This window comes from Pauljensenia sp. UMB6358, from assembly GCF_030216865.1.
GTDB classification, from domain to species: domain Bacteria; phylum Actinomycetota; class Actinomycetes; order Actinomycetales; family Actinomycetaceae; genus Pauljensenia; species Pauljensenia turicensis_A.
In genome coordinates this window covers 57,672-115,342 of the sequence record NZ_JASOMS010000003.1, presented here as the reverse complement: position 1 = coordinate 115,342, position 57,671 = coordinate 57,672, and the positions used below count along the sequence as shown (strand labels likewise).

Sequence of the window (57,671 nt, the reverse complement as noted above, 5' to 3'; positions counted from 1 at the left end):
GGCCGTCAGCTTTGCTCCGACGTACTCGATGTACCACGAGTACGCGCGCGACACGAATACCGCGTGGGTGCAGGGGCGTCGCGATGATGACTTTACATTGAACCGCGCGTTCGTTGAAGAAACATTGAAAGCGCAGCGTCCTTCTGCTGTTCTGCTGGCCAGCCCGAATAATCCGACGGGCACAGCGTTGCCGTTCGAGGACATTGAGTGGATCCTGGACATCGCGCGCGAAAGCGGCCCAGAGATTGATGGCCAGACGTCTGCGTCGATCGTCGTTATTGACGAGGCCTACGGTGAATTCCGCAGAACCGGCACACCGTCATCTCTTGAACTCTTGGACGCGAATGAGCACCTCATCGTCAGTCGCACAATGTCGAAGGCCTTCGGCATGGCGGGCCTGCGCCTCGGCTATATGAGCGCCTGCCAAGAAATCATCGACGCGATCATGTTGGTTCGCCTGCCGTACCACCTCTCAACTCTTACGCAGGCAACGGCGCTTGCTGCTCTGCGCCACACGGATGAACTGATGGCACAGGTGGCCTCGTTGCGCGCCGAACGCGACCAGCTGGTCACGTGGCTGAAAGACAAAGGCTTCGACGCTGTCGATTCGGATGCCAACTTTGTCCTCTTCGGACGCTTCGATGACCGCGAAGCCATCTTTCAGGCTCTGCTTGATCGCGGAATTCTGATCCGAGTTGTCGGGCCTGAGGGCTGGCTTCGTGTCAGTATTGGAACACCTGAAGAAACCGCCAGCTTCAAAGCAGCACTTGAGGAGATCACGAAATGACGAACACCTTTGCTACTCCGCGTACCGCCGTCATTGACCGCGTGACGTCTGAGTCCTCGATCCACCTCGAGCTGAACTTGGATGGAACAGGCAAGAATGACATTTCCACGTCCGTGCCTTTCTACGACCACATGTTGACTGCACTGTCGAAGCACTCGCTGATTGACCTGACGGTGAAGGCGACGGGTGATATTGATATCGACGTGCACCACACGGTTGAAGATACGGCGATCTGCCTGGGTCTTGCGCTGAAGGAAGCGCTAGGGGACAAGCGCGGTATTCGCCGTTTCGGTGAGGCGACTGTTCCGCTCGACGAGGCGCTGGCTCACGCGGTTGTTGACGTCGCGGGACGTCCCTACATTGTGCATGCGGGTGAACCTGCCGGTCAGGAATACCACCTGATTGGTGGTCACTACACTGGTTCAATGACGCGTCACGTCTTCGAATCCCTGACCTTCAATTCCGGAATTTGCCTGCACATGAACGTGCTTGCTGGTCGCGACCCGCACCACATCGTCGAGGCCCAGTTTAAGGCGTTGGCACGAGCGCTTCGTGCTGGCGTTGAGCCGGATCCTCGCGTCGACGGAATTCCATCGACCAAGGGTGCGCTCTAAGCCGAGTCGAGCGTAGGTAGCAGAGGAGAGTTATGTCGCGTCGTGATGACGACTTCGATGCCGAGTTCGCGGATCTTGTCGCGTCCCTTGACGGCGAAGATTTAGGCAAGGAAACGCTTGATGGTGAAGCGTATGCCGACGATGTACTGGCGGCACACAATCTGGGAGAAAAGCCCGCTGGCGCAGATACGACGAGCGAGACAGACAACAGGGACGCATCGACCAAGGTGTTGAAAGATCCTGACGATGTCCCGGTTGATGAATCCCTCCATCTTGACGGTGGCAAGCTGTCGGTTGGTTTGGTTCTGGCCCCGATTCCATCGCCGGGCGCGCTTCACTCTCTTTTGGCTCTGTCTGGTTTGAAGCTCAGCGTCGTCCGTTTGAAGCCGTGGACGGCGATCTGGCAGCGCGTGGAAACTCAGCCGACTGACGAAGAAGAGTTGGATGCGTTGCTTTCCGGCCAGCGTCCCATGCCCGCTCCCATCGACGAGGCCGCCCGCGTTGTTTCACGCCTGTCCAAATATGGGGCGGTTGCTGTCATGTCGTGGCTGGTTGAAGGCGATGGGGTTGAACCCGGTGTTTCTGGTCGGATTACAGCCCAGCGTTATGTGAACGGACAGCCGGAGGAAACGATTCCTGCGGGTGTTTTACTTGGTGCAATGCCACAGGCAACCGAGGATCTACTGCTTGGACGTTCGACCCCCGAAGACTACGAGGACTCCGTGTCTGCGGATGGGACGAGCCGTAAGCGTCCGGGCGGTTTCTTTGGCGGATTGTGGAAGAAGTAGACGATGACGCACGTAGTTGTTTTTGACTATGGTTCGGGCAATGTACGCTCTGCGTGCCGAGCTTTGGAACATGTGGGCGCCGATGTTGAACTGACTGCAGACCGTGAAGCCGCATTGAACGCTGATGGCTTGCTGGTGCCTGGCGTGGGCGCGTTCCATGCGGTGATGCGCCAGTTGCGCGTAGCTGACGGCGAAAACATTATTGACATGCGTCTTGCTGGTGGGCGCCCGGTGATGGGTATCTGCGTTGGCCTGCAGATCATGTTCTCTTCGTCCGAAGAGAAGGGTGAAGGCGAGGGTCTTGGCCAGTGGCCGGGCGTGGTGAAGCGTTTGGACGCTGAAGTGGTTCCGCACATGGGCTGGTCACCGATTGAAGCGGCTACCGGTTCGGAGCTTTTCGCGGGAGTCGAAGACCAGCGCTTCTATTTCGTTCACTCCTACGGTGTCCATGACGATCCGACCGCGGCGTTAGCTGGGGGAGTGACCACCCCACCGTTGACGTCCTGGGCACGGCACGGAAATTCCCGCTTCGTTGCAGCCGTAGAAAACGGCCCATTGTGTGCAACCCAGTTCCACCCGGAAAAGTCAGGAGATGCCGGTATGACGCTACTGGCAAACTGGCTCGACACACTGAAGTAACTTCACGCAATAAACGATTAAAGGATTTCCATGAACGATCTGATTCTTCTTCCCGCCGTTGACGTTGTCGACGGACAAGCCGTTCGCCTGACCCAGGGTGAAGCTGGTACGGAAACACGCTACGGCCACCCGATGGACGCTGCGCGCTCTTTCGCGGATGCTGGGGCAACGTGGCTGCACCTCGTCGATCTGGATGCCGCATTTGGACGTGGGTCGAACGCTGCGCTACTTGCTGAGATCACTGCGAACGTGGATATGAATGTCGAACTGTCCGGTGGCATTCGCGATGATGAGTCGCTCAAGCGCGCTTTGGGAGCCGGTGCCCGTCGCGTGAACCTTGGTACCGCAGCTTTGGAAAATCCAGAGTGGACTGAACGAGTCATTAAAGAATATGGCGATCAGATTGGCATCGGCTTGGACGTGCGTGGAGATACCTTGTCTGCCCGCGGATGGACCCGCGATGGAGGCAATCTTTGGGAGACAATCGAACGCCTGAACAAGGCTGGTTGCGTGCGCTACGTGGTCACTGACGTGACGCGCGACGGCATGCTGTCGGGACCGAACGTTGATCTGCTTGCTCGCGTCTGCGGCGCAACCGACGCCGCCGTTGTGGCATCCGGTGGCGTGTCAACGCTGGACGATATTGCCACCCTGCGAGGTCTCGTTGGCGTTGGCGTCGAAGGTGCAATTGTCGGCAAAGCCCTCTACGCTGGCGCGTTCACGATTGAAGAAGCCCTGAAAGTTGCGCGGGGGCTTTAAACGATGAGTGAAACCACGGATTCTCGCCCAATCCCAGCTCTCGATGATGCGCAGAAGAGCCGGCTTGCTGCTCGGTTGAAGATGTCGAATCGCGATCGTGGTGACTCGGGTCAGATTCTCGAAGCGACGAGGCGTGCGCTGGCTCTTGAAGCGGATAGTGATAATGGCGCAGCCAGATTGGAAGCCCTCGCCGATGCTTTGGCTCACGATCGCGTGATTGTCCCGATTGCTGTTGAAGAGGATCCTCGTGTCACCGGAGGCCACGCAGGGTTTGACGGCGACGGACAGGCACCGACCGACTTTGTTCGCGTTGACTGCCTGGCAGGCAAGGCGATTGCCGTATTCTCTTCGGCCGATCAACTTCGGGCTTTCGATGCTTTCGCCAGACCTACCGCTCTCGCATTCCGGAGCGTTGCCCTTGCTGCGCTGGTGGAAACCGGAGGCCGAGTTGTCATGGATCCTGCCGGGTCCAACGTTGTGATGCCACGTCCCCTTGTCGCGGCACTTGCGCAGGGAGACACGTGGTTGCCAGCGTGGAAAGACCAAGAACTCGCCGAAGAGTTGAAGATGCTCGCGCAGGTAAGCCATAACGGAACCTCGCCGATCGTTGACGTGCAACTGACCTGCGGGGCAGTCGGAAACGTGACTGTCACCCTGTTCGTCAACGCCAATGCTGATCAGCGTGGGCTTAAAAAGTCGCTGATGGAAGCGGTGTCTGCTATCGGAGATTCAAAACGTCTTCAGGTATCAGCCGACAGGATTGAGATCGTTCCACGTTGGGTGAGCGTCGCATAGTCCGCATGTCGCATAGTCCGCACGTCGCATAGTCCACGTGTGTGAGCGATCCCATCTGCGCCGAAGTCACTGAAATTGGTGCGCTATCAGCGCAGATGTTAAAATCAAAGCAACCGTCTGGGCGAATGCCTGGAATGCAAGCGGAGTTTCCTCCCACCTGGATGCCCGCCTTGGCTTGCCAAGGTCCACGCAATTGGCGTGACGTGAAAGGGGATCGGGTTCTTCGGTAGACGTTTCGGCGTCTGCCAAATGGGCTGGCCTCCGTGCGCATGAAGTGCAACGGAGGCCATTTTCGTTGCTCTTCACGAAGTACCGTGGAAGGAGCCACTCATCAGCGAGACTCGCATTAACGAGCGCATCCGAGTTCCTGAGGTTCGCCTCGTGGGACCCGGAGGGGAACAGGTCGGCGTCGTTTGTGTTGAAGACGCCCTGCGCCTGGCCGAAGAGGCCGGCCTTGACCTGGTAGAGGTTGCCCCCGACGCTAAGCCGCCGGTTGCCAAGCTCATGGATTACGGCAAGTTTAAGTACGAAGCCGCCCAGAAGGCTCGCGATGCTCGCCGTAATCAGGCGAACACCCAGCTGAAAGAGATCCGCTTCCGCTTGAAGATTGACGACCATGATTTTGGCGTTAAGAAGGGACACGTTGAGCGTTTCCTTTCCCAAGGCGACAAGGTCAAGGTCATGATCATGTTCCGCGGACGTGAGCAGTCCCGTCCTGAAGCTGGCGTTCGCCTGCTTCAGCGTTTGGCTGAAGAGGTTGGTGAGCTCGCAACAGTCGAGTCCATGCCTCGCCAGGATGGTCGCAATATGACCATGGTTCTCGCGCCTACAAAACGTAAGTCTGATGCTTTGAACGAACAGCGCAAGCGTCGTGAAGCAGAGCGTAAGGAACGACGCGGTAAGCGTCAGGAACGCGCAATCAAGGACCAGGCACGTTCCGCAAAAGCGGACACCACGGACAAGAACTGACATTGACGCGTAAGCGTTGATGGAACAAAGAAGGAATAGCAAATGCCGAAGAACAAGACGCACTCCGGTGCGAAGAAGCGCTTCCGCGTGACCGGCTCGGGCAAGATCATGCGCGAGCAGGCCGGTGCACGCCACCTGCTGGAGCACAAGTCCAGCCGTAAGACCCGCCGCCTCGCCACTGACCAGGTCCTTGAGAACGCAGACGTTAAGCGCGTCCGTCGTCTCCTTGGCAAGTGAGCTTCGCAAAAGGAGATTTGAAACATGGCACGTGTCAAGCGTTCTGTTAACGCCAAGAAGAAGCGTCGTACAGTCCTCGAGCAGGCGTCCGGCTATCGTGGTCAGCGTTCCCGCATGTACCGCAAGGCCAAGGAGCAGGTCACTCACTCCTTCGTCTACTCCTACCGCGACCGCAAGGCCCGCAAGGGTGACTTCCGTCGCCTCTGGATCCAGCGCATCAACGCTGCCTCGCGCGCGCAGGGCATGACCTACAACCGTTTCATCCAGGGCCTCGGCCTTGCTGGTGTTGAGGTCGACCGTCGCATGCTCGCCGAGCTCGCCGTCAACGACATCAACGCGTTCAACGCGCTGGTGCAGGTTGCCAAGGATGCTCTGCCGGCAGACGTCAACGCCCCCAAGGCCTGACATACGGTGACTTTTCAGTCCGAGCGCCCGTCCATGCTCGCCAATCCTCACGCTGAACGCGTGAAGAAAGTGGCAGCGTTGGCCGGGCGCTCGGCACGTCGTAAGACGAATCTTCTGCTTGTTGAAGGGCCACAAGCAGTCCGCGAACTTCTGGCTTTTAGTGGCCAGCATGTTCGCGATGTGTACTTCACTGACGGTGCAGCGAGTCTGCATCCTGACGTGCACGCCCTGGCTTCTTCCGTGACCCGCTGGTGCCATATGGTGACCGATGAGGTCGCTTCTGCGATGAGCTCTGATGCTCAGGGCATTATTGCCGTTGCAACACGTGACGCAGTGGTGTCCACGTTGCGCGATACTGCGCCTCGGCAGACATATGTTGTGCTCGCCCAGGGGCGCGATCCGGGCAACGTTGGTACCATCATCCGCACCGCTGATGCGATGGGATGCGCCGGTGTCATCGTCGTTGCGGGCACCGTCAATGTTGCCAGCCCGAAGGTCATCCGTTCCTCCGCAGGCAGTGTCTTCCACCTTCCGCTCGTTGGTGTTCCGTCGTTCGACGAGGCCGCCCGGTTGCTCAAAACGCGCGGTGCGCGCCTGCTGGGTACCAGCGGCGGAGTGGGCACCGAAGACCTTGGGCAGCTGATGACTCAGGCAATCGCTGGGGGAGCGGGTCCTCTTGCCTCATCTCATGCGTGGGTCTTCGGCAATGAAGCGAAGGGCATGAGCCAGGCTGAACTCGATGCGTGTGACACTCTTGTCCGCATCGACATGACCGGTCAGGCCGAGTCCCTGAACGTGGCCTCTGCAGCCTCAATGTGTCTTTTCGCTTCTCAGTGCGCGCGCTTGTCCAATGAAGCGCTGAAATAGTGTGCGCGGCCTCGTGAGTCAATGAGTGAATCAGGCGCCAGCTGTCCTTTTGTCGCCACGAACCAACTAGGCTTGAACCATGACGTTGGTAAGTGAATGCTCGGAATCTGAACTCATTCGTCGCTATCAGGAAGTTCTTCCCGTTGGTGAACGCACCATGATCGGAATCGGTGACGACTGTGCACAGATTGCAACCCCTGAAGGATCGTTCGTCGTATCGACGGATGTCATCGTCGAAGACCAGCACTTCCACAGGTATTGGTCCGACGCTTACCAGATTGGTGCTCGCATTACCGCGCAGAATCTTGCAGATATTGCCGGTATGGGTGGGTACACGTCATCGATCGTTATCTCTGTTGTGCTCACTCCTGACACCGAAGTCGAATGGCTGATCGATGTGGTTCGAGGTATCGGCGATCGTGCTCGCGAAGTCGGTGCCGGCGTCGTCGGCGGTGATATGTCGGCGGGAGAAAAGCTGGTGCTGTCGATGACCGTCATGGGCTGGTGCGAAGGCGATCCCGTGGTGCGTTCGGGAGCGAAACCTGGTGATGTGATCGCGGTGAGTGGTCGAGTTGGCTTCTCGCACGCCGGCTTGGATCTGTTGCTGGGCGAGCACATTGACCCTGCAATTCGTGACGACGAGTCAATGGGGATTATGGCTGAAGCCCTCAACATGTATCGCGCTCCCGAGCCACCGTTGGAGACTGGGCCAGCTGCTGCGCGCGCCGGTGCCCACGCAATGATGGACCTATCTGATGGCATTGCTATGGATGGCACGCGTATGGCGAAAGCGTCTGGTGTGATCATTGACCTCGACCCGACTGCGTTGGAACGCGAAGCAGATCCGTTGCGTCAGCTCGCCGAGATCTGCGGTGTGAACCCGGTGGAATGGGTCGTCTTCGGCGGTGAAGACCACGGCATGATCGCTGCCTTTGGGCCAGATGCGACCATTCCCGAAGGATTCCGCATTGTGGGACGCGTCCGCGAGGTCGGTGAAGGGGAAAACGCGAATATGTTCCTGAACGGCCGCCCCTTGCGTGGGAAGTGGGATCACTTCAAGAACGAGTAAGAGGCACTCGAGGTGAAAAAGTCTGGCTCGCAAGGGCATCCTTGCGAGCCAGACTCATAAAGTGTGGTGACCTTTTAAAGGTCATCCAACAGGTGTGCGGCTATCAGATAGCGCGCTGAACCTTGTCGGATTTCAGGCACTTGGTGCACACGTTCAGGCGCTTCGGGGTGCCCTCAACAAGGGCGCGAACGCGCTGAATGTTCGGATTCCAGCGGCGGTTGGTGCGAACGTGAGAGTGTGACACGCTCTTGCCGAAGCCGGGTCCCTTACCGCACACGTCACAAACGGCAGCCACGATGATCTCCTCGGTTGTCAAAATAGGTTATTCCCGTTTTCACAGGACAGTATTGAGCGGTGTAGTCCACCGCAGGCAACTATGAAAGATTAACGGATTAACGCCTTCAACTCCAAGTTTTGCGCCCTTTGTGGGCTGTCAGGTAGCCCACATTCGTTGATAGAGCGCGGATTGTGTGCGGCTCGCGGCAGGGCCGCGTAGCGGCTTGAAGGCTAGAGCGGGGCGTGCAGCATCCTAGTATTGCAGTGTGGTTTCTACGACGGTGATGCAAGCGACGGCTCAGTAGGTGGCGAGCTGTGCGGTCTGGGTATCCGTCCGTGCATTCCTCGTCCATGGCAAGGCCCTGCCTGCAGTTCCGGTCGTGTGAGGCGACATTGTGGGCTCTGTGGGAAGGGGACTGTCGCCTCGTATAACTTGGGGGAGCTAGGCATTCAAAAACTAGTGTGAGCCGTGGAGTACGAAGCGATAAAAATGCAACGATTGTCGGGCTTAGATGTGTCTGGCACGCCGAACGCTGATCCCTGAACGATAATGAACGCAAAGCTAAACGGATGGAGCAAGAGTGGAACTGAATGCTGGGACTGTCGCCTCCCTGTTGCGGGTGGCAGCACATGAATCTGCCACGCTTGCTCAGTTCCTGAACGACCTCGACGGGTGGGACGGCTCAGACTGCGATACCGGCACGAACGCTGCACATACGCTGGCCTCCATGGCAAGCGCCGTCGAACGTCTAGATCCGGTCTCGTCGTTTGCTTCCGGGCTTGAAGCCGCTGTTGACGCTGGCATCATCCTTGCCCAAGGGCATATTGGCGTCATCATTACTGCTGTTCTTTCCGCATGGTCACAAGCCCTCAATGGTCCAGGTCAGATCACGCCGATTCAGCTTCGTCGCATGCTGTGTACACCACATGCGATCCAATCCGATTCCCATGTCACTGACGTTTTGCGTCGAACCCACCTGTCGAATGCGATCGTGATGGTCTTGGATACAGCCAGAACCGCCGCCACTGATTTGGGCGACACGATTGAAACAAACGAATACCTGGTCTCGTGGTACTCACTCGCAGCTCAAGAAGGCCTGATTGGCGCCACGAATGAGAGAACAGGGCGTATCGACGCAGGCGCATCCGTCCTGACCATCCTCTTCGCCTGCTTTGACTCGGTTGTTTCAGGACAAACATCAGTACTCGAGTCGCTCGCTCATATGCTCAGCGAATTAGCGGAAAACAACGGTGATATCCCCAGTCAGAACATTCCCGCCCCGAACCGCGCATTCAGTGTCGATATCGTCTGGCAAGCGACTGCAACAGACGCAGACCACTTTTTCACTTCCATTGAACTCATGGGAGCACGCCTTTCCTGCGTTGGAACGCTTGATCCATTCGGCGTAGGAATGTGGCGCCTACACATCGATACGTCCGCCCCTCTTTCAGTACGCCCCAAGACTGGATGCCTTATCAGATTCCAAGTCGCTGACGCGCGTCCAGATGAGATGCTCGGCGTCGACGAGCTCGCCGAAGAAGGCATTACCCACCGCGGTGTTCGCCTTCTCGAACGGCGCCCCATGCGACGAGTCGAACGCGCCCGAGTCCTTGTATGCACCCGAGCTCCCGGATTGATTGAAGATGCCGCCAGAACAGGTGCAATCGTTCTATACAATCCCAGCGCCCAAGACGGGGCGGGAATCATGGAAATTGCCACGTCCTCATCGACGGGCGTCAGTCTGTTCGTGCCGTGTGACGATGAGTCTTCAACACTCGGCACTATGCTTGCCTCTCGTCTGAACGCGACCCAATCCCCGTTTGACCCCAAGCCTGCAGGCGCCACCTCGTCAAACGACGCCATCATTGTGGTGGCGCAGTCGAACGACGAACTGTCAGCGTTCAACGTCGCGCAAACATGCGCCGGCTACTTCGTCCCGCAACCCGGCGGGCACAAAGTGGGGCCAACAATGGAACGTCTGCTCACCCAAGGGGCGACGCAAGCGCTTGAAAACCAGGTGACCTATTCGCTCGACTCAGACGATGACCTTGCTATTTCGCAGGTGGTCGCCGACATCGCACGCAGGAACCCCACGCAGTTCCGCCTGCTCCTGTCCGCACACGACGGTCCGGATTTGGTTGGACTTCTCCGGCAACTGGTGATGCACGCTGACTGTCTCCTCGATGACATTGATGTGATCGATGGGGGACAAGCGGGTCGAAGCCTCATAGCGGGCATGTGGGCATGAGCGAACTCGATACCCCACTTTCTCTTCGCCTCCCTGCGTCAACCGCGCGCAAACTCGCAAAAGCAGGGTTTGAAACCGTTGAAGACCTGCTTCTTTGTGCGCCTCGTCGCTACTACCACTGGGGCGCACTGACCCCGATGTCGATGTTGCACGAAGGCGAAGATGTCACGATCCTCGCTCAAGTTGCACGAGCACACCTCGTTGCAAACCGAAGCCGTCAGGGCGTTCGCCTCGAAGTACAACTGACCGACGGCATCACTACGATGAACGCGACCTTCTTCGCGCACAATGAATACAAACTCGCCGTCCATCAGCGCCTCTTGAAACCCGGAGCCTCGTTTCTTTTCGCCGGAAAAGTCGGATCCTACCGCGGTACCCTTTCACTGGTACATCCCAGCTTCGAAGGAATGGATGACGCCAGCGACTCAGCAGAAGAACGCTCCCAACGGCCCATCCCGATCTACCCGACAAGCGGGGGGATCACCAGCTGGATCATGGCACGTAGTATCACCATGATTCTCGATTCTTTGGACGATGAATCGATCGACGACGTGATCCCGGCCGACATCCGAGAACAACGAAAATTGCCCAATCGTGCCACGGCTTTGAGGATGCTCCACCAGCCATCTACCGACGACGACTACAAACAGGCGAAAACCACATTCGCGTTCGAGGAAGCTTTCACCCTTCAGTGCATCCTGGCCGGACGACGCTACGGGGAACGCTCTTTAACTGCGCCTGCGTGTCCGCTCACTTCATCGCACGCAGTCAGTGAATTCATTGCATCGCTTCCCTTCACTCTGACCGACGCCCAATCACGCGCGCTCAAAGAAATCGACGCCGACATGGGCCAGGCCGCCCCCATGCAACGACTCCTTCAAGGAGATGTGGGTTCAGGGAAGACCGTTGTTGCGCTCGCGGCATTGATTGCGGCGGTTGACGCTGGACACCAGGGTGCGCTGGTGGCGCCGACTGAAGTGTTGGCCGGCCAGCATCTTGAGTCGATGCGCGCGTTAGTACAGGGTGTCATGGCCGATGGGAAACCAGTTGATATTCGTCTGCTGACCGGTTCGACACCGCCTGGCGCGCGTCGCGAAATAAGCGCGCTCATTGAATCGGGGGAGCCGCTGATCGTGGTGGGGACTCACGCTTTGTTCTCTGACAGTGTTGTTTTCAAAGACCTCGGCGTTGTCATTGTGGATGAACAGCATCGTTTCGGCGTTGAACAGCGCGACACATTGCGCACCAGCGACGGGGGGCGTAGCGCGCACCAGCTGGTGATGACGGCGACTCCGATTCCTCGTACGGTCGCGATGACGGTGTTCGGTGATCTGGAAGAGACGCGCATGGCGGGGATGCCTGCCGGTCGTACGCCGGTGCAGACGTTCCTTGTTGATAGCGCGAATTCGGTGTGGATGGAGCGCTTGTGGGCTCGAGCGCACGAAGAGATTGAGCGCGGTGGGCGTGTCTACGTTGTCTGTCCGCGTATCGACGAAACGGATGAGGTCACCGACGTTGAAGGAGAGGGAGCGAATCGCCCCCCGCTTGCGTCGGTCGAAAAGGTCAGTCAAACCCTGCGCCGTCTTCCCGCTCTTGGAGCGCACCGGATTGAAACGTTGACGGGCCGCACTCCGACGGCGGAAAAAACCCAGATCATGGAGCGTTTCGCATCCGGAGAATCGCCGATTTTGGTTTCTACGACCGTCATCGAAGTGGGCGTGGACGTCAAGAGTGCGACGATGATGGTGATCGTTGACGCCCAGCAGTTCGGCTTGGCGCAGTTGCATCAGTTACGAGGCCGCGTCGGCCGTTCGTCGACGCCATCTGTGACGATGGCGGTTCATCGTAGCGATTTGAATCCGGACTCGATGGCGCGTCTTGAAGCATTTGCATCAACGACGGACGGTTTTGAGCTCGCAGAAAAAGATGTTCAGCTCCGTCGTGAGGGAGATGTGTTGGGAGCTGGGCAGTCCGGTCGCAGTTCGCACCTGCGTTTCCTTTCTGTTCGACGTGACGAACGGATTATTTCCCACGCTCGCAGCGATGCGTTGCGGATTATCGAAGAGGATCCGAAGCTGATGAATCATCCGGAGTTAGCATGTGCTTTGAGGCGCTTGTCGGCTGATTCTCTTGCTTGGATTTCGATGAGCTAAAGGGGACTACCGTGGTGATCCCTGCAATCTGGGCATTGTGCTTCGCCCGTTAGACTATGGGTCATGACTCGAATCGTTGCAGGCTCAGCCAAAGGTCGCGTGCTGAAAGTTCCCGCGAAGGGGACGCGTCCAACATCGGAACGCGTCCGCGAGGCGCTGTTTTCTCGCCTGGAACATATGAACGTGGTTGAAAACTGTCTGGTTCTTGACCTCTATGCCGGTTCGGGAGCATTGGGGTTAGAAGCCGCGTCACGAGGTGCCTCGCGCGTGGACTTGGTTGAAAAATCGGCACCGACAGCGCGAATCATTGCTCAAAACATCCGCGCAACCGGTCTGAAAGCGCGGGTTCATACCGCCTCGGCGGCCACTTTCTTGAGGGCGCGTGATTTTGAGACGCTCAGTGGAGAGTTTGATCTTGTGTTGCTTGATCCTCCCTATGACGTGAGCGAAGAAGATGTGGCGGAGGTGCTCTCACTTCTTGGACCGTGGATCACCCCGGATGCGCTTGTCGTTGTTGAGCGTTCCAGCAGGTCACCGGAGCCTTTGTGGCCGGATTTCCTTGTGAAGGAAGATCAGCGGACGTGGGGTGAGACTGTCGCATGGTTTGCCGGTCCGCCCGTGAAAGCCGAAGAAGAGAGCGACTGAGATCTCGGATCAATTCATTGAGCATCATCGGTAATCCCACCGAGCAACGCTTGGGGGATACTATCGACTTCAATATCCTCGAGCTACTAGAACAGGACGACAATGCGAGTTCTTTTTGCGGGATCATTTGATCCCATCACCATCGGCCACGCCGATATCATCACCCGCGCTGCCTCCTTCGCCGACGAACTGGTTGTTGCTGTGGGCATAAACCCTAAGAAGAAATACATGTTCGATCAGGACAAGCGTGTCGACATGGTGAACGCTGTCGTGGCTCAACTGGGGAACGTGCGCACCGTGAAAATGGAAGGGACGCTGATCGACTGCGCGAAGTCGAACGATGTTTCTTTCATTGTTAAGGGCGTTCGTAGCCAAAGCGATGTTGATACCGAGCTTGCCCAGGCCGCGGTGAATCGTGACCTTGGAGGGGTGGAAACTCTGTTTATTCCCTCCCTCCCAGAGCTTTCGCTGGTGTCCTCATCGATGGTTCGTGAGCTTGTCCACCTGGGATTAAGCGTTTCTCGGTATGTTCCGAACGAAATTGAGCCGTTCGTAGCGCAAAATAGAGCAAAGAAAGGTCACTGAGACCGCTTCAACGATCTGGAGGACACAATGTCGGATCCCGTAACGCCTGAACCCAGCGAAAACGAGACGTGGGATGAGAACACGGTTTACGGACCGTCGACCGTCATTGCTGCTCTCGATCAGATTGAGGCCCTCGTCGAAGATGCCCGCGCTGTTCCGCTTTCGGCAATGATCATGCTGAACCGCGCGGAGATCCTGGATCTTCTGGACCAAGCACGTGAAGCGTTGCCGGAAGATCTGGTTGCTGCCGACGCTGTTGTTGCTGATGCCGATGCCGTTTTAGGGCGCGCAGACACCGCTGCCGAAACGACTATTGCTGAAGCTAATTCTCGTGCTCAGTCAACTCTGGACGAAGCCGAAGAAAAGGCGAAGCACATCGTCGATTCTGCGAACGAACAGGCTGAACGCACGGTTGCTCGTGCGAACGAAGAAGCTGAGGCTTCCGTGAATCAGGCTCGCTCTGAAGCTGAAGCGATCCTGGTCGATGCTAACGAGCAAGCGAAGCGTCTGGTTTCCAGCGAGAACATTACTCGTATGGCCGAAGATCGTGGTCGTGAGATTGTTGGTCAGGCTCGTCAGCAGGAAGAAGAACTGCGTCTGGGCGCTGACGACTATGTTGCGAAGTCGCTGGCTGAGCTGTCGGGTATGTTGGCGGATCTGCAGCGTCGCACCGAGGCCGGTCGTCGTGCCATCGCAGAGCGCCAGGGCATCGACGTGACTGACATTGACCTCGACAATGAGTGACTCTCCTCTTGTCATCTCGTTGGTGACACTGTCGCGTCAGATTGGTTCTTTCCGCCACGAGGATCTGCATTGGGTTGCGCCCGATGATTTGGGGACTCCGTCAATGGGGGTTGAGCCGGGCACTCCTTTAGATTTTGGGGTTGATCTGACCAGCGTTGATGATGGCGTATTGGTTCGCTTGACCACCAGTGTTGACCTAGTGGGCGACTGCGTGCGCTGTCTGGATCCGGTCAGTGTTCACCATGATATTGATACGTCGGATGTCTTCTTTGAAACGGCTCCCGTGGCTACAGATGAGGACGACGAAGCCGATGACGTTCGCTTGATTGGTCAGCGTGACACGATCGATCTGGAGCCGATGATTCGCGATTCGATCGTGACGCTGGTGGATGATCGTCCACTGTGTCGGCCTGATTGTGGAGGCTTGTGTGACGTGTGCGGGCAGAAGTGGGATGAGCTCCCTGAAGATCATGAGCACTTCCAGGTGGATCCGCGTTTGGCTTCTCTTGCTTGTCTTTTGGATCAGGCCAAAGACAACTAGGACTACTATCGGTGCCCAAGCACGCTAGGGCGGCTCCTCACCGCACAATTGTACGAACAGAAGTTGAAGACGGACGTATGTCGCATAAGAAGAAACTCCCAGTTCCCGCCAATACGGACTACGACCAGCTCATGGAACGTTGGGGATCGAGTGTCGATCCTGACCTTCTGCTACTTGCCCTGACTCACCGTTCATATGCGAACGAAGCCGGGGGGTTGCCGAATAATGAACGCCTCGAGTTCTTAGGGGACGCGGTTCTGTCAGTAACGACCGCGGATCGTTTGTTCCACGACTACCCGGATGTCACGGAGTCGTCTTTGTCGCAGATGCGCGCTTCAACGGTTTCGCAAACTCCGCTGGCGCAGGCTGCTCGTCGTATTGGGCTTGGGGATTTTATTTTCCTCGGTAGAGGAGAGGCCGCTTCTGGTGGCAGTGACAAGGATTCGATCCTTTCCGACACATTCGAGGCGCTGATCGGGGCGACGTATCTGACGCACGGTATGGAGCACACGCGAGCCGTTGTGCTGGCCAATCTTGAGTTCCTTTTGAGCCAGGCCGAGGTGCGAGGCTCTCATCATGACTGGAAAACCTTGCTTGTCGAATATGCGAAGGCGCATAACCTTGGTGAAATTCGCTATGAGGTTGAAGGTTCGGGCCCGGATCATAACCGTTCTTTCACTGCGACCGTCTTCGCGTCGAATGTTGAAGAACCTTTGGCTGTTGCCAGCGCATCGTCGAAGAAGCACTCCGAGAGCGCGGTTGCGCAACAGGCTATGGAGCTTCTTTACTCTCGCCTTGGTGACTAAGAGGCGACCAAAGGACGAAGAATCATCGCAATTTAACCGGTTCTTTGCGACGTCTTGCCCGACCGTTTGATATAGGACCTAGGGCTTGTCTAGGATATGACTGTGACTGAAAACCCCAAGAATGCCAAGACTACTCGCGTCATGATCATCGATGATCATGAGATCGTTCGACGCGGTATTGCTGAGATTATTGATCGCGATGATGCCCTTGAGGTCGTTGCTGAAGCAGGTAGCGTCGCTGACGCCGTGCGTCGCGCAGATCTGGTTCGCCCAGACGTTGTTCTGGTTGACCTTCAGCTTCCCGATGGTACGGGTATCGATATTCTGAAGCAGCTTGCGGTTTCGCATCCGGAGATCCTGCCGATCGTGCTTACCTCGTTCGACGATGATGAGGCTTTGGCTGAATCTCTTGAAGCTGGTGCGCACGCTTACGTGTTGAAGACCGTGCGCGGTGCAGAAATCACGGACGTGATTAAGGCTGTTGCTGCTGGTCGTATTCTGCTGGACGAGCGCACGATCACGCGTCGTCGCGCTGATCATGATGATCCGACTGCTGACCTGACTCCGTCAGAGCGCAAGGTTTTGGAACTGATTGGTGATGGTCTGTCGAACCGCGAGATCGGTGAGAAGCTGGGCGTTGCAGAAAAGACCGTGAAGAACCACATCACGTCGCTTCTGTCGAAGATGGGCTTGCAACGTCGCACTCAGGTGGCAGCGTGGGTCGCTGGCCAGCGTGCGGCCGCGTGGAGGAACTAAAGCTTCGTTCTTTCTTACTGGTTACGAGGCCGGGGCGCAGTTCGTACGAACTGCGCCCCGGACCTGCATGAAGGTGGAACTTAGGCTAGCGGAGCGCGGAAGGTGATCCTGGCGCCGAGGCCTCCGATTCCGATTCCCTGTTCGAAGTTTCCACCACGGATTCGGGCGCGCTCGGACATGTTGGACAGGCCAGAGTTTCTGGTGTGGTTCGGGTCGATGCCTCGTCCGTCGTCGGCGATTGAAACGGTGACGTGCCCGTTTTCTCCCGTTCCCATGATGTCAACGGTCACCGAGCCCGCGGTGGCATGTGCATGGCGTGCGATATTGGATAGGCCTTCGCGCACGATGGCGACAATGTCATCTCCCAAGTCGGGGTCGATGCGATTGTCGATGGTTTCGATCATCAGCTGTTCGTCGTCTGCGACTTCGTTAATCGCGTGACCATCCAATGTGATCAACAGGGACGGGGCAAAACCAAGGAAGGAACGTGTCAGTGATGCTTCGCGTCGAATACGTTCCACCAGTGCCACTGATTTGTCGGGTTCACGTAGGTTGTGGACGATTGCTCGGATTTGGCGCACTGCCTCGTCGATGGAGGCCAGAGCACGGTCCAGTGTGGCAGTGATGGCCTCAGGATTCGGGTGTCCGCTTTCTACTTCCACCTTGGCGGCATCCAGTTGCATGCCGGTGGCGAACAGCTGTTGGATCGCGAAATCGTGCAGGTCGCGTCCGATACGATCTCGCTCGTCGAGCAGTGTGGCCACGTCTTCAGCGTGCTTGGCGGAGGCGAGCTCCAGTGCCAAGGCAGCTTGAGATGCGAGTGATTCAGCCAAAGACAATTCGGATAGATCAAATTCTGGCTGTCCGATGCGACGAAGCAGGATCAGAATGCCAGCGGAGTTACCTCGCGAACGGAGGGGCGCGTAGAGCGCCGGTCCGAAGGCCGCAAGCTGAGGAAGACGCATGGTTTGTGCCCGCGCCATGGAGTCGACGATCATGCCCGTTCCTTCGTGGAGCACGCTCATCGCGCGCCCCTCGGGCGGGAAGACAACGCCGAGAAGAGTATCAGCCAGGTAGCCGTCAATGATTTCGGCAGCCCAGGTGTCACCAACGGAAGGCAGAACGATGATTGCCGTATCTGCACGTGAAACCTCTCGCACGGTCTGTGCGATCAGTTCAAGGGCTTCTTCTTCGTCGGTGCCTTCAAGCATCGTGGTTGTCAGCTGCTGGGAAGCGGAAATCCAGCGTTCCGTTCGACGCGAGTCCGCGTACAGGTGAGCGTTTTCCACTGCGACGCCCGCAGCGGGAGCAAGCATTGACAAAACATCGGCGTCAGAGGCTGTGAATCCGCCGTTCTTATCGGTCAGGAAGAGACGTCCATACACCTGCTCGTTGATCAGCACGGATACGCCCAGGAAACTGGTGATTGATGCCGGAGGAATGTCCTCGCATTCGCTCATGTCGTTGATCAGTAGGTGACCGGTAGCGGGGATCTGGCTGATCAGTTCTTCTGGCATTGAAGGCGAATGTGGCAGTGCTTCGCTGGTGTGTTCGATCAGCTGGGATGCTTCGCCCCATGTGTCAAGGACGATCAGGGCGCCGTATGGTGCGTGGGTGAGCTTGCATGCTTGGTCGACGAAGCTGGTCAGGGCCTTGCGCAGGTCGAGTGTGCTGGTGAGGTCAAGGGCGGCCTTCACCAGGGCATGTTCTGAACCCCATGGCATTAGTTTTCCTCTTCCTGGCCGACGGCCCAACGGTAGGCCTGAGATGTTTCAAGAAGGTCGGCGTGTGTGCCTCGTGCAATCAATTCTGCTTGGGTTCCTTCGCCGCCTGATCGTCCGAAGAACAGGATCTCGTCGGCGTTTTCGAGGGCGCTCAGGCGATGCGAGATGAGCAGGATGCCGCGCGTCGGATCCGAGAGTAGGTCGGAAATGAGCGCGTCAGCTGTCGACGCATCCAAGTGCTCGCCGGCCTCGTCAAGGAGTAGCAGGGGAGCGGGTGAAGCGAGGCCTCGTGCGATGAGCAGACGTCGACGTTCACCGCCGGACACTGTCGTGCCATCTGAACCGATCATGGTGTGGATCCCATCGGGCAGTGCTGCAAGCCAGCTGGCCAATCCAACGCGTTCAAGTAGAGCGATTGCACTGTCTTCGCTGAGCTCACCGTTGGCGACTCGCAGGTTTTCTAAGACGGATGCGGCGAAGATATGCGCGTCTTCGGTCGTGACATTGACGATCTTGGTGAGTTGTACGCGGTCGGCTTCCCACGCGTCCACGCCGTTCACCTGCGCAGATCCAGCCTTCGGCGGAATCATGCCAGACAAAGTCAGCGCGAGCGTCGTCTTACCGATACCCGACTCGCCCACGATCGCGATGGACTTGCCCGGGTGCAATTCCAGATCGATCGAATCGACGAGGCTGGGGCCGCTTGGCCATCCGATCGTCAGGTTCGTGGCGGTAAGTGACGGAACGTCAGTGTGCGGAACGGGGTGGGTAGCGACTTTGGTGGATTCGCCGAGCATCTCGTCAATACGGACTGCCGCGGTTGCTGACTTGACCAGTTGAACGCCTGCAGGGGCTAGTTCAGCGGTTCCTTCAAACGAGGACAGGGGAGTGAGAACAAGGACTGCGAGAAGCAGGCCGGTAATCATGCCACCTGTTGTTTGAGGAATGCCGATCAGCAGTGCGGCAACAACGGCTGCTCCCATTGCTGCTCGGTCAATCCCGGAAGCGAGAGCAGCCATCCGCGCACTACGGTGTGAGGCTTCAACGAGTTTTTCTTCGGTCTCATCAATCGATGCTCTAAACGCCTCAAGTTCGCCGGACACCTGGAGTTCAGAGGTTCCCTCCATGACGGTCAGGATCTGCGTCGACAGGGCGGTGCGTGCGCGAAGCGTATCAATTTGAGCGATTCGTGCAGCGTGCATCGACAGTAGGGGGGCTCCGACCCCCGATACTAAAAGACAGAGCGCAACCAGTAGCGCAGCGGGAACGGAAATGAGTCCAAGACCAATGACCGTACAGATTCCAACGATTACTGCCACGCAGGTGGGGAGCAGGGTCTTGACAACCAGATCGCCCAAATCATCCACGTCTGCGCCCGTACGAGCAAGCAGATCACCGCGCTTCATCGCGGTCAAGCGGTCGATGGGATTGTGTGCGAGGTGCTGATAGAGGTTCTGGCGCAGGGTGTCCATGCCACGCAAAGCAACGCGGTGGCTGGCCAAACGGCCCGCATATCTCAGGAGTGCGCGCGATACGCCGAATGTGCGTACGCCAACGGCAGCGACGGTCAGGAACAAAACCGGTGGGTGCTCTGATGCCCTAGCGATCAGCCAGGCAGCAGTCGCACCAAGGGCAATGGCAGCACCAAGAGCACCGGAGGCAAGCAGAACAGAGAAGACGAATGCTTTGATATCGACCTCGATGAGGGGGAAGACTCGTTTCAGAGCACGCTTTTCTTCGCGAGTAATGAACAGCATCAGTTCACCGCCTTTCCGGGTCGGTATCGGTCGCACTGACCGTCAAGATTCCTGGCAGATCAACATCGACGCTGGTCTGTGCCCAGTCATTGACCCCAAGTTGCGGATACTCTTCGATGTCGTGGATGGTAGCGGGTGCACTTTCAATCAAGATGACCAGATCGGCAATCGTCTTTAGCGCCTGGCGGTGTGCGATAACCAGAACCGTTTTCCCCTGTGCTTTAAGAGCTCGAATAGCCCGCGTGATCTCTTCTTCGCTGACAGCATCAAGATGCGCTGTCGGCTCGTCGAGGATCACCAGCGGTGAGTCATTCACCAGTGCGCGCGTCAGTGCAAGACGCTGACGCTGTCCAACTGACAAGCCAATGCCACCCACGCCAACCTTTGAATCCCACCCATCGGGCATCGCTTCAACAACGGTGTGGAAACCTGTTGCCTGCGCGGCTTCGACGAGGCTGCTTGTCACGGTTTTCAGCGCCATATTTTCAAGGAGCGTGCCGGGAAGGATCGTCGGAGCCTGAGGAACCCACGTGATTTGCGTCCACCATGAGTGTGCATCGCAGTCGCTGACGTCGCAGGGTGGCGTAGCCCCGTCAAGAGGAGCAAGGACAACGCGCCCCTTTGTCGGAGTCAGCAGGTTCAGAATCGTCAGAACAGTTGTTGACTTACCGGCCCCTGACGCACCTTCAAGAACGGTCAACTGTCCCGGCTGAATCGAAGCTGAAAGATTGTGAGGAGCCCACGTACCGCGAGCCGCCACGCTCAGATTTTCCAGCTCAATCGTGCATGATGAAATTGGGGGAGCTTGGCGCAAAGAAACAGGTGAAGTGCTGTCCCCATCCGTCCCTGAACTGGGGAAAGAAGTTGAAGTGGTGAGCGCAGCCTCGTTACTGGGGGAAGAAACGAGGGGTGAAACGATACGCGAAGCCTGCGGGCGCTCGGTCTCGATGATCTCGAAGGCGCTTTGTGCGGCGGTCACACCGTTCGCGGAAGCGTGGAATTGCGCGCCAACCTGACGAAGCGGTTCGAAGACTTCGGGGGCCAACATGATGACGGCGAGGCCGGTAAAGAGGGTGACGTTGCCGGCGACAAGGCGCATACCGACCTCGACGGCAACAAGAGCAACCGACAGGGTGGAAAGGAATTCAAGGGCTGCACCCGACAGGAACGCGACGCGCAGGGTTGCCATTGTGGTGCGCGTGTTTTCTTTGCCCAGGGCTTCAAGGTGTCCGCGAGGTCCATTCTCGCGACCCAGACTGCGCAGGGTAGGCAAGCCCGCCATGAGGTCAAGAAGCTGCGAGCCCAGACGCTCCATCGCGACGAGCTTCGCCTTCGACGAATCCTGAGTAAAACGACCGATCAACGCCATGAAAATTGGAATCAACGGAATGACGAAGAGCGCGATGACGCCCGACCATGCGTCCAAATAGAGCATGACAGCCAAAGCCAAAGGAGTTGCCGTCATCGTCAGGACAAGCTGAGGAAGGAACTTTACGAAGTACGGGCCCAGATCATCTAAGCCACGCGTCAAAAGCGTTGTCGTGTCGGCGCCGTGAACTGCGCGCCAGCGGGGACCGAGTTCTTCGGTCGCACGCAAAACCTCGCAGCGAAGATCTCGGATGGCACTGTCTGCAGCGCGCTGACCGAGCGAATCGCGCACCCCAACAAGCAACCCGCGAATAATGATCACGATCACCAGCGCAACAATGAAACCTGCAACGTCACCAAGACGAGCGTTGCCGGTGATCACAGGGGAGAGCGCTGCCGAGATCAGTAGGGACTGAGTGATGACGACGATAGCAATCAGCGTGCCGATGAGCCCCGTAATAATGATGGGCATTCGTGCAGAACGCGCGTATTTCAAAAGCCGTGGATCGAAAGGTCGCATTGAACTATTTTGCCGTAATTTCTAGGGGAAGCGGTAACTGAAAAACAGTGCGGACACGGCTGGAACGCGGGGTGAATCGAGGTGCGAAAGACCGGTATCCAGATGGTGGTGAATGTGGCACTGCAATCGTGGTGAAACACAACGGTGGCCCGGCACTGATGCACCGGGCCACCGAAGTGTTTTAAAGATCAGCCAGCAAGGAAGTTCTCACCAAGACGGATCTTGGAGGGAATCAAGCCAGGGTTCTGATCGACGTCGCCAACCGACACGCGCTTGCGGAAAGCCCAGTAGGACCATGCCGTGTAGATCAGGACGATCGGCGTGAAGATCAGAGCAACGATAGACATGACAACCAGGGTTGCCGGTGAGGACGATGCTTGGTCGATCAAAAGCGAGTACGCCGGATCGATCGAGGACTTCATGACGGCCGGAGCCATCGCCGAGAAGACCCAGGTGACGGTCGAAGCGATTGCGACAGCCATCAGGATGAAGGACAGGCCTTCGCGACGCAGTGCCTTCTGGCTGAATGCGGTCGAAGCAATGATCGCGAGTGCTGCGACGAGCAAGGGGATCCATGCCAGGACGTTAGCCGAGTAAGCGAACTGACCCCAGATCAGGAAGATTGCGGCAACGACGGTTGCTGCGATCGACAGGGGAGCTGCTAGGCCGTTTGCGCGCTCACGCACATCGCCTTCGGTCTTGAGCGCCAGGAACTGTGCACCGACTGCCGTGCAGACGGCCAGGATTGCGACGCCACCGAGGATGGTGAACGGGGTGAGCAGTGAGAAGAAGCCACCGGTCAGCTGGTGCGTTGCGGTTGCAAGCGACTGAGTGACCATATCGGGTGTGACAACAGCGCCGGTCATCTCATCGACGACCTCGATCTTCATGCCCTGAACGAGGTTTGCGAATGCAACACCGAACAGAACGGGAACCAGGACAGCGGTCACGGTGTGGATGGTGTCCCACGTGCTACGCCACTTTGCCGTTGCGATCTTTGCGCGCCACTCAAGAGCGGAGATGCGCAGGATCAGGCAGAAGAGGATGAGGAACAGAGCAAGGTACATGCCCGAGAACATCGTGGCGTACCACTCTGGGAATGCTGCAAAGGTGGCGCCACCGGCGGTGAGCAGCCAGACCTCGTTGCCGTCCCAGTGGGGGCCAATGGTGCGCAACATCTGCGTGCGTTCTTCGTCGTTCTTGCCGATAACTTTCAGCAGGATGCCAACGCCGAAGTCAAAGCCTTCGAGGAACAGGTAGCCGGTCCAAAGAACGGCGATGAGGATGAACCAGAGGATTGAAAGTGTCATTGCAGTTTCGCCGCCTCTCAGTATCCGAAGGACAGGTCGCCGGCGGGAGCGTCGGTTTCTGTCTTCTTAGCGGTGTGGATGCCCTCGCGCACGTAGCGACGCATGAGCAGGAACCAGATAACGCCCAGCAGAGCGTAGAGCAGCGTGAAGCCGATCATGGTTGCAAGAACCTGTCCGGCGGGAACTGCCGTTGAAATACCGGTGTCGGTCATCAGCATGACGGAACCGACCGGATCGCCGTTCGAAAGACCTGCGATGTTCGGGACGACAACCCACGGCTGACGACCGATTTCGGTGAAGATCCAACCGAAGGATGCTGCCAGGAACGGCAGAGTCAGGTTGATCAGTGCCATCGTCGACAGTGACTTCGAACCGGGGACGTTGCCCTTGCGGGTAGCCCAGAGGCCCCAGAGTGCGAAGAGCAGGGAGAGTATGCCAAGGCCGATCATGAGGCGGAACGACCAGAAGGTTGCCATCTGCGGGGGAACGAAGTTGTACTGAGCTGCATCGCCGTACTTGGCGGTGAAGTCAGCGTTCGAGTTCAGCAGTTCGACCATGCGCGCCTGCTCGTCAGCGACACCTGCGGAGGTTGCGCTGAAGTCATTGTGCGACATGAAGGAAGCAACGCCGGGGACCTCAATGAACTTGGTGGGTGCTTCGCCGGAGGAATCCAGTGGGCAGGAACCGAACTGGGCGACGGTGAAGGCAGCGCCATCGGTGTCGACGCAGATGCCTTCGGCGACTGCCATCTTCATCGGCTGAAGCTTGACCAGTTCCTGGCCCTGGAAGTGGCCGGTGCCCATGACGCCGAGAGCGCCGACAAGCATGGCGATCAGGCCGAAGCGTGCAACGGGATGCCAGACGTTCTTTGCCTGGCTGGTTGCTTCTTCGCTTCCTTCGCGCTGTGCGCGAACCATCCACCAGATGGAGATGCCGGCAACTAAAGAGCCTGCGGCAAGCCATGCGGTGGTGATGACGTGGGTGTATTCCCAGATGAGCGCCGGGTTTGTGAGGAGCTTGAAGAAGCTCATGGAACCGTCGAGGACTGCGCGTCCAGCTTCGGGGTCGTACTTTGCGCCGACCGGGTGCTGCATCCAGGAGTTTGCGCCGAGGATCCATGCGGCTGAAACGGCGGTGCCGATGGCGACCAGCCAGATTGTAGCCAGGTGCATGCCCTTCTTCAGACGACCGAAACCGAAGATCCAGAGGCCCAGGAAGGTGGATTCCATGAAGAATGCAAGGAGTGCTTCGACTGCGAGCGGTGCACCGAAGATGTCACCGACGTAGCGGGAGTATTCTGACCAGTTCATACCGAACTGGAATTCCTGGACGATACCGGTGGAAACGCCCAGTGCGAAAGAGATGATTAGGAGCTTGCCGAAGAAGCGGGTGGCGTGGAGCCATTCCTGCTTTCCGGTCTTGTGCCAGAACGTCTGCATAAGTGCGACAAGGAGTGCCAGTCCGATGTTCAGTGGAACCAGCACGAAGTGGTAGACGGTAGTGATACCGAACTGCCACCTGCCGAGCATGACAGAGTCGAGCGCTGCCTGCGCGAGGGTCATTGTGCTCGCCTTCCCTCAAATAGTTCGTTGATGGATGGTGCGCGTAGTGACTTTGGGCCCAACAAGCGGGACTATCGTCACGTGCTTACCTGTCAATTTAGCCCATGATTGTTCTCTTTTGAGTTGATTTTTGTGAAAAAGGCCGTTATCTGACAGACCTGATACTTTCGTCATTATTTGGGCTGTTTTTTGGCTCGAAAGTCCCGTCTTGCCAGTTTTCAGATGGTGCTTCGGCAATGTTCAAGTGGGTATTTAGCTCACAGTTGGTTTTATAAATTTACGAGGACGAGACGCGTCGTATATATGCGCCGTATATAACTGTGCCCCTTTAAACGGCTCGGGTAAAAATGTGGCAAACTTGAGTGTGTATCGGACATTGCGGACACACCTTCGCAATGAGATAAACGTCGAAGACGCCTCATGCGCCGACGTTTCGACCGCGATTAGCGGTAACCGTCAGGATTTCCGCCCCTAGAGGGCGAGGCCGAGGGCTGGCCCGGTGTGGGACCGTGCCCTCACAAATGGAGAATTGTGACCACTGAGAATGCCTCTTCGGCACCTTCAGCGCCTGCAGCGTCATTGCTGTTCCAGCAGCCTGCGTTCCAGGCTCCCGTTTTTCACGCACCTGTCGAGCAACCCGCCCCGGCTCGTTCGTCGCGCTCGCAGTCTCGTTCAAACGACGAGGCCCCTGCGGAAACCCCCACGCGTGAAAAGCGTTCTCGTAAGACTCGTAAGACCGCAAAGGCTGATGCCGATACCGGTGAAGCCCAGGTTGAAGAGGCAACTGATTCTGCAGAAGCCTCTCAAGCTCCTGATACGAAACGCGCGCGTCGTCGTACCAAGTCGAATGACACGGTTCAGACAGATGCGGACAAAGGTGAAGAGGCCCAGGCGGAAGACGCTGCATCGTCGGATGCTACGCAGTTAGAAGACGATGGGGAAGAGACCTCAACGCGCCGTCGTCGCCGTCGTCGCACACGTTCCACCGCATCCGACGATGGTGACGTTAACGACCAGGTGAAGGCTCTCAAGGGGTCGACTCGTCTGGAAGCGAAGAAGCAGCGTCGCAAGGAAGGCCGTCGTGAAGGTCGCCGTCGCCACGGTATTACTGAGTCGGAGTTCCTGGCTCGTCGCGAGTCCGTGAATCGTCAGATGGTGATCCGAGATCATGATGGTCTGGATCAGATCGCGATCCTCGAAGATGATCTGCTGGTGGAGCACTACGTTGCTCGTCGCACCCAGAAGTCGATGGTCGGCAACATCTACCTCGGTCGCGTGCAGAATGTGTTGCCCTCGATGGAAGCCGCATTCGTTGATATTGGCCGTGGTCGTAACGCCGTCCTCTATGCCGGTGAAGTGAACTGGGATGCCGTTGGTCTTGAAGGCAAGCCGCGTCGCATCGAGTCTGCTCTGAAGTCGGGTGACCCGGTTTTGGTCCAAGTGACCAAGGATCCGATCGGCCATAAGGGCGCGCGTCTGACCAGTCAGATCACGCTGGCGGGACGTTACCTGGTGCTGATCCCGAACGGCTCCATGATGGGTATCTCGCGCAAGTTGCCCGATCGTGAGCGCACCCGTCTGAAGAAGATCTTGAAGCAGGTTGTTCCCACCGGTTCGGGCGTCATCGTACGTACCGCAGCTGAAGGTGCAACCGAAGAACAGATTCGTGACGATGTCGCACGCTTGAGCGCGCAGTGGGCGTCAATCGAAGAACAGCAGAAGAATACGAAGACCGCTCCGACGCTGTTGCGTGGCGAACCCGAGCTTGCTGTCCGCGTTGTCCGCGATATCTTCAACGAAGACTTCTCTAAGCTTGTGATTGAAGGAAATGAAACCTTCGAAACCGTCAAGTCTTACGTGGATGAACTTTCACCGGAACTGTCTGACCGCGTCGAAAAGTGGGTGGGCACCGATAACGTGTTTGCTGCTCACCGCATTGACGAGCAACTGTCGAAGGGTATGGACCGCAAGGTCTGGTTGCCGTCGGGAGGCACGCTCATCATTGATCGTACGGAAGCGATGACGGTCATTGACGTCAACACCGGTAAGTTCATTGGCGCCGGTGGCACGCTGGAAGAAACCGTGACGCACAACAACCTTGAGGCTGCCGAAGAGATCGTTCGTCAGCTGCGTCTACGTGATATCGGTGGCATCATCATCGTCGACTTCGTTGACATGGTGCTCGAATCCAACCGCGATCTGGTTCTTCGCCGTCTGGTCGAGTGCTTGGGTCGTGATCGTACGCGTCACCAGGTCACAGAGATTACTTCTCTCGGTTTGGTGCAGATGACGCGTAAGCGCGTGGGTGAGGGCCTCGTCGAAGCTTTCTCAACCCCGTGCGAAGCGTGTGAAGGCCGTGGCTTCATCGTTCACGAGCATCCGGTTGAGCTCTCGGGCTCGCAGTACCACACGGGGTCTGCTCCGAAGTCGAATAAGCGCAAGAAGGCTGAGCGCATCGAAGACTCCGCCGAGCACGAAAAGGCCAAGCAGGCCCTGTCCGCTATCGCCGCCGCATCGCGCAAGTCTGATGAATCCGACGCGTCTGCCTCCGCTGATTCTCCGGTCAATGAGGCCGCCTCCGCGGGTGAGAAATCTGCTCCCGAATCAAAGGGTGCTAAGGGACGCAAGCGTGTGCACGAAAAGGCCGGTTCGACCGTCGCTGACTCTGCTTCACCTGCTGTTGAAACGGGCGAAAGTGAACAGGAACAGCCTGTGAAGAAGCGTCGTCCGCGTCGCGCAGTCCGCGTGTCGTCAGAAGAAACACTCTCCTCTTCGACTGAGGCTGAAAAGAGCGAATCGAAAGCTGATGCCACCGCTCAGGTCACACCGGTTGAGTCCGGTTCCGCGGGCCAGACAGACAATAAGTCTGAAAAGACTGCGCGGCCTCGTCACCGTCGTAGGGCAGTCTTGATGGATTCTGCCCAGCCGGATGTGAGCGAGCCCATAGCACATGCTACGCCGGCGAACGAGCCTGAAGCTCAGAAGGCAAGCGGGTCCAAGACTCGCGCGCGATCGGCGTCGGCTCACTTAGCACCGTCCGCATCTACGCCTCGAAAGACGCGCAGGCGTGTTGTCACCACACCAAGCGTTGAACCGGAAAAGACGGCTCCCGCTCTGGTGTTGGACTTGCCCGCTAGGGTAGAGGCTCGCGCAACAGTGATTGCCCCCACGATGACAACGGATGCGTTGGCTTTACCTGAAGCCTCCACGTCTAGCGCTTCCAAGCCGAAGCGTCGTCGTCGCGTCGCCACCCAAAGCGGCGACGAGACTGCCTGATTTATCTAAACTAGGGTGACTCGGCGTGTCGCCAAAAGTTGCAGGGTGTGGAATCGCACAGCGTAAAACCCCTGTTTTTGGCTCATCCAAGTTGCCCTCAGATAGGCAAATCAGCTAAATTTGATCGTCGGCGCGACCAGCGCCAGCGGGATAAATATTGAAACGCTGTTTACGCGAATCCCGTTCCGTATATCTAGAAGAGATGAGCTACACGTGGTCTACGCGATCGTCAAGGCCGGCGGCCGTCAGGAGAAGGTCTCCGTCGGTGACGTCGTCGTCGTCGACAAGGTTTCCGAAGAAATCGGTTCCAGCATCGAGCTTCAGCCACTGATGCTGGTTGATGGCGATGCCATCACCGTCGATGCTGCCAAGCTTGGCAAGGTCACCGTCAAAGCAGAAATTGTGGACGCAACTAAGGGTCCGAAGATTTCCATCATCAAGTACAAGAATAAGTCGGGCTACCGTAAGCGCCAGGGACACCGTCAGAAGCTGTCGGTTGTCAAGATCACTGAGATCGCCTGACCTGAGACCGATTCGAGCAGAAAGTAGTTTCTGATGGCACATAAGAAGGGCCTTGGTTCCTCCCGTAACGGCCGCGACTCGAACGCTCAGCGACTGGGCGTTAAGCGCTACGGCGGTCAGCTTGTGAACGCAGGCGAGATTATCGTTCGCCAGCGTGGCACTCACTTCCATCCGGGCGACGGCGTTGGTCGTGGCAAGGATGACACCCTCTTCGCCCTGCGTGCAGGCGCCGTTGAATTCGGTGTGAAGCGCGACCGTAAGGTTGTCAACGTCGTTGAGCCGGTCTCTGCCTGAGACCGATCGCTTGAAGGGGGCGTCCGGCACATGCCGGGCGCCCTTTTCACATAGCTTTGATGTGCAGAGGTTTGTGCACAGATCCTCGGATCGCTTTAAGGAGACGAAATGGCAGACTTCATTGATCGCGTGACAATCCATGCTGCTGGTGGCAATGGCGGTAACGGTGTTGCCTCGATTAAGCGTGAGAAGTTCAAGCCTCTCGCTGGCCCAGATGGCGGCGACGGCGGCAATGGTGGTTCCGTCATCCTCGAAGTTGATCCGCAGGTGACGACGCTCCTGACATATCACCGTGGCCCACACCAGAAGGCGAGCAACGGTACACCCGGCATGGGTGACTTCCGTCAGGGTAAGAACGGCGAAGACATTATTCTTCCCGTTCCCGACGGCACGGTTGTGAAGTCCCCGTCCGGTGAGTTGCTTGCTGACCTCACTGGTGCAGGCGAGCGTTTCATTGTTGCTGAAGGTGGCCGAGGTGGCCTAGGTAATGCTGCGCTTGCTTCGAAGGCACGTAAGGCTCCTGGCTTCGCTCTGCTGGGGGAGCCCGGCGAAGAACGCGATGTTGTGCTTGAACTGAAGTCGGTCGCAGACGTTGCTTTGGTCGGTTTCCCGTCGGCTGGTAAGTCGTCGATTATCGCTGCGATGTCGTCTGCCCGCCCGAAGATTGCGGACTACCCGTTCACTACGCTGATCCCGAACCTTGGTGTTGTGCAGGCTGGCGATGAACGCTACACGATTGCTGACGTTCCCGGTCTGATTCCTGGCGCTTCTTCCGGTAAGGGCCTCGGCCTTGACTTCCTGCGCCACATTGAACGCTGTGGTGTGATTGTGCACGTGCTGGACACCGCCGCCTACGAATCCGAGCGCGAACCCCTGTCTGACCTGAAGACAATTGAAGCTGAACTGGCCGCCTATCAGGGCGATCTTGGCCAGATTGAAGGCTACGTTCCACTGATGGAACGCCCGCGTGTCATCGTCCTCAATAAGGTCGATGTGCCGGACGGTCGCGACTTAGCAGAGATTACGCGCCCCGAACTCGAGCAGTTCGGCTGGCCGATCCACGAGGTTTCTGCCGTCACGCACGAGGGCTTGAAGGAACTGTCCTTCACGCTGGCCGCCCTGGTGAAGAAGCACCGCGAATCCCTGCCTGAACGCGAAGCGCGGCCGGTTATTCGTCCGAAGGCTGTCGGGTCGCGTGACACCGTCACTGTTGGACGCGTCCAGATGGATGGTGAAGAGGTCTTCCAAGTTCGTGGTGATAAGCCTGAACGCTGGGTTCGCCAGACTGACTTTGCGAATGACGAGGCGATCGGCTACTTGGCTGACCGTCTTGCTGCCGCAGGCGTTGAAGACCAGTTGATGAAGGCCGGTGCCTTCGCCGGAGATACCGTCGTCATTGGTCCGCTGGATACCGGCATCGTCTTCGATTGGGAACCGACGCTTACCACCGGTCCGGAACTGCTGGGACAGCGTGGCACTGACGTGCGTATTAACCAGTCGGCTCGCCCGACGCGTAAGCAGAAGCGCGAGATCCACCATCAGGTGATGGACGCGAAGACTGCGGCGCGTGAAGAACTATGGACCGAACGCCAGAAGGGCGTGTGGACCGACCCACATAGCGAAAACTGAACCACTTATCCCTAAGGCAAGGACTCGAAGTGACTCCTTCGTGTGACGGCCGTATCAACGATGCGAACCGTATTGTCGTCAAAATTGGATCCTCGTCGCTGAGCCGCGATGATGGTGGCCTGGATCTGAACCGTATTGATTCCGTAGCGCGCTTGGTCTCGAAGTGGAAGACGCCGGGTAAAGAGATCATTATTGTCTCTTCCGGTGCGGTTGCAGCGGGTCTGGATCCGCTGGGCTTCAATTCGCGTCCGCGCGATCTGGCAAGCGTTCAGGCTGCTGCCGCGATGGGGCAGGGGCTCCTGGTTGCTCGCTGGACGGCAGCATTTCAGGCGCACCACCTTGATGTCGCTCAGTTGCTGCTCACCACTGAAGACGTCATGCGTCGCGAACACTACACGAACGTGCGTTCTGCGCTTGATCGCCTGCTCAGCTGTGGCGTTGTTCCGATTATTAACGAGAATGATGCGGTCACTACTCGCGAGCTTCGCTTTGGCGACAATGACCGTCTGGCCTCGTATGTGGCGCAGATGGTTGCAGCCGACGCGCTGATCCTGCTGACCGATGTTGATGGGCTGTATACCGCGCCTCCCAGCCATCCGGGTTCGCAGCTCATTCGCGAGGTTCATTCGACCGACGACCTACATGCTGTCTTGGTGACGGGCTCGGGATCAAAGGTGGGCACCGGAGGCATGGTGACGAAGGTTCAGGCTGCGACGATGGCTGCGACCTCCGGCATTGGGGTGGTCTTGACTAGCGCGGATGAACTGGGGACTGCACTGTCGGGGAGCGCGACGGGTACATGGTTCGCTCCTTCATCGGTTCGTCCGGCATCGCGTCGCCTCTGGATTGCTCATGTTGCTCATTCTCGTGGCGAAATCATCGTCGACGAGGGGGCGGGTCGTGCAATCACCGCAGGCAAGAAGTCTTTGCTGGCTGCCGGCGTTGTTCGCATCATCGGACACTTTGATTTAGGCGATGTTGTAGATATTGCTGGCCCAGCTGGCCTGTTGGCGCGAGGCATCGTCTCCTACGACTCCGATGAGGTCGCACATATGGCGGGCTTGTCTGCTGAAGATCTGCGTCTTTCGGGTTGGGAGCATCCGCGCCCGATCGTGCATCGCGACGACTTGGCACCGCTGGTCTAGTACTGCTCAGCGCTCCAACCTGTGGGAAAATGGGGACATGACTGACCAGATTCCTGATATTTCAGATCTGACTACGGTTGCGCGCACGGCCTCCTTGTCGCTCGCCGTGGCGACAGCTGGTGTGAAGAATCGCGCGCTGGAAGCAATTGCGATTGCCCTTGAAGAACGGTCCCGCGAAATCTTGTCTGCGAACCAGCTGGATTTACTGCGAGGTCGCGAAAACGACATGTCCGCTGGGCTCTTGGATCGTTTGGCGTTGGACCAGTCGCGTATCGCGTCAATTGCTGATTCTGTTCGCGAGGTCGCCAGCTTGCCGGATCCGGTCGGCCAGATCCTCCGTGGAACCGTGAATGAGCTGGGTCTTCGTATCCGTCAGGTGCGCGTGCCTATGGGCGTTGTCGCAGTGATTTACGAAGCTCGTCCGAATGTGACGATTGATGCGACAGTGCTTGGCCTGAAGTCCGGTAACGCGGTTATTCTGCGCGGTGGTAGCGCGGCGTTTAACTCGAATCAGGCGATCATCACCGTGATGCGTGATGCTCTTGAAAGCGTTGATCTGCCCGCTGATTTAGTTCAGACGGTTGACCATCTGGGACGTCCTGGTGTGACGGCTTTGATGCGTGCTCGTGGTGGCATCGATGTGCTGATTCCTCGCGGTGGTGCGGGCTTGATCCAAGCTGTCGTCGAAAACTCGATTGTCCCTGTTATCGAAACAGGCACGGGTAACTGTCACGTTTACGTTGATGAGGGCGCAGACCTGGAAGCTGCTGAACGCATCATTATGAATGCGAAGACTCAGCGTGTGGGTGTCTGCAATGCAGCTGAGACTCTCCTTGTGCACGAAGCCGAAGCCGAGCGTTTCCTGCTGTCAGCGCTGACTCGTTTGGCAACAGCTGGCGTTACTCTGCACTTGGATCCTGCTTCTGCCCAGATTGCTCGTCAGACCCCGTCGATTGACTCCGATATGTGGGTTGAGGCAACCGAAGAAGACTGGGCAACCGAATACCTGTCGATGGATTTGGCTGTGCGGGTTGTCCCCTCGATTGATGAGGCCATCGCCCATATTCGTCGCTACTCAACCGGTCACACTGAAGCGATCTGCACCCGTTCCCTTCAATCCGCGAACCGTTTTCAGACTGAGATTGATTCGGCTGCCATTGCGGTTAACGCGTCGACCCGTTTCACCGACGGTGGCCAGGTTGGATTGGGCGCAGAGATCGGTATCTCGACTCAGAAGCTTCATGCTCGGGGTCCGATGGGCTTGGCTGAACTGACGACAACGCGGTGGATTATTGAAGGCGATGGGACGGTTCGTCCATGAGCGACCAGACTTGCGCGCAGGCCAGTAGCGTCGATGGTGTCGAGGCGCCCGATGATGCTCTGACCACCAGTGCAGCTAAAGAGTTTTCAGCCGGTCGGCCTCGTCGATCCATCGGGATCATGGGTGGAACTTTCGACCCCATTCACCACGGCCACCTTGTCGCGGCGTCGGAAGTGATGGAAGTCTTCCAACTTGACCAGGTTGTGTTCGTCCCCGCGGCGATGCAACCGTTCAAGGCCGGGCGCAAGGTGACCAGCGCCGAACACCGCTATCTGATGACGGTTGTTGCCACGGCATCGAACCCGCGTTTTACCGTGTCTCGTGTCGATATTGACCGTGGTGGGACAACGTACACGATCGATACGCTGACCGATCTTGCGGCGCAATACCCGGAGGATACGGACTTCTACTTCATTACGGGCGCAGATGCTCTGGAACAGATCGCCCAGTGGAAGGACGCGGATAAACTGTTCGAAATGGCGCATTTCGTCGGCGTTACTCGTCCAGGACATCAATTGGATGCGTCGGGTTTGCCTAGTAATTCGGTGTCGTTGGTGGAGGTCCCAGCAATGGCGATCTCGTCAACGGACTGCCGTAAGCGCGTTGAAGGTGGGCATCCGGTCTGGTATTTAGTGCCCGACGGTGTTGTCCAGTACATCAAGAAATACGACCTGTACACGGATCAGTGACGGGCATAGAATCCGCCGATTGTTGGCGTGAAGAGAGGGAAAACCACGTGAGTGAAGCGCAAAAGGATCTGCGGGACGTCATCGTAGAGGCAGCGATCGACAAGTTGGCGACGGATCCGGTGGCGGTGGACGTGGGGAATCGTCTGGCGTTGGCTGAGTCATTTCTGATTTTTTCTGCTCCTACGGATCGTCAGGTGCGCGCGATCGCTGAAGAAATCATGGATCAGACGGCGAAGCAGCTGGGTGTGAAGCCCGATCGCATCGAGGGGCGTACAGGTGGCACGTGGGTACTGATCGACTACGGTGAGCTGATCTGCCACGTTCTGACCGATGAACAGCGCGAGTTCTACGCTCTGGAAAAGCTCTGGGCAGACGGTAAGGTGACGCACCTTGCTCCCGAGGGAGAGGCCGCACGCGTTGCCGGTTTTGTTGTGGCGCCGGGCACGGTGGGTGCTGGGGTCGGTACTCCGATGTCGGCGGCTGAGGTTGTTGCGTCGATGGGTGATGCACGAGGCATGGACTTAGCGTCAGCGATTGCATCAGGCGCGATGGATTTAGCCGCCGATTCTGACGCTGAGGAAGACTGATCATGACCGAGCCTGCTACTTCTTCACCCGCTACTGTCACCGCACCTGCCAGCGACACTAACTTTGCTGTTGAGACACACGATGACGGCGCGAACCGTATTGTGTTCGTGCGTCACGGACAGACGGACTATAACGTTGAGCGGCGTTTCCAGGGCGTGATTGATCGTCCGTTGAATACTTGTGGTCGTAAGCAGGCTGAGCGCGCTGGCGAGGTTCTAGCGAAGCGTGTCCTGTCACGGAGTGCTCAGGTTGGTGTGAGTGTTGCTTCCCAGACCTCGAATAAGGTTGTGATTGTTTGTTCGCCTCTGTCGCGGGCCTCGGAAACTGCTGAGCTGATGGCTGGAGTGTTTCGTGCCCAGGGCGGCGATGTTGAAGGGCCGATCGTGGATGAGCGCCTGATTGAGCGCAACTACGGCCTGTTTGAGGGACTAACCCTGCCGGAGGCTCGCGAAAAGTATCCGGATTTGGTGGATGCGTGGCGTCAGACGGGCGAGAGTGGCGAGGCGTCAATTGAGCCATCGGATGTTGTGGGGGCGCGCGTGCGGGATGCTACTTTTGAGGCGGCTCGCCAGGCTCCTTCGGATGCGACTGTCATTGTGGTTGCTCACGGTGCAGCAATTTTGCGCGGTCTAATTACCTGCATGGGCTTGAACCCGCTTGAATTTGATGCGATGCGTGGCTTGGATAATTGTCACTGGTCAGAGCTTGTTCGCGTGGGTGGGGGAGGTTCCGGTGCGTCGGGTGCTCCGTCTTTCCGTTTGGCTGCACACAATATTGGATACCGCGAGGATGTGTTGGGCGCGTAAGCATCGCGCATCTGCTTGTCGCGTGGATCCTGTGATCGCGGCTGGTGTGATGGCCTGCACGGGGTTTCGATTTTACGAACCGGCTGGCGTTCCGTTATGCTTAACGGGTCGCAAGTGCGATGAACTGAATACGGGGCTATGGCGCAGTTGGTAGCGCGCTTCCATGGCATGGAAGAGGTCAGGGGTTCGAATCCCCTTAGCTCCACCTGAGGGGGAACTGTCGAACTCTCGCTTTCGGGCGTAGGTTCGCAGTTCCCCCGCTCTGTGTCCGCTGGTCAGCGCTTCTTCTAGGTCCTCGAACTCGATGGGCGCTGCGCTGTCATGGAAATAGGACGCGATGACGATCTGCTCGCGCCCGATGAATACCTTATCCACGAAGTATTCGAAGAGCTGATTGCGTGTCTCGGGCGTGTTGATGGTCGCTTGTGCGAAGCGCTTGTAGAACGAGCTAATGGAAGCTTCATCCTCAAAGAGGGCGGTTTTGACGTTTTCTGTTTGGATGGTGCGATTGAGATCGCATTTTTGTTCTTCCAGAGTAGGCATGGCTTCGGCAGTGGTGTCATTGAAGAGGCCTTGGGATATTGCTTTGACGAAGTTGGCGAGTTGGATTTCTACATCTTTGCGGTGGGTTTCTAGGGCTTTGAGGATTTCATTTCCTTGGCCGTGTGCTTTCCTGTAATGGCCTGCCATGTCTACTGCTAGTGAGGCCAGCATTTCAGGGTCGCTGAGGAAAGACTCAATAATCTCTTCGATGTGCGTTTCGATTTCTTCTTTACTTCTTCAACCAGGCCATTACCGCAGCCAAAATCGCTTCGGTGCCGGTGGCTAGCGTGGGCTGCATAACCGGCCCAAACTTGGGGTTGTGGTTGGGATACTTGGGGTCGCCCTCATTGAAGCCACCTAAACCCCAGTAGGTATAGGGAATCCCGAAGGCATCAGGGATGGTACTGAAATCTTCCGAGGCCGATACTTCGCCGCAATCACAGACGCGATCTGACCCGAAATGTGCCATAAACGCGTCAGTCACCTTCTGGGTGGTTTCGGCATCATTATTGGTCAGGGGATAGGAGTCGTAAAGCTCAAACTCGGCAGGCGCGGGGGCTCCGGCTGCTTTGCATTCAGCGTTCACCATCCGTTTTATTGCTTCCAATAGGTGTTCGCGCACCTCCATGTCGTAGGCGCGGATATTCAATAGTAAAGTGGCGCGGTCAGGAATGATATTCGACTTGGAACCGGCCTGTAGCGACCCCACGGTCACTACTGCCATCTTGAAGGGGTTGATTTCGCGGGAAACAATGGTTTGCAGCCGCATCACTATTGCAGAGGCGAGCACCACGGGATCTACTCCCATGTGGGGCATGGAGCCGTGCGAACCTTTGCCATGCACAATAATTTTCAAGGAGGCGCCGGTCGAGAGAATGGCGCCGGAATGGGTGCCGACTGAGCCGGAAGCCATGGGTCCGGCGAGCACGTGCTGTGCTAAGGCCACCTCGGGGTGCGGAATTTTGTCAACCAAACCGTCTGCAACCATGGACTTTGCGCCCTCGGCGGTTTCTTCGCCAGGCTGGAAGAGGGCGATATGGGTGCCGCTCCACGCCTGCCGGTTTTCGGAAAGTATCCGGGCAGCACCCAGCCCGGCGGTGACGTGAAAGTCATGTCCGCAGGCGTGCATAACCGGGACTTCATTTCCCTGAGCATCCCGACGCGTCACCGTAGAGGCGTAGGAAAACCCGGTGTCCTCTTTCACCGGCAAAGCATCAATGTCGGCGCGGAACAGCGTGGTTTTGCCCTCGCCGTTCTTAAGTACACCCACAACACCGCCACCGATTCTCTGGGTTACGTACCCAAAGTCTTTTAGCTGTTTGTCAATAAAATCGCAGGTTTCGGTCTCTGCCATAGAAAGCTCGGGGTTTTGATGCAACCACAAATAGGTTTCTTCTTGCCACGAACTGAGCGCTGCTACCGCGCCCTCAATATCTAAATCGGTCATATCTTTATTACCCTTTCTTTATTTCCTAAAATCATTGCGCGACCAGGAGCACCAGCTATCCGCTGTAGATGAGTAAGGTGTACCTTACTTTACGCGATAATCCTCAGTTTTATTTTTATCAATTGGTTATTTGAACGTTGAGGTCAGCATGAGAAAAACATAAAAAACATGAAATAACTTAGTGGGTGGCGCGCTTTGCTTGTCGGTAAAAGTACCGGGTTGCTTGCGGTGGGCGTTTTGGTCCTTGGAGGGCGATTTGGATCGAGGGGGCGCTGTGGTTGCTGGGGGGTGATTTGGTTTGGGCGTTTATGAAGTGAGGAGGTGAGGGGTGGCATTTTCACCCTCCCGGTACAAAATTACCCTCCCGCAACGTACCTTATGTATTTTGAGCGCGAAGGCGGTGTGGTGCCTCATTTAGTTTGAGCGCGAAATAGATTGTTGGCATGAATGATGGAGTCTGCTGAAGCTTTGGTTGAGTCCATGACCTCATGATTCCCGGGTAGGGGTCGTGCTGGAAGGATGGCAATCGTGCCGAAGAAGTTTTCTGATGAGTTCAAGCGAGATGCCGTGGCGATGGTCGCATCGGGCATGTCTCAGAAGCAGGTGTGTAGGGATCTGGGTATCTCGAAGACCGCGCTACAGACATGGGTGCGAGACGACCGGTTCCGTTCGCATGGGATGACTCCGTCGTCTGATCCGGACGAGCGTCGCGAAATGGCAGTGGCTGCGCGGCGGATCCGGGAGTTGGAGATGGAGAACGAGGTGCTCCGGCGGGCTGTGGCATATCTGTCGCAGGCGCATATCACGCCCACAAAATACTGTTCCCGCTCGTCCGTGAGATGGCCGTGGCCGACGCCCCTGTTAGGGTGCCGGTCGCGGTGGCGTGCCGGGTGCGGGGGTTCGCCGAGCAGGCGTATTACAAGTGGCTCAAAGCGCCTGTCTCGGCGCGTGAGGCCGAGGAGGTGCATCTGATCGGGGTGCTGCGCCAGCTGCACGAGGATGCCTCTGAGGGCGGCTACCGGGTCCTCGCCGACGACATCGCCGACCTCAGCTACCAGCTCAGCGATCGGCGTGTGTGGCGGCTGTGTCATGTCGCGGGAATCTGCTCGACGATCACGACCCGCGAACGTCGGTATCGGAAAGCGGGTCCGCCCGTGCACGACGATCTCGTCAACCGTCAGTTCACGGCTGAGGGCCCAAACCGGCTGTGGCTGACGGACATAACGGAACATTGGACGTCGGAGGGGAAGCTGTATCTCTGTGCGATCAAGGACGTCTGGAACAACAAGATCGTCGGTTACTCGATCGACTCGAGGATGAAGGCCCACCTGGCCGTGCATGCGCTGGAGATGGCTGTCGCGCCCCAGGGCAAACGGGAAGGCGTCATCGTGCACTCCGACCGCGGATCTCAATTCCGATCCCGGAAATTCCGCAAGGCCTTGAAGCGACACGGCCTGACCGGCTCGATGGGACGCGTCGGCGCATGCGGTGATAACGTCGCGATGGAGAGCTTCTTCAGTCTGCTGCAGAAGAACGTCCTCGACCGACAGCGCTGGCCCAGCCGGCTCGAACTGCGTCTCGCGATTGTGCAATGGATCGAAGGGATCTACCACCGCAAGAGACGTCAACGCCGACTCGGGAAACTGACTCCCATCGAGTTCGAGGCCATAATGAAAGACACCGTCACCCTGGCGGCATAAACCCCGGACTCAACCAAAGCTTCAGCAGACCCAGGTGCGAAGCCGGGCGACAAGATCACGGTTCCAGTAGTTGTAACATACCCGGATGGTTCGACCGACAAGGTTGAAGTAACCGTTATCGTCGGAGAACCTGACCCTGCTGATAATGGCAAGGACTCGGATAAGTATCAGCCTGAATACCCTAATACCACTGGCAAGGTAAATGACAAGACTGAGATTCCTTTGAAGCCCGGCGACCTGCCAGCAGACACTAAGTGTGAGGTTGATCCAAGTAGCGTGCCGTCAGGCTGGAAGGCTTCTGTGGATAAAAACTGCACTTTGACAGTCGCAACTTTGATAGGAAGCACGCTTGGAATTGCACCAGGCTTTATCGCTCCGCAACCAGCTGTCGCAGCAACACTTAGCGGTGGCATCCGCGACAAAATCGGCGCAGTTGAGATGGACGCACAGCAGGTGTCCGACCTGCCAGCCGGTTCGTGTGCTGTTGAAGAGTACGACGCCCCTCGCCACAGCCAGGCTGGTTTTACCTGGAAGACCTCGGAGACTCGAGGATGGAACTTCTCAATTGTTAAACGTCTGACTGGCGGGATCCGTGGCGAAGGTGCCTTTCCGAATTTGATCTCGGTATATCGCATATTGCGAAACCTTGCGCTCTTGGGATCATGAATCCGGACTTCGTTGACGATCCGACGATCCACTCCAGCGCGCGGATCCTCTACCTCAACTATGTCTCCCTCATAGATTTGGGGTATCAACTGCGACATACCCGGATTCAGGTTGAATATGCGCTTCAGCAGAAAAGCGCTTTTCGTCATCGGTGCCTTCGGCATGGATAACAGTTACAGACTCGTGGCCGAATGTACGAAAACATAGGAGGGATGGGACTGTGGACGAAAAGTTGTTTGTTGAAGAGATGACCACAAGATCTGGGGTTGTATTCTCTCGACAGAGCGAAGACTTACCAGATTTTCTAACTACGAACCCACAAGCAGAAATCCAGATTGCTGCTACGATTCCATGGGAAAAAGTGTCCTTCGTAGTTGTTAATGATTATGAAACAAAGCAATCTTTGTTGCAATCCGGAATACACAGGAATGTCTACGCCAAGTGGGAAGTCAACAATGATTCATCTTTAAATGTATTTAAGTACCCCAGTTATTGGCGAGCATGGGTGGACGCTGCGGGGGATTTGCATGGCTAAGAGACCAGTCTTTCTTGTTTTGGACCGCCTGCCGTACGTTGATGAGCGGGAGACTGAATTTACGTTCCACCCCGGTTTTTCGATACAACAAAAGCAGCGTTCGATTGCTAGCCTGCATGATTCTTTTCATCTGTTGGAACCAGATCATGCGGTTTTGGAAGTCTCATCTAAAAGTCCTGACAGCCTGGGTGTTGAATTGAGCGCATTTAATCTAAGGATCCATCATCCAGGCTACGGCGAGTATTCAGTTGAATCGGCATTTCAAGCTTCGAAGGTATTTTTACGAGGTGGGCCTTTTGCTGACTTATTTGAGGTCTCAAGCCGTGAGTCAAAAAGCGATCCCCGCTTGAAGGATAGTGGTCAATTGATCGGCTTTCGTTTTTTCTCGCGGGATTTCCCGTTAGAGCCAAAAACTTACTTTTACGACTGGTTATACGCATCTGCTCTGATTCGTAAACCTGATTTGCTTTCAGCAGTCGTCAAGTATGATGCCTTTACTGACATCGAGTTTAATCCGAACAAATCAATTAACTGCCAGGCGCGATCGGTTGCTAAGGCTGTTGGCCTGTGGAGGCAGAATCTGCTGGCTCAAGCCCTATCTTCCCCGGAGATTTTTCTGGAAATAGGCTACGGGCAGAAAGGTTCGGACAGCGGTGTTCCAAGGAAGCCCGAAGGAGTGCAGGTTCAAGATTTTCTTTTCTGACCTGAGCTGAACCCAATAAATGTCGTTCAACTAATCTCATAGAACACGATAGCTCTATAGTCGGTTGGGATGTTTTGCACCCACCTGTTTGGTTTTGCACCCACCTCTGGCGGTCGTGCACCCACCTAGTGCCTAAATGCACCCACCTACACTTCCGTATCCCTTTCAACGTGAAGGCAACAACCAGTCGGACTACTTCGCAGTCCGGGTTTTGTTTTGGCTGGGAGTCAGCGATACTTGCCCTTCGAAATCGCGGGGAGAGTAAGGAGTTTTTGCGCAACTTCCGTGGTAGTAACAAGAGCAGTTGGGATCCCTGAACGACACACGGCGTGGATTGCTTCTGTCTTTTGTGTTCCGCCAGCAACCATCAGGACGTTAGGGACCTTCAAGATTTGCTCGACGGTTATGGAAATACGGCGATCGTTCAGGGAGAGATTGAGGTAGTTGCCGTCGGCATCAAAGAAAACGCCAGTGGAATCGGCCACCGCACCACGCTGATCCAAGACTTCAATGTCGCTCTGAGGAAGCACTTGCTCAAGCTGGGTGACGCGAGAATCCCAAGCGCCGACAGATAAGACTGCGATGTCAATGTCATCGAAGAGCTCAAGGATGCGAGCAACAGCTGGTTCTTTCCTCTGAACCTTCGCCGTTTCAGCTGAAGAACTGAACAGGGGAGCGATAAGCATTCGCCCTTCAACGCCAGATTGCTGACTGATCTGTCCGATCAAAGTGATTGGAGACTTTGAAGGATCGTCACCAATTACTCCTGTAATTTGAACAAACTCTGATGGGGGAAGAGGCCCAAGATAACGGGCGATAGGCATCAAAGTACGACCCCAAGAGAAACCGATGCGGTCGTTCGGTCGAATATTTGTGGAGAGATACTTGGCTGCTTGACGCGCCAGAGTATCTCTTTCGGTTACAACATTTCGGTTAGCTTCAACAAGACAGACATGGTCAAGATGGAGATGGCGAGCAAGAAGCTGAGCTAGCTCATCAATGTTGACGCCAACGTTTGAGATTTCGATTCTGACCATGCCAATGGCGCGGGCTTTTTCGAGCAGGCGGGCAACGCGAAAACGCGAAATGCCAAACTCATTTCCGATCTGCATTTTACTGACATCGTCAAAGTAGAAGCGGCGCGCGATTGCTTCCATGAGTTCAGATTGAGTGAGCTCGGTAGATCCTTGGCGAGGCTGACTGGGGGTGTACATGTTGCAACTCCATAATGCTCAAGCGAGGGAGGACTCCGAATCGCCTTGATATTACTACCAGTATTATCATGTAGCGCTCATTTGAGCGCCGTTTAGGTAGTTGCGTACTCATATGATTGGTGTTAATTTAACCGTATTCGAGCACAACGCGGTGCTCAAGTGAGCAAAGGGAAGTTATGTCGCCTCGAAGAAGACGAATGCCTCAGGAACTTGGCGTTTTCGTTGTTGTTATTTTGGTAGCAGCAGTGATGGGGATTCTTTCACCGGAGTTTCGTACCGCTAGCAACCTTTCAGTGTTGCTTCTTAACGGCTCTGTGGTTACATTCCTTGCTATCGGTCAGGCATGCGTGCTTCTTACCGGTGGCATCGACTTGTCGGTTGGTTCGAACATTGCTTTGACCGGTGTTATTGCAGCAATTGCAATGCACGCCGGTGCGCCATGGTGGGCCGGAGCCCTCGTCGCCATCGTTGTGGGCATCGCAGTCGGTGTCTTCAACGGTGTCATGGTCCACTACGGAAAGCTCCCGCCGTTCATCGTCACCTTCGCAACCTTCGGTATTTCTGCGTCAATCCCGAACATTCTGACTCAGGCCAAGTCGGTGACCATTACCGAGCCGCTCTTCGCGGTCTTCGGTCGTGGCAAGATCTTCTCCGTCCCGGTCCCGATCATCATGGTCATTATCGCGGCACTGGTTATCAGCTACTTCTTGCGTCACACCGCAACAGGTCTTCACATCTACGCAGTTGGTGGCAACCGTGAAACTGCACGTCTTGCCGGCATCAATATCGCGAAGACCACGATTCTGGTCTACGTCATCTCCGGTGTGTGCGCAGCATTTGGTGGCATCATTACGGCTTCTCGTTTGATGGTTGGGTATCCGACAGCAGGCTCGGGCACCGAGCAGTTCTACTCGATTGCATCGGCAGTTGTTGGTGGCGTCAGCCTCTTCGGCGGCGTCGGCACGATTCTCGGTGCATTCATCGGTGCGCTTTTGATCGCTACCGTTTCGAACGGCATGAACGTTATCGGCGTCGACTCTTACTGGCAGCCACTCGTCATCGGCGTGATCATTCTTGGTGGTGTCCTGCTTGATACCAACAAGGCTGGCCTGAACACCCTGACTTCTCGCTTAAAACTAAGAAAAGAAAGCTCAAAGGCTGATACTTCTCAGCCGACCCCATCCCACTGACTTGTTTCAGCAATCGGCTGAAATAACAGAACGTCTCTTCACGCAGAGAACACAACAAGGAGGACAATGATGTCTATTCGCAAGAAGCTTGGTACTACCGCAGTTGTCACTGCAGCAGTACTCACTCTTGGCGCATGTGGTGGTATCGATACGGGCACGGGGAGCAACACCCCAGCCAGTGGCAATGCAGCAGGCTCGGGTGCATCGGCAACTCTGCCGGAATCGTGCTCGTCAGACAATCCGACGATTGCAGTTCTGCTTCCGAACCAGACCAACCCTTACTACGTTGCAATGAAGGAAGGGTTTGAAACCGCTGGAACTGACAACGGCTTCACTGCTGAAGTTCAGATTGCAGACGACGACGATGCGCAGCAGCTCGCTCAGGCAGAAGCTGCACTGCAGAAGAAGCCGTGTGCGCTGGCACTGAACCCCGTGAAGTCCGAGCCGGCAGCAGCAATTGTTCGCGCCGCGAATGACGCTGGTGTCCCCGTATTCACCGTCAACATTATTGTTAACGAAGATGCTCTGAAGGCACAGAACGCAACGGTCATCCAGTACCTGGGTGCAGATAACAAGCAGGGGGGCATTGACACCGCAAAGGTTGTCCTTGAAGACATGGGCACCGACACTGCTCTGAACATTGGTCTGGTCACCGAACCCGATGAGGTTCCGGTTGTTATTCGTGACGAAGGCTTCCAGGAAGCGATCGCCGAGAACCCGAACGCAAAGGTCGTTGCCACTGTTGACGGCAACGTGAAGGTCACCGACTCCCTGGACGTCACCGCAGCAATGCTACAGGGCAACCCGGATATGAATGTCATCTTCGCTTCGACTGGCCCGGCAGCACAGGGCGCGATTGAAGCCGTCAAGGCTTCGGGTCGCGACGTGAAGGTCTACGGCTTCTGCGCACCTGAAATCACGACCACCGATGCATACCCGGCATGTGTGGCACAGGAACCTGCTGACTACGGTAAGCGCGTTGTTGAGCAGATCGCTGCATACGTGAAGGGCGAGACGGTTGAGTCCGAGATTCTCCGTCCGCTGAAGATGTTCCGCAATGGTGAAACCCCTGCAGCTGGAGAGGTTGGCTGAACAACATGGCAATGAAGGACATGCCCAGGGGCGCTGGAAGCTTCGAGGCTAGTGAAATCACAAAGGACTATTCTGGGGTACCTGTGCTCCTGGGTGTGTCCCTCACATTGCACCCCGGTGAGATTGTCGGCCTTGTTGGCCATAACGGTGCAGGCAAGTCGACGCTCTTGAAAGTTTTGTCTGGAGCGCACAAGCAGTCTGGTGGCACGCTTCGTATCAACGGGCAACGCGTTGATTTTGCTTCCCCCTCGGAAGCCATTGATTCAGGCGTCTCGACCGTCTACCAGGAACTGTCACTGCTTCCTAACCTGACGGTTGCCCAGAACGTATGGCTTGGGCGTGAGCCTCGTCGCGCCCCATTTTCTCTCGACCAGGCAAAGATGAAGAAGGGTGCTCAAGAACTCGTAGATGAGTTCGGCATCGACGTTGACGTGGATCGTTTGGTTGGTTCCTACCCGGTCGCAGTTCGTCAGCTATTAGAAATTGCGATTGCCTCAAGTCGTGAAACAAAGTACCTGCTGCTTGACGAGCCGACGACGGCACTTGAAGGTGACCAGGTTACGGAGCTCTTGGCTTATATCCGCAAGATCGCAAGTGAACGTGGCATTGGTGTATTGATAATCAACCACAAGCTTGACGAACTCTACGGAGTTGCAGATCGTATCGTTGCCTTAATGAACGGCAAAGTTCTGCTTGACTCCTCAGTTGAGAGCATTGATCGTCACGCTGTTGTTGCCGCAATTGCTGGCGCAGATCACGCAGAGCGTGTCGAAGTTCAGCGTGAAAAGACCAGCGATCATCCCGTTAAGATGACGGTTGAAAACCTCAAAGGACACCTGTTGAACGGTGTTTCCTTCGAAGCACGTTCTTCGGAGATCCTCGGCATCTACGGCCTTGGCGGTTCTGGACGCTCAGAGTGCCTGCGTGCAATCGCAGGTATTGATCCGGCTACATCCGGTGCGATTGTGATGCCCGATGGTGAGCGTTTTCTGCCGAAGACTCCACGTGAATCGATGAAGCATCGAATCGCATTCTTGACCGAAGAACGCAAGCAAGATGGCATTGTTCCCCAAATGAACAGCTATTTGAACGCTTCGCTTCCGGTTCTTAAGAAGTTCTCCTCTTTCTCATACCTGAACAACAAGAAGCTGGTTGAATCCACGGACGAGCTACTTGAATCAACAGGTATTAAAGGTGACCCGCAGTCGCCGATTACTTCCTTGTCTGGTGGCAACCAGCAGAAGGTGATTATTGCCCGCGCATTGATGCAGGATCCGGAGATCCTGTTGCTCGATGAGCCCAGTAAAGGCGTTGATATCGGCGCAAAGTCCGATATCCATACTCTTTTGCGGAAACTTGCCCACGAAGACGATCGCACGGTCGTCATGGTTTCTTCCGAAGAAGAAGAGATCTTGGACGTTGCAGATCGCGTGCTCGTCTTTGTTGGGGGACAGGTTGTGGCCGGTCCTCTGGATGCTGCGGAACTGGATATCGCAACACTTCGTACGTTGGCATGGCACGAAAGCGATGACGACGCTACGAACCAAACCTCACACGTATATTTAGCTGAAGGTGAATAAACAATGACCCTGACCGTTTCAATGACTGACGAAGAGCTTATCGTCTTTGGACGCAACGAAGCGAGTAGCGAGCTGAGCGCTATCGGCAAGGTTGCCGACCAATTCACAGATTCTTTCGTCGAAACAGTCCACCTGCTCGCAGAGTGCACTGGAAAGGTTATCGTAACCGGTAGCGGAACCTCGTCCACGATTGCACGACGCCTGGCCCACCTCTTGTCCGTCACCTGCAAGCCCGGCTTGTTCGTTCACGCCATGGATGCTTTGCACGGCACAATGGGCGCCATTGAACCCACGGACGTGCTGATCGCGATTTCGAAGGGCGGCGAGTCCGATGAAATCAATAATCTGTGCAAGCTGGTCCACGACAAGGGAACGAAGCTCATTGGACTAGGGGAGCACCCCGAATCGACCTTTGCCTCTTTGTGTGATGTGTTTGTTCACCTTCACACTGATGAAGGCGGAGACCCCGAAAATGTGATTGCAATGGGGTCAACGTTGCTTGCCGCAGTGTGGGGCGACGCGCTTGTTCGTACCATGATGAAGCTGAATGAATGGGATGTTTCCGAGTCCTTGTCGCTCCATCCCGCGGGATTTGTGGGCAAGAGTGCTGAAGAGATTCTACGCCAGCAGGAATCGAAATGACTAACGATCGCCTGGTCATCGGCATTGATCTTTCTACGCAGTCGTGCACGGTTGAAGCCCGACGCGTTGAGGATTTTGAAGTTGTAGCGCGACAACGCCTGCCGTTGGCGTCTACGACTCCGCCTGTTTCAGAACAGAATGCCGATGACTGGTGGGAGGCGCTTGTTCAGGCTTTCCATCTGATGAAAGCTGATATTGATCTGCAGGCTGTTCGTGCGATTGGTGTCAGCGGTCAGTGTCATGGTCTTGTTCCGCTGGATGGGGACAACCATGTGATTCGTCCTGTGAAGTTGTGGAATGACACAACATCAGCGCCTCAGATTGATGCGCTTATTACTCGATTTGGCGCCGACTATTGGGCGCAGAGGGTTGGTTCTGTCCCGACTGCTGCCTTCACGATCGGTAAGCTCGCATGGCTTATTGAGAATGAGCCGGCCACGATTGCACGCCTACACCGTATTCTGTTGCCTCACGATTACTTGGTTTTCAAGCTGACGGGTGAAGCAGTCACAGATCGTTCGGAAGCTTCTGGCACCGGCTACTTTAATTCGCAGTCGAATTCCTATGATTTCGAATTGCTACGCGGATGCTTCGGCGACGTGTTGACGTGGGAATCATTGTTCCCGCGGGTCGGTCAGCCCAATGATGTGGCTGGAACCGTCCTTCCTGACGTTGCCAACTTGCTGGGGCTACCCACTGATGCGGTTGTAACCGTCGGTGGTGGTGACCAACATATGGCTGCTCTGGGACTTGGAATCAATGACGGTGACGTAGTTTTCAGCTTGGGCACCAGTGGCGTTGTGTACACGTCCAGTAGCGTTCCCGTTACATCTGGAATCGTGGATGGTGTTGCGAACGTTGTGGGTGGCTACTTGCCTCTGGCATGCACGTTGAACTGCACGAAGGTAACGGATTGGGCTGCGCGTCTGCTGGGAGTTTCTGTGCAGGAACTTGATCAGCTGGCATTGGATGCGTATCGCTCCCATGATCCGTTCCCTGTTTTTGCTGCGTACCTTGATGGGGAGCGTTCGCCAGCGTATCCGGGTACGACTGGTGTGATTGCTGGTTTAACCAGTGATATGACTCGTGAGCGGTTTGCGGAGGCGATCTTCGTTGGGGTTATTGCTGGACTACTGCGAGGCTTGGATGCGATTCATCAGTCTGGTGTGTCTACCGATGGGCGTGCGATTGCTGTAGGCGGTGGTGCACGATCGGCTGCCTATACGCAGATCATCGCTGATCTGCTGGGGCGGTCTATCGATGTGATTCGTGAGCCTGAAGCGACAGCACGAGGGGCCTGTATTCAAGCGTTGTCTGCGATTACGACGGGTGACGTGGTCATCGTGGCGCGTGATCAACAGCCGTCAGTTTTGGCAACGGTGAATCCCCAGGGGCACTTGTCTTGGGATGAAGTCCGCGATCGCTACATTTCAGTGTGTGACTACGCGGCTTCAACCGCGCATCTGCGTTCTTGATCAGATGTTTTGAAGCCTTACGCTTCGCCAAAGTAGATCTTTATGCGACTGCGCGTCCTTGGAGGAATAAGTGTATAGGCATTACGCGTTCAATGACGGTGTAGTCAGTCGCCTGGGTTATTGCGTGCGTATTTCTGTAGGTTGTTGCCACGCCTCTTCACGTCTTGCCAATCGGTTGCTACATGGTTGTCGTTAGCCTAAGAAGGTAGGCGCTAAGCATCATGAGATTGTGACTCGTGTGAGGAGCGGCGAAGGGAATCAGATATGTGATGTCCGATATTCACGGGCATCTCGATGCATTAGAAGATCCTCCTGCGCGTATTGGCTTGGGTGCTGACGACCAGTTGTTCTTCTTGGGTGACTACATTGATGGTGGTCTGCAGTCGCTTGAGGTTCTCGAACGGGCGATAGGTTTGGTTGACTCAGCTCCATATCAAGCGATCGCTCTTCCGGGTAATCATGAAGTCGACTTTATTGATTGAGCTCTGGTCTGTGACGACCCGTACACGTGGCCAAATGCGGACAAAGATCCGTTCGAACAAGTGGAAACGCTGGGAGTAATGCTTCGTGATGCGGTTGTCTCGACAACACAGACCATTGCTGAGGTTGCTGGATCAGCTGCCGTTGTTCTACAACTGCTACATTGATTGCGACGTCGAGAAAACGGGGAGGCTCGGAATATTCACCACCTGAGGTGAGCTCTACGAGCTTTTCTCAAGGTGAGCAGTGTACGAATGGAGAGCACCTCAGGAGGACTGATGAGGCTCGAAACCCATCGTGGCTGACGTCGTCACCAGGGATGGTGAACGTACAGACCTTGATACGTCGAATGTCGTCATGACAAGGCATCTCCTTACCGCCGTCATTGTACTGAGCCAACGAGGCCACGGTGTGCCAGAGAGACAATGCGACAGGAGCTTTAGCGCGGCGAATCATAGTGAGAAGCAACGCAAAATTCAGATATTCATTCGCGTAAGCCCCCACATACCAAAGTACGAACAGGCATCTCCTGAGCCCGCTCGTTCACGAAAGCCTTTTCAGCTTGAGACAGCCCAAAGAAATCAGCCAACTGCGAATCAATCACTGGAACTAAAGACCCCCAATCGATGCTCAAATCAGCTGGAGCCTTGCTCACCAAGTTCGGCACATTCGCCCACACCGCGCGCTTGTTATCCTGCGTCACCTTCAAAGACCCAAGAAGAAGCCTCGCGAACTTCGTATGCAAAAACGTCGCTAGTTCTTCAGCTTCCTTACGCGTCCCAAACGCGCCGATAGAAATGAATGACTGCGTATGAGCGAAACCAGGGGGCAACAGAACAGGAGGAGCAAGAACCTCACCCAACTTGCCCGCGCCATTCGACTTCGCCAGCGCAACTTTCCACGCATCCAAATTTGGATGATCGCGCACGTAACGACGATCAATAAACTTCACAAGTCGGCGATTATTCTGCCGGCCAAGCACTCCGATCATTCCTCTGTGGGCAACATCGTGAAAAACCTCAGGCAACACATCGAAACAATTCGTCGTCATATCAAACGAATGCCCCGCAGAAACACGTTCAATCGCCTGCGGATGCTCGACATACAACACCAAAGTGAACCGGTAGCTCTCGGGAGCAAACACAATCTGATCAAGAAAACTGTCAGCGACCGCATGAACTCGAGCAACAATCGAACGCAACTCACGGTCAGGAATGAACGAGCCGATCGGGGGCAAAGAAACGTTCGTATCCCGCAGAGTGACAGCGATCCCGCCCTTCACTTCAGCAGCAGGAAAAACGCGTCGACTATCCGCCTCAAACAAAGACACGCTCACATGCGGGTCTGAAAGAACCTGACGATTCCACTTCTTCGAAGTCTTCCCAGCATTAAATAAGAAGCGAGCCGGCGTTACGAAACACGCCAGAGGAGACACCCTAAACGCAAAATCCATGAAGTCCGGGTAAATCTGACGATCGCTAGTGTCAGCCATCGCCTTCTGATACGGCGGATTGGCGACCGTAACGTCAAAGGAGTCAACAGGAAGAACAACATCCGCCCCAGACGGAGACTTCAACGTCAGCCCATCCATCTGCCAGACGTTTCGGGCAATTGCATGAGCTACTTCGGTCAGTTCGTCTGTGACAAGAGAACGCCCAAGCAGAGCCGATGTTGCTTCATCAAACGAAGCCAGAAGATTCAGGCGCGCAAGCAACAAAGAATCGCCCTGAAGCTCGAATCCGAAGCTCGCCCTCAATGCGCGCAACGCCCAATTAAGCGTTGCGGCCTCGTCACCCAATGAAACGGGAATAGCTGCCAACTTGCGGTCTAAAAACCCAACGCGCCCACCAAGGCCAATCGGTTCGCCCGTCGTAGCGTCATACCGGCTGGTCAAATACGGAGCCTCGCCACACGCGATTTCAAGTACCCGACGATCCACGTAGTTTTCCCACGCTTTGCCAGACACGTCATCGAAGGCGGGGAGCGTTGGTCGGAGCGGACGCAATATGCTGGCAGACGCATCCAGGATCGCATCATCACAAGGCTCGTGGACTCCAGACCACGCATGATCCACGACATCATTTTGAAAGTTCACCAGCCACGCCGGAGTGAAAATCTCAGCGCGTTCTTTCGTCCGAACAGCCTGAGCGTCACGCGCCTTCGTTGTGCGCGGAGTAATCAAGCCAGGATTCGCGTTCAAAACATCAAGGGTGATCTGCTGATCAGCATGGATTCCCAGATCCTCATAGTCTTGGGTCGCCCACACAATATTGCGCGAGAAGACACCAGTATTGCTACCGTCGGCGCCAGCAGGTGTGTCCGCGTCAGTGGAAGTCGCATAATCTCGAAGCAAAAGTGGCAGTAGATCAGCGAAACGCGCGGACAGGTCAAGGGCCTGCGAGCGTTGCATCGGATCACCTCACGAATTGGACGGGACTTCCCTCATAAGGCTACCTTCCGAGATACTGATGCGAACCACCTCTCCGCTTCAGAACGTTGTTGAGAGGAGACATCATGATCCAACGAATGGCCTCGGTCTTCCCCGGAATCTTTCTGCTGATTATCGTTCTTTCTGCTAATTATCGTTGCGACAATATCCAGCGTTGAAAGCGATGTCATTTTTCGGCCACATCCAGCATTGTGAGTGCTCTTGATTGTCTCGCCAGCAGATCTCATCTGGTCTTTAACTTCAATTCGGCAGCTACGACCGAGTACTTCCATGTTGTCACGCGTCGGAACACGCTGGGGCGACCGATTAGTGTTCTTGACGCCAGATTGTGTCTATGTGCGTGACGCGTGTGGCAGTTCTTGCAACTTCGAACGCCAAGGATTTTCAGGGGGCTGGTGTAGAGCTCGTCAATCCTTGGGACTAAGAACAGCTATTTCTGCCAGAGTGTGTGCCCGGCCTCGTCCAGGATGAGGGCGTGAGCGGTTCCGGCCTCGTCGATTGACAAATGGACATCCACGAAGGTGGAATCATCGCCTGGGGCGCATGAGCGGTAGGAGTAGCTCGTGTTAGCGACAGCGACGGTTGTTGTGAGTGCACGGGTCAGCCACGGACGCTTTCTACGTAGCCAGACCAGCGACCTCAATGCCTGGTAGGTTGTGTGCCCAAACCCTAGCAATTCGCCGGGAGATGCGGGCAGGGGAGGACGCACCGCGTCATCGCCGAACTGGCGGTCTTCTTTCACCCCCGTGAAGCCCTGCTCATCGCCGTAGTAGATCGACGGTGTACCACCCAGCGTCATGATGATCGCCTGCGCCACCAGTCCGCCATCGGCGCCAAGCAGAGACGAGATGCGCGTCGTGTCATGATTGCCCACGAACGTCTGCGGAACGAACGTCTCTAAGAATTCGCCGTGGCGTTTCAGCGTCCAATCGAGCTCAAAGAAATTCTTATCCGTGATCGACGACCACATTGCCTTCCACAATTCGTACTGCGTGACCGTATCAACGTGGGCATCCCCAACGAACGCGGGGTAGTCACCGTGAATGACTTCGCCGAGGAAGAAAGTATCGGGGTGCGAGGCCCGGACTCGGTCGCACACGTCTGCCCAGAACTCAGTTGGAACGGAATATGCTGCATCAAGTCGCCACCCATCGATGCCACGGGCACACCAATACTCCATTACCTGCTGAACAAAATCCTTGACGCACGCGTTCGTGTGGTCGAAGCGCACGAGGTCCTGGTTCCCTTCAAAGAACCAGGGGTAGGGGCCACCGTCGGACTCCCAATCAATGTGGAATAGGGGAGCATCAGGGGAATTGGGCGTTCCGAAAACGGGATCCTTGCCGGCTTCAAGAACCGCGCGCAGAGGCTGATACTGGTCGCTGACGTGCGAAAATACGCCATCGAGCATGATGTTCATTCCGTGAGCATGGCATGCCTCAACCAGCGCGTCGAAGTCTTCGACACTGCCCAGACGCGGATCGATACGGAAATAGTCGAGCGTGTCGTATCCGTGCGTCGCCGAATCAAAGATCGGGCCGAGTAGCAGTCCCGTCGCACCAAGCTCGGTGGCATAATCCAACCAGTTGATCAACATTCGCAGGCGCGGGGTTTCTGTCCGATCACCGTCGCGAATCGGCGCGCCACACGCTCCCAGCGGGTACACGTGCCACCATATGGAATCTGCTCCGGGCGTGCGATCAGAGGGTGAAACGCTGTGGGTCATAGGCAAACTGTAGCCCGTGACGCAGGGGAATCGAGGTGGAACACAAGGTGGAGCACAAACGGACAGTGCGGGTGCAGGCGTGACCTGATTGTGCGCACGCTGAACTTTAAGGGTGCGACTGTGACCAAGCAATCGCGGGCAAGTTTGCGCGCCCACAACGCACAATGCGACCCTGGATGTATGAGTTCTTCTGAGCGCGACATGACCGCCAGACCCGAAGGCGTATCTTCGTCGACTGGTGTGAAGCCACGGCGCGTTTCCACACTGTCGACCGTGATGGCGCTGGTTGCTGTCCTCACGATCTCACCCTCGATGCGCGTCGGAGCAACATCGCTCGGGCCTGTCCTGACTGGTGTCCAATCCACTTTTGGAGTGGGAGCGATGGCGGTTGGTCTGCTCTCCGCGTTGCCGTGTATTGTCTTTGCTCTCATTGGCGTACTGGCAGTTCCACTGTCAAAGCGCTTCGGACTGACGTGCGTCGTAACCGTCGCAATGGCCGTGACAACCATCGGCTTGGGTGTGCGTCCCCTCGTGTCGAACTACTGGGCGTTCCTCCTGCTCAGTGTTGCTGGACTTGCTGGTCCCGCCGTCGCTAATGTCATCGTGCCAGCGTGGATCAAACTGCACAAAGCTGGTCGCACGGTTCTGCTTCTGACGGTCTACGGTAGCGTTCTCCCGCTGGGTGGCGCGGCGGGTTCCTTCCTCAGCGCGCCGATTGGGGGGCCTGATTCATCCGGCTGGCGAACCGCGCTGTTCATCTGGGCACCGTGTGCACTGTTGGCAGTGTTCGTCTGGCTTCTCGTCTGGAAGAGTGTCGGTCGAGACACTCCGCCACTCGCTCACTCTTCTGGGCCCGTACCTGAGTCTTCTACGCTGCTGACAGGGGACGAGGCCCCCCAGTCGTCATCGCCCTCAGCTACCAACAGGCGGAGCCTGATGACGTCACCAACCGCCGTGGCGTTGATGGTCGCGTTTGGCCTTCAATCTTTGAATGCCTATGTTCAATTTGGTCAGCTTCCAACGATTCTCACAATGGTGGGAGTCGACCGAACAAGCGCAGCTGCGATGGTCGCAGCCATCAACCTGTGGACACTTGTTGGTGGCTTGATTATGCCGAAGATCGTTGACTCGGTGAAGAACTTGCCTCTTGTCTCTCTGCTCTTCGGGGTGCTGACTGCTTCCGGTTATCTCGGCCTCTTGCTTGCTCCAACCTTCTCTCCCTGGCTGTGGGTGACGCTGCTGTCGATCGGCGGCTTCATGTTCCCGCTCTGCGTCACTCTGATCCCTGCGCGCGCTCGCACTGCATCGATGACCGCGCGCCTGTCGGGTATGACTCAGCCTGGCGCATATATTGTCGCAGCATTCGGTCCGATCATTGTTGGCATGGTGCTTCAAGCAACCGATTCGACTACTCCTGTTCTGATCTTCCTGACGATCATGGCTCTCTTGATGGGCATCATTGGCATGCGAGCATCCGCTCCCGTATTCGTTGACGACGAAGTGTAAGAGCAGGCGGCCTCGTACCTGAACGGTGGCCGAATGACGCAAAAGTGGCTGGCATTTGCATCCGCCCAATCTCATAACGCACCAACATGCCACTCCTGATGGTGGTACAACGGAGAAAAGTGTTCGCGGGGAGGAATGACGATGCAAGGAAGCGTCGAAGAAGCAATCGACATTGCGCGCGGTGGTCGAATTCTGGCGGTGACTGGCGCGGGAATGTCCACCGACTCGTCCCTGCCGGATTATCGAGGCACCGGCTCAACCCCTACAACCCCAGTTGATGTCGACATGTTTACGTCCGACCCCGTGTGGTATCGCTGGCTCTGGTATCGCAATGAAGCGACGTGGAAAATCCTCGAAAACTGCCAGCCCAACGATGGGCATCGGGCGCTTGCCACGATGGAAGCATCCGGACATCTGCTGGGCGTCTCCACGCAGAACGTCGACCGGCTGGACGCGCGCGCTGGAACGCGTAACGTCTGGGAGCTCCACGGACGTTACGACACGGTTGAATGCCTGAGCTGTGGATCCGTCACGCCCCGCGCAGCATTGTCCGTGCGGTTGCGTGCGTTGAATCCGGACCTCGTCGAAGAAACCGATCCCGCGCACGTCGATATCACCCCCGATGCCCGTCGCGACTTAGCCGAAGTCTGCACGTTCACTCCCGTGTACTGTGAACGCTGTGGCGGAATGCTGAAGCCGTCCATCGTCATGTTCGGCGAAGGGCTGCCCGAGTCCGCGTTCGGTCCATCCCTCGATATGGCCGCGTCGTGCAATGTTGTGTTGGTCGCGGGCACGTCACTCGCCGTCTCCACCGGCTTGTGGGTTGTTCACGAGGCCATGCGTGCAGGTGCTGCCCTGATCGTAGTGAATAGGGGAGTGACAGCCGTGGATCGCTTCGCCGACGTTCGGATTGAGGCAGGCACGTCTGAGGTACTACCTCAGATTGCTAGTGCGCTCGCCGGCTGAACATATCGAGGCGTGGCAGGTTGCCCACGTTGTGCGCGGTTGAAGAACATCTCAGGTGTGACAGGGTGAAGGTAGCTGCTCGTTCTCTCGAGCACCACATGCGTGCAGTCGTTCAATCAATCGTTGACTCATATCCGAAAGAAAACACGTGTGCGAAGACAATCGCAGCACTGGTCGAGCTGAGACTCGGTTCTTCTTTGTCGACCGATGAGATCGCGTACCTGACACTTCATTGTGCACGCTTGTCGATGCCGACTCCGGCTCAGTGACGATGCTACGAAGCTGAGGCGACGTATTCTGCGCTAGTCATCACGAGGTGCAGAGTGGAAGGGGCCCCGAACCGTAACGGTTCGGGGCCCCTTCCTTCAGCTTAGAGACCTGAATCAGACGTCAGCCTTCTGAGCTTCAATCTGGCGGCGAGCAACGTCAACGCGCTCGCGGATGATGCGAACCAGAGCAGCGGACACCTCGGTGTGCGACGCGATCCACTCTTGCCCGGCAGCGACGATGTCCACGCCTTCGGCGTAGCCAGCAATGTCGGTCGGGAACATGAGGATCGCGATGTCCTCAGCAGTGTGGAATGTATTCTCTGCCCACACGCGTTCGATCAGGTTGAAGTAGTCGGCAACGAACTGAGTGTACAGAGCCGGGTTTGTGCGAGCCTGCGTCCAGAAGCCGGAAACCATAGCCCAGCGAGTGTCATTCGGGATCGACAGATCCGTCATGACCGCGTCGAAGACGTTGCGCTTGACGGTTGCGTCTTCCACGGCTGCGCGAGCACATGCTGCGTTCTGGTGGCCGGTCATCGTGCCATCTTCAGCTTCGAGAGCCACGATCTCTGCTTCGCCGGCAAGACCCAGGCGAACCAGTGCGATCAGCAGTACCCAACGGCAATCAAGGTCAAGATCGAGGCCTTCAAGAACCTTTTCACCTGCGAAGATTGCTCGGAGTTGCTCGCCTTGCTCGGCGGTGGTAGCACCGTGAGCGGCTGCGCGGATCAGTATGTTTTGTTCGTCTGATGCCGGAGCAGCTGCAACAGCAAGGTCCAGAAGTGCGCCACCAACTTTTTCGAGGGCAGCCTGACGCTCGGCCGGAGCAACAAAGGTACGAACTGCTTCTTCGATGTGACGGATCGTCAGCTGGAGCATCGACATATTCGTCTCACCCGGGATCGCCGCAAGAGCAAGATCCAAGTAGGAGCGTGCCGACATCTCACCATCGCGGGTCATATCCCATGCGGACGCCATGATGACGCCACGGGTCAGCGAATCGGTGATCGACGCAATGTTCTTTGTTGCGAACTCGAGGGACTCGGCGTCCATGCGGATCTTCGCGTATGCCAGGTCACCGTCGTTCAGCAGAATCAGCTGGGGACGAGCAAGGCCAGAGGCAGCAGGAACAACGGTGCGTGCGCCGTCAACATCGAGCTCTTGCCGGAAGACCTGCTTCAAAGAACCATCTTCAGTGGCCGAGTAACCGGCGACGGCCATGCGGTGCGGGCGCAACGAGGAACCTTCAGAGAAGGATTCCTGCACAACAGCGAGTTCGGAGATTGTGCCGTTGTCGTCGACGTTGATTTCGGGGCGGAGCAGGGTCACGCCTGCTTCTTCCAGCCAGACCTTCGACCATGCCTTGAGGTCACGGCCTGAAGCCTTCTCGAGTTCACCCAGAAGGTCGGTGAGCGTCGCGTTCGCGTAGGAATGAGCGGTCAGGTATTCGTGCAGACCGGTGAAGAATCCTTCGCGGCCAACGTAGGACACCAGCTGACGCAGAACGGATGCACCTTTTGCGTAGGTAATACCATCGAAGTTCACCTCAACGTCCGCGAGGTCACGGATTTCAGCTTTAATCGGATGAGTCGTGGGCAGCTGATCCTGCTTCAAGCCCCAGTCCTTGCGGAGCATGAAGCCTGTCCATGCATCGGTGAACTCGGTGCCCTCAGTGAGAGCCAGGTGGCTCATGAACTCAGCGAAGGATTCGTTCAGCCAGAGGTCGTTCCACCATTTCATCGTCACCAGGTCGCCGAACCACATGTGGGCGAGCTCGTGAAGAATCGTGTTGGCTCGGGTCTCAAGCTGAGCAGCAGTCGGGCGAGTACGGAACACGTAGGAATCGCGGAAGGTCACGCAGCCCGCGTTCTCCATTGCGCCAGCGTTGTATTCAGGAACGAAGATCTGATCGTACTTCGTGAAGGGGTAGGCGATGCCGTACTGCTTCTCGAAGAAAGCGAAGCCCTTGCGGGTCGTGTCAATGATGCGATCAGTGTCGAGGTGCTCGACCAGCGACGCGCGAGAGTACACGCCCAGATCAATTGTGCGACCGTCAGAGGACACCAGTGAATCGGTAACGCCTTTGTACGGGCCAGCAATAATCGCGGTGATGTACGTCGACATCTTTTCAGTTTCAGCGAAACGGTAGATCCACGTCGTGCCATCAACCTCGGGCTTAGGAGTCGGAGCATTCGAGAACACCAGCCAGCCAGCGGGAGCGCTGACGGTCAGAGTGAAGGTTGCCTTCAGATCAGGCTGCTCGAAGGTCGTGTAGACGCGGCGAGCATCCGGAA

Annotated in this window: 53 protein-coding genes, 1 tRNA gene and 1 pseudogene (2 of these 55 cut by a window edge); 44 read left to right on the top strand and 11 right to left on the bottom strand. The window is 56.5% G+C overall.

Features of this window, described 5'->3' with window-relative positions; all coding sequences use genetic code 11:
- The 11 genes from QP381_RS03385 to thiL all read left to right on the top strand — a co-directional run.
- Positions 1 to 787, top strand: the 3' portion of a protein-coding gene (locus QP381_RS03385) for a histidinol-phosphate transaminase (RefSeq protein ID WP_285067820.1). Its footprint begins 329 nt before the window's first position; 787 of the gene's 1,116 nt are visible here — the last part of the coding sequence; its start codon lies off the left edge, out of view; the stop codon is at positions 785 to 787.
- A complete protein-coding gene (gene hisB, locus QP381_RS03380) occupies positions 784 to 1,401 on the top strand; it encodes an imidazoleglycerol-phosphate dehydratase HisB (protein WP_006681668.1) in 618 nt (205 codons plus the stop codon). Before QP381_RS03385 ends, hisB begins: the two co-directional genes overlap by 4 nt.
- A gap of 32 nt (positions 1,402 to 1,433) precedes the next feature.
- Positions 1,434 to 2,189 (top strand): hypothetical protein, encoded by a 756-nt coding sequence (locus QP381_RS03375; protein ID WP_285067819.1) that lies wholly within the window; start codon positions 1,434 to 1,436, stop codon positions 2,187 to 2,189.
- A 3-nt stretch (positions 2,190 to 2,192) separates the two neighbouring features.
- Positions 2,193 to 2,828: an imidazole glycerol phosphate synthase subunit HisH gene (gene hisH / locus QP381_RS03370; protein ID WP_285067818.1), complete on the top strand. Its 636-nt coding sequence runs from the start codon at positions 2,193 to 2,195 to the stop codon at positions 2,826 to 2,828.
- A 30-nt stretch (positions 2,829 to 2,858) separates the two neighbouring features.
- On the top strand, positions 2,859 to 3,587 hold the full coding sequence (gene priA, locus QP381_RS03365; protein WP_285067816.1) for a bifunctional 1-(5-phosphoribosyl)-5-((5-phosphoribosylamino)methylideneamino)imidazole-4-carboxamide isomerase/phosphoribosylanthranilate isomerase PriA: 729 nt from the start codon (positions 2,859 to 2,861) through the stop codon (positions 3,585 to 3,587).
- Positions 3,588 to 3,590: 3 nt separating this feature from the next.
- Positions 3,591 to 4,382, top strand: coding sequence for an SseB family protein (locus QP381_RS03360; protein WP_285067814.1), 792 nt, complete (start codon positions 3,591 to 3,593; stop codon positions 4,380 to 4,382).
- Positions 4,383 to 4,763: 381 nt separating this feature from the next.
- Positions 4,764 to 5,351 carry a translation initiation factor IF-3 gene (gene infC / locus QP381_RS03355; RefSeq protein ID WP_006681663.1) on the top strand — a complete coding sequence of 196 codons (588 nt, stop codon included), beginning with the start codon at positions 4,764 to 4,766 and terminating at the stop codon, positions 5,349 to 5,351.
- A gap of 42 nt (positions 5,352 to 5,393) precedes the next feature.
- Positions 5,394 to 5,588 carry a 50S ribosomal protein L35 gene (rpmI, locus tag QP381_RS03350; RefSeq protein ID WP_006681662.1) on the top strand — a complete coding sequence of 65 codons (195 nt, stop codon included), beginning with the start codon at positions 5,394 to 5,396 and terminating at the stop codon, positions 5,586 to 5,588.
- Positions 5,589 to 5,612: 24 nt separating this feature from the next.
- Positions 5,613 to 5,993: a 50S ribosomal protein L20 gene (gene rplT / locus QP381_RS03345; protein ID WP_006681661.1), complete on the top strand. Its 381-nt coding sequence runs from the start codon at positions 5,613 to 5,615 to the stop codon at positions 5,991 to 5,993.
- Between the two features lie 33 nt (positions 5,994 to 6,026).
- The gene (locus QP381_RS03340) at positions 6,027 to 6,860 is read left to right on the top strand and encodes a TrmH family RNA methyltransferase (RefSeq protein ID WP_285067864.1); all 834 of its coding nucleotides are present in this window, start codon (positions 6,027 to 6,029) and stop codon (positions 6,858 to 6,860) included.
- Between the two features lie 79 nt (positions 6,861 to 6,939).
- On the top strand, positions 6,940 to 7,929 hold the full coding sequence (gene thiL / locus QP381_RS03335; protein ID WP_006681659.1) for a thiamine-phosphate kinase: 990 nt from the start codon (positions 6,940 to 6,942) through the stop codon (positions 7,927 to 7,929).
- 103 nt (positions 7,930 to 8,032) lie between these two features.
- Here the strand turns inward: thiL and rpmB are convergent, their stop codons facing one another.
- Positions 8,033 to 8,224 (bottom strand): 50S ribosomal protein L28, encoded by a 192-nt coding sequence (gene rpmB, locus QP381_RS03330; protein WP_006681658.1) that lies wholly within the window; start codon positions 8,222 to 8,224, stop codon positions 8,033 to 8,035.
- A gap of 562 nt (positions 8,225 to 8,786) precedes the next feature.
- Here rpmB and QP381_RS03325 point away from each other — a divergent pair.
- The 8 genes from QP381_RS03325 to QP381_RS03290 all read left to right on the top strand — a co-directional run bounded on the left by QP381_RS03325 (position 8,787) and on the right by QP381_RS03290 (position 16,684).
- Positions 8,787 to 10,454, top strand: coding sequence for a DAK2 domain-containing protein (locus QP381_RS03325; protein ID WP_179370482.1), 1,668 nt, complete (start codon positions 8,787 to 8,789; stop codon positions 10,452 to 10,454).
- A complete protein-coding gene (locus QP381_RS03320; protein ID WP_103633636.1) occupies positions 10,451 to 12,607 on the top strand; it encodes an ATP-dependent DNA helicase RecG in 2,157 nt (718 codons plus the stop codon). The genes QP381_RS03325 and QP381_RS03320 overlap by 4 nt, the downstream gene beginning before the upstream one ends.
- A gap of 63 nt (positions 12,608 to 12,670) precedes the next feature.
- Complete coding sequence (gene rsmD, locus QP381_RS03315) at positions 12,671 to 13,252, top strand: 16S rRNA (guanine(966)-N(2))-methyltransferase RsmD (protein WP_103633576.1); 582 nt, start codon at positions 12,671 to 12,673, stop codon at positions 13,250 to 13,252.
- Positions 13,253 to 13,354: 102 nt separating this feature from the next.
- On the top strand, positions 13,355 to 13,837 hold the full coding sequence (gene coaD / locus QP381_RS03310) for a pantetheine-phosphate adenylyltransferase (protein WP_179370479.1): 483 nt from the start codon (positions 13,355 to 13,357) through the stop codon (positions 13,835 to 13,837).
- Between the two features lie 27 nt (positions 13,838 to 13,864).
- On the top strand, positions 13,865 to 14,581 hold the full coding sequence (locus QP381_RS03305; protein WP_006681653.1) for a hypothetical protein: 717 nt from the start codon (positions 13,865 to 13,867) through the stop codon (positions 14,579 to 14,581).
- Positions 14,574 to 15,122: a YceD family protein gene (locus QP381_RS03300; protein WP_006681652.1), complete on the top strand. Its 549-nt coding sequence runs from the start codon at positions 14,574 to 14,576 to the stop codon at positions 15,120 to 15,122. The genes QP381_RS03305 and QP381_RS03300 overlap by 8 nt, the downstream gene beginning before the upstream one ends.
- 77 nt (positions 15,123 to 15,199) lie before the next feature.
- Positions 15,200 to 15,928 (top strand): ribonuclease III, encoded by a 729-nt coding sequence (rnc, locus tag QP381_RS03295; RefSeq protein ID WP_040318679.1) that lies wholly within the window; start codon positions 15,200 to 15,202, stop codon positions 15,926 to 15,928.
- A 141-nt stretch (positions 15,929 to 16,069) separates the two neighbouring features.
- Positions 16,070 to 16,684: a response regulator gene (locus QP381_RS03290; RefSeq protein ID WP_040318714.1), complete on the top strand. Its 615-nt coding sequence runs from the start codon at positions 16,070 to 16,072 to the stop codon at positions 16,682 to 16,684.
- 80 nt (positions 16,685 to 16,764) lie between these two features.
- On the opposite strand, the gene QP381_RS03285 is transcribed toward QP381_RS03290, so the two are convergent.
- The 5 genes from QP381_RS03285 to QP381_RS03265 all read right to left on the bottom strand — a co-directional run bounded on the left by QP381_RS03285 (position 16,765) and on the right by QP381_RS03265 (position 24,925).
- Positions 16,765 to 18,408 carry a sensor histidine kinase gene (locus tag QP381_RS03285; RefSeq protein ID WP_006681649.1) on the bottom strand — a complete coding sequence of 548 codons (1,644 nt, stop codon included), beginning with the start codon at positions 18,406 to 18,408 and terminating at the stop codon, positions 16,765 to 16,767.
- Positions 18,408 to 20,165 carry a thiol reductant ABC exporter subunit CydC gene (gene cydC / locus QP381_RS03280; RefSeq protein WP_285067807.1) on the bottom strand — a complete coding sequence of 586 codons (1,758 nt, stop codon included), beginning with the start codon at positions 20,163 to 20,165 and terminating at the stop codon, positions 18,408 to 18,410. The genes QP381_RS03285 and cydC overlap by 1 nt, the downstream gene beginning before the upstream one ends.
- Before the next feature lie 4 nt (positions 20,166 to 20,169).
- Positions 20,170 to 22,053 carry a thiol reductant ABC exporter subunit CydD gene (cydD, locus tag QP381_RS03275; RefSeq protein ID WP_285067805.1) on the bottom strand — a complete coding sequence of 628 codons (1,884 nt, stop codon included), beginning with the start codon at positions 22,051 to 22,053 and terminating at the stop codon, positions 20,170 to 20,172.
- A 188-nt stretch (positions 22,054 to 22,241) separates the two neighbouring features.
- Positions 22,242 to 23,363, bottom strand: a complete 1,122-nt coding sequence (gene cydB, locus QP381_RS03270; RefSeq protein WP_006681646.1) for a cytochrome d ubiquinol oxidase subunit II — start codon at positions 23,361 to 23,363, stop codon at positions 22,242 to 22,244.
- Positions 23,364 to 23,380: 17 nt separating this feature from the next.
- Positions 23,381 to 24,925, bottom strand: coding sequence for a cytochrome ubiquinol oxidase subunit I (locus tag QP381_RS03265; protein WP_006681645.1), 1,545 nt, complete (start codon positions 24,923 to 24,925; stop codon positions 23,381 to 23,383).
- A 531-nt stretch (positions 24,926 to 25,456) separates the two neighbouring features.
- Between QP381_RS03265 and QP381_RS03260 the strand changes: the two genes are divergently transcribed.
- The 11 genes from QP381_RS03260 (at position 25,457) to QP381_RS03210 (ending at position 35,830) form a co-directional block, all read left to right on the top strand.
- Positions 25,457 to 28,201 (top strand): Rne/Rng family ribonuclease, encoded by a 2,745-nt coding sequence (locus tag QP381_RS03260; RefSeq protein ID WP_006681644.1) that lies wholly within the window; start codon positions 25,457 to 25,459, stop codon positions 28,199 to 28,201.
- Between the two features lie 213 nt (positions 28,202 to 28,414).
- Positions 28,415 to 28,723, top strand: coding sequence for a 50S ribosomal protein L21 (rplU, locus tag QP381_RS03255; RefSeq protein ID WP_006681643.1), 309 nt, complete (start codon positions 28,415 to 28,417; stop codon positions 28,721 to 28,723).
- Positions 28,724 to 28,756: 33 nt separating this feature from the next.
- Positions 28,757 to 29,017 carry a 50S ribosomal protein L27 gene (rpmA, locus tag QP381_RS03250; RefSeq protein ID WP_006681642.1) on the top strand — a complete coding sequence of 87 codons (261 nt, stop codon included), beginning with the start codon at positions 28,757 to 28,759 and terminating at the stop codon, positions 29,015 to 29,017.
- Between the two features lie 108 nt (positions 29,018 to 29,125).
- A complete protein-coding gene (obgE, locus tag QP381_RS03245; protein ID WP_006681641.1) occupies positions 29,126 to 30,646 on the top strand; it encodes a GTPase ObgE in 1,521 nt (506 codons plus the stop codon).
- 29 nt (positions 30,647 to 30,675) lie between these two features.
- Complete coding sequence (gene proB, locus QP381_RS03240; protein WP_219811054.1) at positions 30,676 to 31,791, top strand: glutamate 5-kinase; 1,116 nt, start codon at positions 30,676 to 30,678, stop codon at positions 31,789 to 31,791.
- A 37-nt stretch (positions 31,792 to 31,828) separates the two neighbouring features.
- Positions 31,829 to 33,112, top strand: coding sequence for a glutamate-5-semialdehyde dehydrogenase (locus QP381_RS03235; RefSeq protein ID WP_006681639.1), 1,284 nt, complete (start codon positions 31,829 to 31,831; stop codon positions 33,110 to 33,112).
- Positions 33,109 to 33,801, top strand: a complete 693-nt coding sequence (gene nadD / locus QP381_RS03230) for a nicotinate-nucleotide adenylyltransferase (RefSeq protein ID WP_103633586.1) — start codon at positions 33,109 to 33,111, stop codon at positions 33,799 to 33,801. Before QP381_RS03235 ends, nadD begins: the two co-directional genes overlap by 4 nt.
- Before the next feature lie 47 nt (positions 33,802 to 33,848).
- Positions 33,849 to 34,388: a ribosome silencing factor gene (gene rsfS / locus QP381_RS03225; protein ID WP_103633587.1), complete on the top strand. Its 540-nt coding sequence runs from the start codon at positions 33,849 to 33,851 to the stop codon at positions 34,386 to 34,388.
- Positions 34,389 to 34,390: 2 nt separating this feature from the next.
- On the top strand, positions 34,391 to 35,194 hold the full coding sequence (locus QP381_RS03220; protein ID WP_006681636.1) for a histidine phosphatase family protein: 804 nt from the start codon (positions 34,391 to 34,393) through the stop codon (positions 35,192 to 35,194).
- Between the two features lie 132 nt (positions 35,195 to 35,326).
- A tRNA-Ala gene (locus tag QP381_RS03215) sits at positions 35,327 to 35,399 on the top strand.
- A gap of 116 nt (positions 35,400 to 35,515) precedes the next feature.
- Entirely contained in the window at positions 35,516 to 35,830 is a 315-nt protein-coding gene (locus QP381_RS03210) for a hypothetical protein (RefSeq protein WP_285067800.1), read from the top strand.
- 136 nt (positions 35,831 to 35,966) lie between these two features.
- Here the strand turns inward: QP381_RS03210 and QP381_RS03205 are convergent, their stop codons facing one another.
- Positions 35,967 to 37,184: an amidohydrolase gene (locus QP381_RS03205; RefSeq protein ID WP_285067798.1), complete on the bottom strand. Its 1,218-nt coding sequence runs from the start codon at positions 37,182 to 37,184 to the stop codon at positions 35,967 to 35,969.
- A gap of 528 nt (positions 37,185 to 37,712) precedes the next feature.
- Here QP381_RS03205 and QP381_RS03200 point away from each other — a divergent pair.
- The 5 genes and pseudogenes from QP381_RS03200 to QP381_RS03185 all read left to right on the top strand — a co-directional run bounded on the left by QP381_RS03200 (position 37,713) and on the right by QP381_RS03185 (position 40,788).
- Positions 37,713 to 38,884 (top strand): IS3 family transposase gene (locus QP381_RS03200; protein WP_285067797.1). Its coding sequence is split into 2 segments (ribosomal slippage): positions 37,713 to 37,989 and positions 37,989 to 38,884, totalling 1,173 coding nucleotides; the frame shifts between segments, so codons are not numbered across the junction.
- A 33-nt stretch (positions 38,885 to 38,917) separates the two neighbouring features.
- Positions 38,918 to 38,998 (top strand): annotated as a pseudogene (locus QP381_RS09660) (Rib/alpha-like domain-containing protein); the annotation flags it as partial.
- A 204-nt stretch (positions 38,999 to 39,202) separates the two neighbouring features.
- The gene (locus tag QP381_RS03195; protein ID WP_285067796.1) at positions 39,203 to 39,550 is read left to right on the top strand and encodes a hypothetical protein; all 348 of its coding nucleotides are present in this window, start codon (positions 39,203 to 39,205) and stop codon (positions 39,548 to 39,550) included.
- Positions 39,551 to 39,770: 220 nt separating this feature from the next.
- Entirely contained in the window at positions 39,771 to 40,085 is a 315-nt protein-coding gene (locus QP381_RS03190; protein ID WP_285067795.1) for a hypothetical protein, read from the top strand.
- Entirely contained in the window at positions 40,078 to 40,788 is a 711-nt protein-coding gene (locus tag QP381_RS03185) for a DarT1-associated NADAR antitoxin family protein (RefSeq protein WP_103633592.1), read from the top strand. The genes QP381_RS03190 and QP381_RS03185 overlap by 8 nt, the downstream gene beginning before the upstream one ends.
- Positions 40,789 to 41,015: 227 nt before the next feature.
- Here the strand turns inward: QP381_RS03185 and QP381_RS03180 are convergent, their stop codons facing one another.
- Complete coding sequence (locus QP381_RS03180) at positions 41,016 to 42,002, bottom strand: sugar-binding transcriptional regulator (RefSeq protein ID WP_285067794.1); 987 nt, start codon at positions 42,000 to 42,002, stop codon at positions 41,016 to 41,018.
- Between the two features lie 197 nt (positions 42,003 to 42,199).
- Here QP381_RS03180 and QP381_RS03175 point away from each other — a divergent pair, with 197 nt between their 5' ends.
- The 6 genes from QP381_RS03175 to QP381_RS03150 all read left to right on the top strand — a co-directional run bounded on the left by QP381_RS03175 (position 42,200) and on the right by QP381_RS03150 (position 48,463).
- Complete coding sequence (locus QP381_RS03175) at positions 42,200 to 43,192, top strand: ABC transporter permease (protein ID WP_103633594.1); 993 nt, start codon at positions 42,200 to 42,202, stop codon at positions 43,190 to 43,192.
- A 66-nt stretch (positions 43,193 to 43,258) separates the two neighbouring features.
- Positions 43,259 to 44,284: a substrate-binding domain-containing protein gene (locus tag QP381_RS03170; protein WP_219811056.1), complete on the top strand. Its 1,026-nt coding sequence runs from the start codon at positions 43,259 to 43,261 to the stop codon at positions 44,282 to 44,284.
- A gap of 5 nt (positions 44,285 to 44,289) precedes the next feature.
- A complete protein-coding gene (locus QP381_RS03165) occupies positions 44,290 to 45,864 on the top strand; it encodes a sugar ABC transporter ATP-binding protein (protein WP_103633595.1) in 1,575 nt (524 codons plus the stop codon).
- 3 nt (positions 45,865 to 45,867) lie between these two features.
- A complete protein-coding gene (locus QP381_RS03160) occupies positions 45,868 to 46,506 on the top strand; it encodes an SIS domain-containing protein (protein WP_101627249.1) in 639 nt (212 codons plus the stop codon).
- Positions 46,503 to 47,981, top strand: coding sequence for a xylulokinase (xylB, locus tag QP381_RS03155; protein WP_103633596.1), 1,479 nt, complete (start codon positions 46,503 to 46,505; stop codon positions 47,979 to 47,981). The genes QP381_RS03160 and xylB overlap by 4 nt, the downstream gene beginning before the upstream one ends.
- Before the next feature lie 269 nt (positions 47,982 to 48,250).
- The gene (locus tag QP381_RS03150; RefSeq protein ID WP_285067792.1) at positions 48,251 to 48,463 is read left to right on the top strand and encodes a metallophosphoesterase; all 213 of its coding nucleotides are present in this window, start codon (positions 48,251 to 48,253) and stop codon (positions 48,461 to 48,463) included.
- Between the two features lie 482 nt (positions 48,464 to 48,945).
- On the opposite strand, the gene QP381_RS03145 is transcribed toward QP381_RS03150, so the two are convergent.
- Together QP381_RS03145 and QP381_RS03140 are read right to left on the bottom strand one after the other, a co-directional pair.
- Positions 48,946 to 50,871 (bottom strand): Eco57I restriction-modification methylase domain-containing protein, encoded by a 1,926-nt coding sequence (locus QP381_RS03145; RefSeq protein ID WP_285067790.1) that lies wholly within the window; start codon positions 50,869 to 50,871, stop codon positions 48,946 to 48,948.
- A gap of 469 nt (positions 50,872 to 51,340) precedes the next feature.
- On the bottom strand, positions 51,341 to 52,636 hold the full coding sequence (locus QP381_RS03140; protein ID WP_219585790.1) for an alpha-amylase family protein: 1,296 nt from the start codon (positions 52,634 to 52,636) through the stop codon (positions 51,341 to 51,343).
- 180 nt (positions 52,637 to 52,816) lie between these two features.
- Here QP381_RS03140 and QP381_RS03135 point away from each other — a divergent pair, with 180 nt between their 5' ends.
- From QP381_RS03135 to QP381_RS03125, 3 genes are all read left to right on the top strand, one after another.
- Positions 52,817 to 54,142, top strand: coding sequence for an MFS transporter (locus QP381_RS03135; protein WP_103633600.1), 1,326 nt, complete (start codon positions 52,817 to 52,819; stop codon positions 54,140 to 54,142).
- Between the two features lie 141 nt (positions 54,143 to 54,283).
- The gene (locus QP381_RS03130; RefSeq protein ID WP_103633601.1) at positions 54,284 to 55,108 is read left to right on the top strand and encodes a Sir2 family NAD-dependent protein deacetylase; all 825 of its coding nucleotides are present in this window, start codon (positions 54,284 to 54,286) and stop codon (positions 55,106 to 55,108) included.
- 65 nt (positions 55,109 to 55,173) lie between these two features.
- A complete protein-coding gene (locus tag QP381_RS03125; protein WP_219811058.1) occupies positions 55,174 to 55,377 on the top strand; it encodes a PRD domain-containing protein in 204 nt (67 codons plus the stop codon).
- 114 nt (positions 55,378 to 55,491) lie between these two features.
- Here the strand turns inward: QP381_RS03125 and pepN are convergent, their stop codons facing one another.
- On the bottom strand, positions 55,492 to 57,671 hold the 3' portion of the coding sequence (gene pepN, locus QP381_RS03120; RefSeq protein ID WP_219585792.1) for an aminopeptidase N. The gene runs 376 nt beyond the window's last position; 2,180 of the gene's 2,556 nt are visible here — the last part of the coding sequence; the start codon falls outside the window, past its right edge; its stop codon occupies positions 55,492 to 55,494.

Excerpts from the sequence above, each read along its gene's own strand:
- hisH (WP_285067818.1), top strand. The coding sequence starts at position 2,193 with ATGACGCACGTAGTTGTTTTTGACTATGGTTCGGGCAATGTACGCTCT.
- cydD (WP_285067805.1), bottom strand. The coding sequence starts at position 22,053 with ATGCGACCTTTCGATCCACGGCTTTTGAAATACGCGCGTTCTGCACGA.
- rnc (WP_040318679.1), top strand. The coding sequence starts at position 15,200 with ATGTCGCATAAGAAGAAACTCCCAGTTCCCGCCAATACGGACTACGAC.
- obgE (WP_006681641.1), top strand. The coding sequence starts at position 29,126 with ATGGCAGACTTCATTGATCGCGTGACAATCCATGCTGCTGGTGGCAAT.
- coaD (WP_179370479.1), top strand. The coding sequence starts at position 13,355 with ATGCGAGTTCTTTTTGCGGGATCATTTGATCCCATCACCATCGGCCAC.
- QP381_RS03305 (WP_006681653.1), top strand. The coding sequence starts at position 13,865 with ATGTCGGATCCCGTAACGCCTGAACCCAGCGAAAACGAGACGTGGGAT.
- QP381_RS03130 (WP_103633601.1), top strand. The coding sequence starts at position 54,284 with ATGCAAGGAAGCGTCGAAGAAGCAATCGACATTGCGCGCGGTGGTCGA.
- QP381_RS03175 (WP_103633594.1), top strand. The coding sequence starts at position 42,200 with ATGCCTCAGGAACTTGGCGTTTTCGTTGTTGTTATTTTGGTAGCAGCA.
- priA (WP_285067816.1), top strand. The coding sequence starts at position 2,859 with ATGAACGATCTGATTCTTCTTCCCGCCGTTGACGTTGTCGACGGACAA.
- QP381_RS03320 (WP_103633636.1), top strand. The coding sequence starts at position 10,451 with ATGAGCGAACTCGATACCCCACTTTCTCTTCGCCTCCCTGCGTCAACC.
- QP381_RS03265 (WP_006681645.1), bottom strand. The coding sequence starts at position 24,925 with ATGACCCTCGCGCAGGCAGCGCTCGACTCTGTCATGCTCGGCAGGTGG.
- xylB (WP_103633596.1), top strand. The coding sequence starts at position 46,503 with ATGACTAACGATCGCCTGGTCATCGGCATTGATCTTTCTACGCAGTCG.
- cydC (WP_285067807.1), bottom strand. The coding sequence starts at position 20,165 with ATGCTGTTCATTACTCGCGAAGAAAAGCGTGCTCTGAAACGAGTCTTC.
- nadD (WP_103633586.1), top strand. The coding sequence starts at position 33,109 with ATGAGCGACCAGACTTGCGCGCAGGCCAGTAGCGTCGATGGTGTCGAG.
- QP381_RS03285 (WP_006681649.1), bottom strand. The coding sequence starts at position 18,408 with ATGCCATGGGGTTCAGAACATGCCCTGGTGAAGGCCGCCCTTGACCTC.
- hisB (WP_006681668.1), top strand. The coding sequence starts at position 784 with ATGACGAACACCTTTGCTACTCCGCGTACCGCCGTCATTGACCGCGTG.
- QP381_RS03205 (WP_285067798.1), bottom strand. The coding sequence starts at position 37,184 with ATGACCGATTTAGATATTGAGGGCGCGGTAGCAGCGCTCAGTTCGTGG.
- QP381_RS03170 (WP_219811056.1), top strand. The coding sequence starts at position 43,259 with ATGATGTCTATTCGCAAGAAGCTTGGTACTACCGCAGTTGTCACTGCA.
- rpmA (WP_006681642.1), top strand. The coding sequence starts at position 28,757 with ATGGCACATAAGAAGGGCCTTGGTTCCTCCCGTAACGGCCGCGACTCG.
- QP381_RS03220 (WP_006681636.1), top strand. The coding sequence starts at position 34,391 with ATGACCGAGCCTGCTACTTCTTCACCCGCTACTGTCACCGCACCTGCC.
- QP381_RS03145 (WP_285067790.1), bottom strand. The coding sequence starts at position 50,871 with ATGCAACGCTCGCAGGCCCTTGACCTGTCCGCGCGTTTCGCTGATCTA.
- QP381_RS03210 (WP_285067800.1), top strand. The coding sequence starts at position 35,516 with ATGGAAATAGGACGCGATGACGATCTGCTCGCGCCCGATGAATACCTT.
- QP381_RS03160 (WP_101627249.1), top strand. The coding sequence starts at position 45,868 with ATGACCCTGACCGTTTCAATGACTGACGAAGAGCTTATCGTCTTTGGA.
- QP381_RS03180 (WP_285067794.1), bottom strand. The coding sequence starts at position 42,002 with ATGTACACCCCCAGTCAGCCTCGCCAAGGATCTACCGAGCTCACTCAA.
- rpmI (WP_006681662.1), top strand. The coding sequence starts at position 5,394 with ATGCCGAAGAACAAGACGCACTCCGGTGCGAAGAAGCGCTTCCGCGTG.
- rplT (WP_006681661.1), top strand. The coding sequence starts at position 5,613 with ATGGCACGTGTCAAGCGTTCTGTTAACGCCAAGAAGAAGCGTCGTACA.
- rsmD (WP_103633576.1), top strand. The coding sequence starts at position 12,671 with ATGACTCGAATCGTTGCAGGCTCAGCCAAAGGTCGCGTGCTGAAAGTT.
- QP381_RS03360 (WP_285067814.1), top strand. The coding sequence starts at position 3,591 with ATGAGTGAAACCACGGATTCTCGCCCAATCCCAGCTCTCGATGATGCG.
- QP381_RS03165 (WP_103633595.1), top strand. The coding sequence starts at position 44,290 with ATGGCAATGAAGGACATGCCCAGGGGCGCTGGAAGCTTCGAGGCTAGT.
- thiL (WP_006681659.1), top strand. The coding sequence starts at position 6,940 with ATGACGTTGGTAAGTGAATGCTCGGAATCTGAACTCATTCGTCGCTAT.
- QP381_RS03290 (WP_040318714.1), top strand. The coding sequence starts at position 16,070 with ATGATCATCGATGATCATGAGATCGTTCGACGCGGTATTGCTGAGATT.
- QP381_RS03235 (WP_006681639.1), top strand. The coding sequence starts at position 31,829 with ATGACTGACCAGATTCCTGATATTTCAGATCTGACTACGGTTGCGCGC.
- QP381_RS03340 (WP_285067864.1), top strand. The coding sequence starts at position 6,027 with ATGCTCGCCAATCCTCACGCTGAACGCGTGAAGAAAGTGGCAGCGTTG.
- QP381_RS03140 (WP_219585790.1), bottom strand. The coding sequence starts at position 52,636 with ATGACCCACAGCGTTTCACCCTCTGATCGCACGCCCGGAGCAGATTCC.
- QP381_RS03135 (WP_103633600.1), top strand. The coding sequence starts at position 52,817 with ATGAGTTCTTCTGAGCGCGACATGACCGCCAGACCCGAAGGCGTATCT.
- cydB (WP_006681646.1), bottom strand. The coding sequence starts at position 23,363 with ATGACACTTTCAATCCTCTGGTTCATCCTCATCGCCGTTCTTTGGACC.
- QP381_RS03300 (WP_006681652.1), top strand. The coding sequence starts at position 14,574 with ATGAGTGACTCTCCTCTTGTCATCTCGTTGGTGACACTGTCGCGTCAG.
- QP381_RS03185 (WP_103633592.1), top strand. The coding sequence starts at position 40,078 with ATGGCTAAGAGACCAGTCTTTCTTGTTTTGGACCGCCTGCCGTACGTT.
- QP381_RS03150 (WP_285067792.1), top strand. The coding sequence starts at position 48,251 with ATGTCCGATATTCACGGGCATCTCGATGCATTAGAAGATCCTCCTGCG.
- QP381_RS03375 (WP_285067819.1), top strand. The coding sequence starts at position 1,434 with ATGTCGCGTCGTGATGACGACTTCGATGCCGAGTTCGCGGATCTTGTC.